Consider the following 57,671-nt stretch of genomic DNA (forward strand, 5'->3'; position numbering starts at 1 on the left):
TCCCGAACTCGGAAGTGAAACGCCCCTGCGCCAATGGTACTTCGTCTTAAGACGCGGGAGAGTAGGGCGCCGCCGGGCATGAATAATACACACCGACAAATCTCTACAAAATAAAACAGAACAAACACTATTTACCGCGGGGTGGAGCAGCCCGGTAGCTCGTCAGGCTCATAACCTGAAGGTCGTAGGTTCAAATCCTACCCCCGCAACCAAAGATACAAACCCGTTATCATTTCGATGACGGGTTTTTTGTTGTCTAAATTTTGAAACACGACAACTCCGGTTACCGCACCCTAGCCTTCATCTTTAAATGACTTGTCGCCGTAGATGAAGCGGGGGCCGCGGCCGTAGCTGGAGGCGGCGTCTCCGGCGTTGTAGAGCTCGCATTTGTCCAGAGATAGGCAGCCGCATCCCATACAGCCTTCCAACTGCGATCTCAAACGCTCCATGCGGGCGATACGCTCATTCAGATGAACTTTGAACTGCTGGCTCAAGCGTTGCCACTCAGCTTTGTTCGGAGCACGGCCCGGGGGAAGTGTCCCGAGTTGATCTGAAATCTCTTTGATGGTGAAGCCAAACTCCTGCGCGACTAACGCAAATGATAAGCGGCGGATGTCTGCACGCATAAAACGGCGCTGACCACCAGAATTTTGGCTGGCAGTGACGGCTTTGCGCTCCTATGTGCGTTCGTTTGCGTTATTAGCGTTGGGACTGCGTTGCTATGTCTATACAGCTCGCGAAAATAGCTCTGGCAATGCGTCAACGATAGAACGTGTTCTGTAGGATAACTCCAACAAGCATCGGCGCTGCAGTCAAACAAGGAAAGAGGATACAAATAATCTATCCCCCTACCTCAGATAATGCCGTCGATACCCGTCTCAATACACGCCGGGGACAAGTGATTTGGGTGGAGTTAGCTTCCTGAAGTTACTCAGTAACCAAATCTTGTGATGAGCTCAGCAACATCTGCTCCGCATCTTCTTTCAAAAATGCATCGGGGCGGTTGCAGGTTGTAGCCAACTCTACAAACCGTCGTTCGCGGCCAGAGGCTAGAATTGAGAGCATGATGTCGGCAACATGGAGTGCCAGCGCTTGATTGCAGCGATGTGCGCGATCTTCAAGAATTCCCATCGCCATATCGGAGAGGCCAGCAGCTCGGTAATTTGCCATTGCGCCCATGCTATCGTGTTGCTGATTGGGCTCTCCAAGTAGATGCTGCCAGGTTGGGAGGTCTACCGATGTACCATTTTCATCTGTAACGCGGACCTCACCACCAAAGAAGTTTGGGTCAGGCCCATACAGCGTGCCAGTTTGGCCATATAGCTCCATGTGGTTATGACTATGATCCTTTACATCCCAGCTCGCGCCAAATGTAATTACAGCACCGCTATGGAACTCGAGCAGGGCATGAACAGTGGTCTCAGTTTCAACGGAAATTGTCTGTCCGTAACGCTGTTCGGAAGTGATTGTTCGCTTGGGAGAAGGAATAGACGTTAAAGCTGAAACGGCTTTTACAGGCCCAAGCAACTGTACAAGGTTCGTGAGGTAATACGGACCCAGATCAAGAATTGGCCCGCCACCATCTTTGAAGAAGAACGCAGGATTTGGGTGCCAATGCTCCATACCACGGCTCATCACATGACACGTCCCGCTTCCAACTTTGCCAATCGCTCCATTATCGATCAGGCTACGGCATTGCTGATGAGATCCGCCAAGGAATGTATCTGGCGCGGAGCCAATACGAAGTCCTTTTTGCTCAGCTAACTCAAGCAGGGCCTGTCCTTCCTTCAAAGAAAGAACAAACGGCTTTTCTGAATAAACGTGTTTGCCAGCTTCGAGTATCCGGCGGCTGATTTCGAAGTGGGCTGCTGGAATTGTAAGATTGACGATTATATCGATGTCGTTGGCAGCCAATAGCTCCTCAACTGTATAGGTCTGAACTCCGAATTCCGCCGCTCTGGCATGTGCAGCATCCATGTTGATGTCTGCCACTGCCTTTAGGTCCAACCCACGAAACAGCGGGCCAAGTGTAAGGTAGGTTTCCGATATATTGCCGCACCCAATAATGCCAATACCAAGCTTTTCTAACATCAAACACCTTCCAGCATTTTGAGTGAGTTCAAAGAGCGTTGCGCAAAGCGGGCAAAGTCACTCGGGTTGTCGTGTTCCATGACATAAACACAAGCACGGCTTTTCTCTTGTAATACTGAGAGGATTTGGCCCCACTGTACAGTGCCGAAACCAACGTCTGCCCAGCCATCTTCATCGGCACATTCGCCAGTGGCAGCAATGTCTTTGACATGAACAGCTGTAATGCGGCTGCCATAGCGCTCAATCCATGAAATCGGATCGTGACCACCTCGGATGATCCACGCAATGTCGGCTTCCCAATCGATCTCTGGCGCTTCAGTGAGGATGATTTCCATAGGTGTACGCCCGTTGTACTCACATTGGAATTCAAAATCATGATTGTGCCACCCAAAGCTCAGGCCTGCAGCCTGTACTTTTGTGCCGACCTGCGCGAGGTGGTGAGCAAATGAGATCCAGTCAGCTTCAGTTTGAGGGCGCTCTGATGGGGCGAGGAAAGGCGCGAAAATGCGCGTTATTCCAAGATATTTTGCCAGTTCAATATAGCGTGCTGTATCTGCTTCTAGTTCATCGATTCCAAAATGGCCGGAGGGCATGGAAAGGCCGTTGGCATCCAGCATCTGTCGCAAAGCATTGGGATCTTCATAGACCCCGCCAAAGCCTTCTACTTGGGTGTAGCCCATCTTGGCCAGACCGCTCAAAACCTCAGTCAATGGCTGAGCATTGCGTGCACTATAAAGCTGAAGGGAAAAATCCATTGTGATCAATTTCCTGCGTTTAGAGACGTAATTCAGATGTCTTGTCAAACAAAGAGGCTTTAACCGGGTCAAAGCCGATAGGCAGGCGGTCACCCACATTGACAGTGGCTTGTCCGTCCATACGGAAATGGAAGGGTTGATTGTCCAGCGAGGTCCACACCAGCGTATCTGATCCCATTGGCTCCACAACTTCGACTGATATGTCGGAGTTAAATGGTTGCTCCTGAGCTGCATTCCCCACGTGAACATGCTCTGGACGGATGCCAAGATAAATTGGTCTGTTGTCTTCTGCTCTGGTTTTGAAGTTGTAGCGGCCTAGCGCAATATCCAGGTTATTTGATGTGAAACTGGGCTGTTCATCAATGCCATATGCCCCATCAAGGAAGTTCATGGCCGGGGAGCCGATAAAGCTCGCCACATACTTGTTTACCGGTTGATTGTAGATGGTAAACGGGTCTGCGAGCTGTTGAATGACACCGTCGCGCATAATCGCAATGCGGTCTGCTAGTGTCATCGCTTCCACCTGATCATGCGTTACATAAATCATGGTGTTGCGTAGTTTCTGATGCAAGCGCTTAAGCTCCACACGCAACTCCGCACGCAGCTTCGCGTCCAGATTGGAAAGAGGCTCGTCAAACAAAAAGACATCCACATCACGAACAAGAGCGCGCCCAATGGCAACACGTTGGCGTTGACCGCCGGAAAGTTGCCCAGGCTTGCGGTTCAGCAAGGGCTCGATCTGGAGCATTTGGGCTGCGCGGTTTACCCGGTGCTCGATATCCTCACGAGGCACCTTGGCATTCTTCAAGCCAAACGTCAGGTTCCCGCGCACCGTCATTTGCGGGTAGAGCGCATAGGATTGAAACACCATGCCGATGCCTCTGTCTTTCGGCTCAGCCCATGTAACGTTTGTGCCGTTTATGATGATTTGGCCTTCGGAGAGATCCAGCAATCCTGCAATGCAATTCAGCAGGGTAGATTTCCCACATCCTGATGCACCCAGCAGAACAAGGAACTCTCCTTCAGCGACATCCAAGTTGAGTTGATCGAGAACGGTAGCTTCACCAAATTTTAGCGACAGATCGCGAATGCTGATTGAGTTCACTGTATTATCCTTTCACAGCACCGGCGGCGACCCCGCGCACAAAAAAGCGCCCAGAGAAGAAATAAACAGCCAATGGCACTGCGCCTGTCAGCAGGGTTGCAGCCATGTTGACGTTGTACTCCTTCACACCTTGTGTGGTGTTGACGATGTTGTTGAGCTGAACAGTCATGGGGAAGTTTTTAACACCGGCGAAAATGACACCAAACAGGAAATCATTCCAAATTCCAGTGACTTGCAAAATCACGGCAACGACGAATATCGGCGCAGACATTGGTACCAGTACCTTTAGGAAAATACCCCAAAACCCGGCACCATCCACACGTGCAGCTTTGAACAACTCCTCAGGCAAAGCAGCGAAATAGTTGCGGAACAAGAGTGTCAAAATCGGCATTCCAAAGATGGTGTGAATGAAGATCACCCCTTGAAGAGACCCGAATATGCCCAGCTCACGGGTAACAATCACAAGCGGATACAGCATCACCTGGTAAGGAATGAAACTGCCGAAGATGAGAATGGTGAAGAACACCTCAGAGCCCTTAAACTTCCAATTGGAAAGGGCATAGCCATTCACAGAGGCAATCGTGATGGACATAACAACACTTGGAATAGTGATCTTCACGGAATTCCAAAACCCAACCTTCAGCCCTTCGCAATAAAGGCCCGTGCAGGCGGTATCCCAGGCTTTTGCCCAGGGAGCAAAAGTGATTTCTACTGGTGGAGCAAAGATGTTGCCAAGGCGGATCTCTGGGAGCCCCTTTAGGCTGGTCATCATCATCACATAAAGTGGCAGCAAGTAGTAAACAGCAGCCACCAACAGAACGGAGTAGAGCATTATCCGTGTGGGGTTGAAGCGGCGAAGTGGTTTCGCACCGGATGGCTCGATTGCAAAGCTCTTGCTAGGCTTTGTCTGAGTAATTTCATAGGGTTCAACAGTCATATCAGCCCCTCTACCTCTGCGCTTTCTTCTTGCCGTATTCGAGATAAACCCACGGAATCAAGATGATGAGGACGGTTGTGAGCATGACCGTAGAGGCGGCGAGTGCCTGCCCAACATTGGCTCTGGCGAACATGAAGTCATAAACGTACTTGGCGGGGACTTCTGATGCGATGCCAGGACCACCCTGTGTCATCGCCACGACGAGATCGTAAAGCTTAACGATGCCGGCTGCGACAATCACAAGAGTGGTGACCATGACGCCGCGCATCATGGGAACAATCACAAAGAGATACGTCTTCCAAACCGGTATTCCATCAACTCTTGCTGCGTTCCAGATCTCCCGGTCAACGCCGCGAATACCGGCCAGCATTAACACCATGACAAAGCCGGTTCCTTGCCAGATACCCGCAATGAGCAAGGCGTAAAGCACTGTGCCCCGGTTGGCGATCAGATCAAAAGTGAAGTTTTCAAACCCCCATGATCGTACAGTTTCCTGGATGCCCAGACTTGGGTTCAAAATCCATTGCCAGACAATGCCGGTTACGATGAACGAGAGCGCAAATGGGTAAAGGTAAATGGTTCGAAACGTATCTTCAAAGCGGATCTTCTGATCAATGAGGGCTGCGAGTATGAACCCGATCACAAACGAGATCAGGAGTGAGAGAACCCCGTAAATCACGATGTTTTCCATCGAGATTAGCCAACGAGATGTGCGAAACAATCTCTCGTATTGTGCAAAGCCAACAAACTCATTGAGTGGCAGTGCCCGGGACTTAGAAAAAGAATAGATAACTGTCCAGATAGAGCAGCCAAGAAAGACCAGCAGCGTCGTGGCGATCATTGGCAATGCCGCAATCTTGGCATTAAGGTTTCGAAACAAGGGGTTTGGCCGCTTGGCGATGGACATTAACACATCTCCGATGCAAGCCAGACGGGCCAATCATGAAGATCGACCCTCCGACTGTTTTTAAAGGAGAGGCGCCATTAATCGGCGTACTCGATGATTTCGACATAACGAGATTGCGCTTCATCGACGCTCATTTCTGGTGAGCTGAAAAACTCCACCCACAAATCTTCAATCTGTCCTTGAGTGTCAGATGAGAAGGCTTGCTCAGATCCGGGTAGAATGTTTTCCGGGTTTGCCAAAATAGCGATACCCTTCTTCATGCAAGCATTTGCATCATCAAGATTGATGTCCCCACGGATGGGAAGAGACCCTTTTCGCAGGTTGAAGCCCACTTGCACTTGTTTTGAAACCAGCAAAGATGCCATTTCCAACTGAGCTGCAACGATCTCAGGCTTGTCGCCGTTCGGTTTAGGGAAGAAGAATGAGTCCCCACCGGTGTCAAGAACAGGGTTTGCGCCCAGACCCGGCAAACAATCATACTCATTGCCAGCAGTTTGTCCGGCTAACGAGAACTCTCCCTGAGCCCAGTCACCCATAATTTGAGCGCCGGCTTTACCAGTGATGACCATGTTTGTTGCATCGTTCCATGCTCGCCCGACATAACCGCTGTCGACCAATCCACGTGCAGCAGCAACAGCTTCAAACACTTTTCGCATTGCAGGGCCTCCAGCTGCCTCAACGCTCTTTTCCTCTTTAATCTGGCGGTAGAGGTCAACACCACCCAGCGCAACCTGAAAGACATTTGCCATACCGCTGAGCTGCCAGGCTTCACCACCAACTGCCAGAGGTGTAACCCCAGCTTCTTTCAGTTTGGAAGCAGAGCCAATAAACTCTTCCCAATTGGCAGGAACTGTCAGGCCATTGCTTTCGTATACGCCGCGGTTCAACCACATCCACTGGAATGAGTGAATGTTGACGGGAACGCAGTATACGCGGCCTTCATATGTGCAGCTCTCAAGCAGCTTTGCAGGGCGAATGAAGTCTGCCCAACCTTCTTTTTCGGCAATCTCAGTAAGATCGGTCATCAGACCTGCTTTGATCAGGTCTTCGGCATCACGCCCCGTGTTGAGCTGGGTTGCTCCCATTGGGTCACCGCCAGAGATGCGGCTGATGATGATTGGCCGTGCGTTGCTGCCCCCTGCGATCGCGCTGTCCACCCAATTGTGCCCGGCACCGTTGACTGCATCAGCAAACACTTTCACAGCAGCAGCTTCCCCACCGGATGTCCACCAATGCGTCACTTCCAGATCAGCAGCATAAACAGAAGAAACGCCTGCCAGCAATGTTGCTGCAGTTAAAAAAACTTTGATCTTGAGCATTGAATTACCCTCCCAATAATTCGAATGATGATCAGGCCTCCCAACCCGACCAATACGTCAATCACAGTAGCTTTATGATAGTTTTATTTTGACTGCAATCGATTACATATATATCGTAGTCAGTGAAAATGCGCTGAGTCAACAGTAATTATTGGACAGTAACTGTCCATAAATAGTATCGGTCAACGTATGACTTCAAAAGTTGTTACAGTACAGGATGTTGCCATTGTCGCAGGTGTTTCTACAGCTACGGTAAGCAGAGCTCTTAGCAAGCCTGAGAAGGTGAATAAAGCAACTCGAGAAAAGGTGATGGCTGCTGTTCGTGTCACCGGTTATCGCATCAATCAAACTGCTCGAAATTTGAGGAAAAAGGAGGCAGGAGCGGTCGTTGCGCTTGTGCCTAATCTCGGAAATCCGTTCTTTTCTTCAATACTTTCCGGCATTGAAAGTGTGCTCGCCAAAGAGGGTTTAAGCCTGCTGGTCGTGGACATACTTCAAACCAGTTTTAAGCGTGAACAGGCCTATGACTACCTCTCGATGAATCAGGCAGATGGTTTGCTGGTGCTAGATGGCACATTGGATCTCACGAACCTAAATGACGGTTCCGTATCTTCAGAATTACCACCCGTCGTGTACTGCTGTGAGTGGGGCACAGACACACGTTTCGGATCGGTGCGGGTTGATAACCACCAAGGCTCTCAGTTGGCAGTGAGCCACTTACACACGCTTGGTCACAAAGCTATCGGCTTGGTGAGAGGCCCAGCTGAAAACAGGCTTACAGCCGCTCGTCAGGAAGGGTTTGAGGCAGCTATTTTAAAACATTCTCTGCCACTCCGCGCAGAGTGGTTGATTGAAGGCGGTTTCTCGCTGGAAGCAGGCGTACAGGCAGCACACCAATGGTGCGCACTGGAAGAGCGCCCGACTGCCATGTTCTGCATGAGTGACGAGATTGCCTTTGGGTTCATTTCGGAGCTTGACCGACTTGGATTCTCTGTCCCCAAAGATGTCTCCGTCGTCGGCTTTGATGACATCGCAATTGCCGAACGTTTTATCCCCTCACTGACAACGATCCACCAGCCCAGATTTCGCATTGGGCAGGAAGCAGCAGGTAAGCTGCTACGCCGCATTGCCGGAGAAGTCGAAAACCGTGCGGAGAGCGAAGCAACTGCACACCGAACGGTTCTGCCAGTGGAGTTGATTGAAAGGCAAAGTACAGCGCCTGTTAGCGAAAAACAGCGTGCCTTGTAACAGCCAAACGCCACAAGACACTCATATTTAATCCAAACAAGCTATTGGAATATTGGGAGATTATGTGATGAAAACGCTCAAAGGTCCCGCGCTTTTTCTAGCGCAGTTTGTCGGAGATGTAGCCCCGTTCAACACGCTCGGATCAATAGCCAAATGGGCCGCAGATCTGGGCTACAAAGGTCTGCAGATTCCCAGTTGGGATGAGCGTTTGATCGATCTGGAAAAAGCAGCCACAAGCAAAACCTACTGCGATGAGTTGAAGGGTATGCTGGCGGATCATGGCGTCGTAATCACCGAACTTTCTACCCATCTGCAAGGCCAGTTGGTTGCCGTTCACCCCGCCTATGATGCGATGTTTGATGGGTTTGCTCCGCCTCAGGTGCATGGCAACCCCAATGCACGGCAACAATGGGCGGTCTCACAGTTGCTCCTGGCGGCCAAAGCCTCACAAAATCTGGGCCTTACCTCCCATGCCACGTTCTCGGGAGCGTTAGCATGGCCATATGTCTATCCGTGGCCTCAGCGCCCAGCCGGTCTCATTGAAATCGCATTCGAAGAACTTGGTAAGCGCTGGATGCCGATCCTCAATGCCTTTGATCAGGCAAATGTTGATGTGTGCTACGAGATCCATCCGGGAGAAGATTTGCACGATGGTGTCACCTTTGAGATGTTTCTGGCCGAAGTGAAAGGCCACTCCCGCGCGAATATTTTGTATGATCCAAGCCACTTTGTGCTGCAGCAACTGGATTATCTCGGCTTCATTGATGTGTACGCTGACCGTATAAAAATGTTCCACGTTAAGGATGCCGAGTTTAATGCATCGCCCAGGCAAGGCGTTTACTCCGGCTATCAGAGCTGGGAGAACCGCGCAGGTCGTTTCCGCTCTTTGGGAGATGGTCAGGTGGACTTCAAATCAATCTTCTCCAAACTTTCTGCTCTCAATTTTGATGGGTGGGCCGTGCTGGAATGGGAATGTGCCCTCAAACACCCGGAGGACGGGGCAAGAGAAGGGGCGCAATTCATTAAGGACCACATTATCCGCGTCACCGAGCGCGCCTTTGATGACTTTGCTGATGCAGGAACGGATGAGGCAGCCAACCGTCGCATTCTTGGTATTTCAGAGCTAAAAAGCGTCCAATAAGCTGAAAACCAAATAGGTTGCCGGGATACGCAAAATCAGGGTGCATGCCCGGAAGGGCACATTGCGTGGGTGAGGGGCTTAACTCGTTTAAAGTTCAGGTGCGATTATATGAACTTCGGAGCCATTGGGAGTTGAAGGTTCCGTCAAGGATATGTTGTTTGCACGACTGATGTGAAAAAAGGCAGCCGAGATATCCTGAGTGATCTCGTCATGGAGTACAAATGAAATTCTGCCCGCGTTGAGCAATGCTTTGTTTTCCTGATTAAGGTCATGTGCAATGTAGCTGTCCGGATACATTTTGTACTGCTCAAGCATTTGAATTATTGCCCTGTTTCCTCCGCCCATGGAGTACACAGCACATATGTGCTGCTCTTTCTCAAGAATAGAGGCCAGGTCTTTTTCAATTTTATGATCAACTCCAGAACCTCCTGTGGTTTCAACAAATTTCAGGTCAGGACGATTATGTGTGAGCCATGATCGAAAACTGATCGCGCGTGTTTCTTCACCTTTAAAATGCTCGTGGCTGCGGCTCATCAATATGGTTCCGTCAGTCGAATGCAGTGTCTTAGAGATCAGATAGGTAGCTAAGAAAGTCATGCTGGATTTTAATGTGGCATAGCAAACTAGGTAACGTATCTGCAAAGCTATTCTAATTTTGGGTTCGTTTTCGAGAAGTTGAACAAGTTGAGACGTAAATGCTCCAAGCAGATTTGGGTACCTTTGAGCAGGAGTGCATCAAGTGCGAGTTGCTGACTAACTCCGGTGGTATGAGCTGGCTTGATGCAAGACGTGTCATCTACGAGATATTTTGTGCTTTAAAGGTGAGGTGATCATGGCACAATTAAACCTTCCTAGCATGATGATCTATAACTGTTTCCGCTGCCAATCAAAAATTGGTATCTGGTTTAAATCGTATAACCTTCAGCAACAGAGACGACAACTCGTTACTCCCCCTCACTTCTTCCCCCACGCCAACAGTGGTCCGAAGGTCGCCACGTAGACCGCGAATGCCAGGATCCATGCCAGAGCTGACATATCGTAGAGCCTTGCCGCGAGATCTGGGAAGAGGCCTGCGGAGAAGCGGAGGAGGACTGATGTGGCCATTGCGCAGTAAAGGAAGGTGGCACCGCGGCTTGCTTTGAGCTCCTGACCAGTATGGCCGAGGGTTGCGCGGGTCATGACGGCTAAAGTCATCATACCCAGAACGCCAGCCATAAGCAGGTGTTGGGCTCCGGTGATGTCCAGCAGGTCTGGCAGGAGGATGGCAAAGCCAAGTGCAAGCAGACCCAGCGGCATAAACAGATAGCTTGCATGCAGCACCAGAACCAGAGGTTCCTTGAAAGTATACTGCCCTTTCCAGCGAACCAGACGTGCAAAGTGCAGCGCTCCGGCAATCAGAAGTACCACACCTGCCAGCCAATGATCTTGCAGCGCAGTCCAGACAAGCAGTGCGATCAGGAGGGCAAGCAGTGAGATCTTGTCGAACACCTGCATTGGGCTCGCTGGCAAGTTCTTGCTGCCTTGCTTCACCAGCCAGTTACGGGTGAAGGAGGGAATAATCCGCCCGCCGATCAGGCCAACCATCAGAACCATGGTGGAGATACCCAGACGCATACCATAGCCCTGCGCTGCGTACCCATCGCTCCAGGCTTCCCAATGGAACAACAGGTTGGATGCAATGAGCACGCCCAGCAAACCCAGCACGATCAGATTACGCCAGTTTTTGCCTGCCATAATTTCACGCAGGCACGCAATGGCCAGCACCAATGGCATTGCAACATCAAGCGCGGCAACGATGCCTGCTGGAAGGTAAGCGCCGAACAGGATCGCGGCACGGCCAATCACCCAAAGACTGAACAGGACAATGAGTGGCCTGCCCACAATAGGCATACGCCCGGTCCAGTTGGGAATCGCGGTCAGCAAAAACCCTGCAACAACGGCGCTCAGATAGCCGAAAAGGAACTCATGGGCGTGCCATGAGACCGGATCAAACGCAGTCGGCAGCTCGATGTGCCCGGAAACGAGTGGTATCCAGAGCAGCATAAGCACGATTGCCCAGACTGCGCTGGCGAGGAAGAACGGCCTGAACCCATAACTGAATAGTACAGGGCCTTGCCAGGATCTGACTTGTTCCATAGTGGTCGACATGAGGCGCTCTTTTGGCTTTATTGATGCGCGCGTGCACATTCAGTGATCGATGCGTTAGAGCGCGTTCCGTTTGATTGCATTCAATCAAACAACAAGAATTCGCTCCACCAAAGATGCTAGAGCGCGATGCATAAATGAAAATGAACGCAACGTGCTCTAGCTTTTACAGTCAGCTTCATCAATCTAACTCACCATGTCCTTGACTATTATTAAGTGCACTCTGCATTTAAAGAATGTTCCCGAAAAGCGGTTTCGGTTTTCGGGTGAGAATATGCCTGGTCTAGAGCGTGTTCCCGAAAAGTGGTTCCGGTTTTTGGATAAGAATACGCGTAAAATTAAAGAGTTAGAGCTTGGTGCGTGAATGCATATGAACGAAACATGCTCTAATGAGAGGAGAGTGTCTCGATACGTCAGCTCGTCCAGGATATCTCTTAGCTGGCTTAGGACAATACAAGCACTGAACCACCACATGGCCTCCCATGCAGTGTTGAACCAGAATTCCCGGAAGCCGGGATGAGCAAGGCGGCAGGCAATACCTGCGCTACTTGTTAGTAATGAGTCTTCAGCATTGGCTACACGCCTTGCCCGGGCTTTCTTGTAATGAACTACGTCGCCTCTTTTGCCTATAAGGCACGATAGTCAGTTTCCTGAAAAGAAGGTGGCTTATCCAGACACGTTTCCATGCCCAAACAGTTCCTCCGTCTTTGACAAACACATCTGCAAAAGCAGGTCTTTCTGCCGGTGCATTTGCACCTGTCACCGCGTGATACCCTATAGTCCTGGGCCCTTCCCCTCAAACCATGCGGTCACGTTTGAAGTTCGGTTCACCGGACCACTGAAAGGTGCGTTACGTCTTCCAATAGCCCCGCCCAACCTACGACAAACTGACGGTCGCTCCGCCAGCAGCCCGTTACGTAGGCATAGGTTCACAGTATGGGAGGAAAACACGAGGGGGATAAGTTTACCCTTAAAACCAGTCTAGTTTTCAGGTGTTCCAACACCTGCAATCCTGTTGCCTATGTTGTACTTGCCGCGAGGCTTTCTCATGGGCAGGCGCCGCACTTCTTCCAGCGTTTGCGCATCATAAACAATGACAGCCCCATCCTCTTCCCAGACAGAAACCAGGGCGTATTTGCCATCATCTGTGAACTCCACATGGGCCGCACGGGAGCCTTTTTGAGGGCGCAGGGTCTTTACAATCTCAAGGCTCTGCTTGTCTATCACCTGGATCGCGTCTTTGTCTGGACCAAAGAAAACATCTACCCAGACATAGGGTGAGTTCTCGTGCGTCCGGGTGAAGAAGCCGGAGCCGAGCATCTCAATCTGTTTGATGGTCTCCCATGACTTCATGTCTACAATGGAAACCAGCGGTTCTCTCAGATGCGGGGTGGCCATGACGGTCCGCTCACCCATCTTCCAGGTAGAACCTGAGCCCAGGTGTGGCAGACCTTCCAAGTCCAGATCAGCAATCTTGTGCCCGATGACCAAATCAACCACCTGTCCACCAATGCCACTGGGGGAAGCACCCATCACGTATTCATCGCTTGGGTCGAGATAGAAATCTTCAACCAAACTTTTGACAGTGATCTTGCGCAAAGGGAACGGGTCTTTGTTAGGCGCAGGCCCCTCAACACGCCAGTCATGGGCAAATCCGTAATGCGGTGGATTAGGGCCATAAAACACTTCCCAAATGGAAGGCGCATCCTTCAGCGCCAACACAAAGCTCTTGCGTTTGGCGGCGAGGTAAACAGCGGAGACACGGCTTGGTGTGCCGTCCTTGCCTTGAACATACTCTAGTTTCTGCGGGCTCAAATCATCAGCGGAGAGAATGACAAAGGTGTTGGGCAGATAGTTCGCTACGGCAATCCACTTGCCATCGTGGCTCAAAGCAATATTACGGCTGTTCAGCCCGGCACGAATACGGCTCACCTCCTGTAACCCGTAAAGGTCATACTTCAGGATCCAGCCATCGCGGGACATGATGTAGACGTAGCGCCCATCAGGGGAGAACTTGGGCTGCCCGCGCGTCCCAAACGGAATCTTGAAACGCGTCAGAACCTCGAAGCTGTCGCCATCCACCACGCTGACAGAATGGTCCAGCGTCTCCACGACCAATGTCAGGTTCATCGGATCGGCAGACCAGACAGGCTTCACAGTCGCTTTGTAATCATCGTTGGCAATCAGGCTCGCGGAAATCTGCTCCATCATCCATGTCGGTGCAGGCTTCAATGGCGTCTTGAGAGAAGCGCTGAGTGCGTCAATCTCCTGGTCACTCAGCACATCCTGAAAGGACGGCATCTCAGTTGCGTTTCGCCCGCGTTTGATTGTGTCTTGCAACGCCGTGCCGCGCATACCTCCCAAAGTTTCAGGAAGCAGAGCCGGACCGATCAGGCCCAAACGGTTCTCACCGTGGCACTCTACACAATGCTTTTGGTAAAGGGCGGCAGGGTCGGCAAGGCAAGCAGATGCTGAAAGAACAGCCGAACCAAGAGCAACAAGGAGCCTGATCATTGAATAAACTCGAATTAGGGGAAAGTACCTCTGAAGCGCAGTCGCAGTGCAGGTTCAAAGCCACGCAAAACAAAGGCAAAACAGTTCATGTGTTTCACCTTAAATGCGAACTGCTTTAAGGTGTGACGGTCACCATACCGATCATCTTCTGCGTTTCCCAATGCGGACCACACAGATATTGCTGCGATCCCGCGCTCAGGAAGGTGAACTCGAAGACCTCTTCAGGAAACAAGCGATCGGATTCTTTCTCACCCGCCTCATTCAAATGAACGGTGTGGCTTGTCCGCTTGTCAACATTCACCCAGCGTACGGTGGTGCCAACAGGGACAGAAAGCTTTTCTGGGCAGAACCGATACTTGTACATCTTCACGATCGTAACGCCATCTGCCTCAGCTGCCGGATGTCCAAACATATCGACATAACGAGCTTCTGCTTTTGCGCAAAGTGCAGCAGCTTTGTCATCCGCCGCAACGGCAGGTGTCACCATCAAAAGACCCAGAAGAAGTGCGGAACAGTGAAGAAATCTTGAGTACATGAAGCGCCCCCTTGCAAATGCATATCCAAAAATCACGTACTATTATTGATAAGGATACGCTCGGAAAAACTTAGAGCAAGTTCTGCATATCTCTGAAAAGTGGAAACCGGTTTTCGGATAAAGATACGCAAAAGCAAAAGAATAAAGGAGGATCCAGCCTCCAGAAAAAAAGGTGGCCAATTGCTCGGCCACCCTTTGTGTTTTCTTAGCGTCCTACCACATTGATTTGGGCAGTTTCGTCATCCAGTGCCAGACTGGTGTTCAACGTCACGTGGTGGAAACGTGCAGCTGAGAAGTCATCATGGATAGCAAAGCCAACTGTGTAGGTCTTGCCAGCTTCAAGCGGCACATCACCTGGCTTGTCGCTTGCCAGCGGACGGGAGAACACCACAGTCCACATACCAGCAGAAAGCTTGGCAGAAGCAGTGATATCACCGTCGTTTTGGACGCGACGCTCAAGCAGGTAGCCATTGGTTGCGGAACCGTCAGCATAGACGCGCATCAGATCCATGAAGGTACCATCAGCCAGCAGCTGGTCGATCTCTTCAGCTGATTTCAGCTTGTTCCAACCACCCTGTGCTTTACCGCGGCGACCTTTGATCTCGACCTTTGTCCGGGTCTCACTCAGGTACTTCTGGATGGACTTCTTGGCTTGCAGCATCTCAGCAACATCACCGGAAGCAGCGATTGCTTCTGGACCCGGATCAAACGGCATGTAGGTGTTGTCTGCATGGCATGTTGCCCAGCAACCAACCTGTTCACCCATCTTGATACCGGTGCCGGTGATCATCATGGCAACCTTGATCTGGTTTTCAGGATCCATCTTGCCACCGTCAACAAATGGTGCAGGTGCATGAGGAGTATCTGGCCATTGCAGGCGGAAGTAGACATTCTCATCATCATGAGCAGCCTGCATCGTTGCGTTGATCACACCACGCTTCCCAGGAATTGGGGTCGGCTCGGTGTTGTCAGTGCCTTTGACGATCTTGTTGCCAATGTTGTTCAGCTCTTTCGCATGACAGGTTGTGCACTGGTCGCCACCCTTTGTCAGCGGACGAGCACCACCGTGCTGCTTGCCGTTCTGCACAAACTCGAAGGAAGCCTGACCAGGGTAGAACAGTGTCATGTCTACGCTGTCCACACCGCTCCAGTCGATGTTGGCACCAACAGTGTCGCCTGCATCAGCAGCAGGTGCTTCACCGGCAGCTTTTGCACGTTCTTCAGCAACGGCTGCGTCAACAGCAGCTGCAATCTGAGCCTGTGTAGCTTCCTGCTGTGCTTTCTTCGCAGTGCTTGCAGCCTCAGCTTCAGCAGCTTCTTTGGCTTCAATGCGAGCAAGGCTCTCCAGATACTCTTTCGGAATCTCGCGAACGTAATTCTGGTCAGGAGCTTCAATCATCTCCAGATATTCATCAGATGCGCGGTCACGAACGTTCTTATGCGCAATACCTTTATGGCAATCGATACAGGTCTGCCCTGTTTTCATTGCATTCAGGTGCTGCTGACGTGCGCGTGGCTTCTGGAACTCCGGCATCATGGATTCAAAATCATGACAGTTACGGCATTCACGAGAGTCAGAAGATTTCATCCGCGCCCATTCGTTTTTGGCGAGGTGCAGACGTTTCTTGTCAAATTTCTCTGGTGTGTTGATCGTGCCGACCAGCTTGCCCCAAACTTCTTTGGATGCCTTGATCTTACGGATGATCTTATGTGTCCAGTCTTTAGGAACGTGGCAGTCTGAGCAAACTGCACCAACGCCTGACCGGTTTACGTCGTGGATTGTACCCTGATATTCCTGATAGACAAAGTCATTCATCTCGTGGCACGAGACGCAGAATTCTTTTGTGTTTGTGGCTTCCATGACGGTGTTGAAACCGCCCCAGAAGATAATGCCGACGACAAAAGCCCCCAAGAGGCCAGCAACCGGCATTCCCCATAGGAAATACCGGCGCCAGATCGGCTTTTTCTTTTCCGTACCGTTGGACTGGGTCATTTCCAGGCTCCGTTTTGGATTTTCTGTCGACCCATCCTAGTCGGGTCGTGTGCGGTCGGCTTTCAAGATACGGGGAGCAAATCCGTCATCTCCGACTGGTGTCCAGCCGTTGCAGTCTCGATACCGCTGATAAAAAAGAAGGGCGGGCGTGGTGCCCGCCCCTCAAAAGGATCGTTAGATCACATTAGGTAACGTGGTTCGAACGGATATGAACGTTGAACTTGCCGGTTGGAGCGTAAAGGCCCTTAATCCGGGTTTTCTCTTCAAGGGTTTCCGCATCGTAAACAACGATTTCACCGTTTGGAGCAAGAGAGTCGCCCATGTTCCAGTTGGATACCCAAACTTCAGAACCATCTGCGTTGAACTCGAAGTGAACAGCGGCATTGCCCTCTGTTTCGGTGATGGTGATTGTTTTCACAATCTCACCGGTTTCTTTCGAGATCACCTGAACAGCCTGCTGAATTTCAGGATCTGGGTGTTTGGTCTGGTCAGCCCATACGTACTTGGATTTTGGATGTGTACGGATGAACAGGCCTGGGCCGTCAGTTTCAACTTCGTAACACTTCTTCCAAGCTTCATCAGGACGTCCTGCTGGGTCGTTCGCCCAAACAGAAACAGTACCAACGCCGAGGTGGGTTGTACCTGCAACCGGACCACACTTAGGATCGTTCCAGTTAGCACCTGGACCTGGGTGTGGAAGAGCAGCAACGTCGATCATGGCTTCGAGCTTGCGCTCTTTGGTGTCGACAACAACCATTTTGTTCGATGCGTTAGCAGCGATCTGGAAGTAACGGCCTGTTGGATCGAAGAAGCCGTCATGCAGGAACTTAGCGGAGTCGATTTTGTCGATACGAAGGTTGTCGATATCGGAGTAATCAACCTGCCACATCTGGCCAAGTTCTTTAACAGCAACCAGCCATGTAGGCTCATTTGGAGTTGTGTAGATAGCAGCAACGCGGCTTTCTTCTACATAATCTCCGTCCACGTTCACGCCACGGGTTGAAACAACCTTAAGCGGTTCCATGGTCACTGCGTCAGAAATCACGAAGTGTGGAGGCCAGTAAGCACCACCAATGATGTATTTGCCATCGCCGGATACGGCAACGTCACGTGCATCATAAGCAACGGTAACTTCAGAAACGAGCATCTTGTCTGGTGTCTGCCAGAGGTCGATTTTCGTCATCTTGCCGTCACGGCCCATGGTGTACCAGAAACGACCTGGATTCTCAGGCTCTGCCAGTTTGTGGTGCTCGGATGCTTTGATCACGTGCACTGCATAACCGGTAGGAATATGAACCAGAACTTCTTTGGTGTCGCCGTCGATGACTGCAACTTTACCTGCATCACGCTCGATAACAACGAAGAAGTTTTCCCAGTTGCGGCCATGCATAGGCTTGGTTGGGTAATCTTTTTCTTCGACGTAAACCTTGCGGGTTTCCTTCATCTGAGCAAGTGACATCTCAGGTGGCTTTGGCGGATCCAACATAATGTAGGTCGCCATGTCCTTGATTTCTTGCTCGCTCAGGATTTCCGAGAAGTTGTTCATGCCGCCTTCTGTGCCCCAGGCGATGATCTTCTCAAGGCGTTCCTGACCTAGCTGAAGGGTACCACCTTCAGTGACGGTGCCGTCTTTGCCTTTTTTCTTCCAATGCGGCTCAAGGTTTTTACCTGTCGCGCCCTTGCGCAAAACGCCGTGACAGCCTGCGCACTGCTCAAAATAAAGCTGCTTAGAACGTTCAAAGGCTTCTTCGCTCAGTGTTGGACCTTCAGCAAATGCAGGTGCAGCTGCACTACCTAGCAACATCGCGAAGCCGGCCGCTAAAGCGTACCCTGACCCACGTCTCTTATTTTGTAACATTCTCAATCTCCAATGCTGGTGAGACCAGGTCACAGTGAATTGAACGGCCGCAGTCCTCCTTGACTAATGTTAAGCAAGAAAACTTAGAACCCCGCCCTGAAACATCACGCCCTAAAAAACCGCCGAAAACTCCCCATTTAGCCAAACTTGCGACAGAACGTCTCAACCGGGCTTTTCATTCAGTGGACAATAACCATGCGATGAAGAGGCGTTGAGACAGCCTTGAGCTGGAAATCGGCATTAAAACAGATAACATATTGAAGTAATTGACTTTAATTTTATGAGCGGCTGTCGTGTGTGGCAGTCAAGGAGAATGACGAACGATCGTTCAGCTGATTCTTGCTTTTGAGACTCCAGTTTTGCGTACTTCCAAAAACAGCCCCACAGACTCGCACATAGTTTTCAACTTCGGTTAAATTAAACGTTTATATTTTGCAGTGCACTCTGATATATCTCTGGTGTGGGTGATTCTTTGAGCGTCACTTTTTGAGAGATAGTCGTTGTATTGAGGCGTTTTGAATGTTGGAGTTGGGGACCTGTTATTATCCTGAGCAATGGCCAGAAGCTATTTGGGCTGATGATGCGTATCAGATGGTTGAGCTTGGGTTGAAATGGGTACGTATTGCTGAGTTTTCGTGGGCTTTGGTTGAACCGGAGGAGGGGAAGTTCGATTGGGCTTGGTTGGACAGAGCTGTCAACGTGCTCGGTCAAGCAGGGCTGTATGTTGTTATGTGTACACCAACTGCAGCGCCTCCCAAATGGCTCATCGATAAGCATCCAGAAATTCTTCCCGTCGATGAAAACGGAGTAACACGAAAATTTGGAGCGAGGCGCCACTACTGCTTTTCAAGCCCAATTTATCTTGAGTATGCGACAAAAATTGCGGAAGCATTTGCTCAAAGATATGGTCAGAATCCGTATGTCAAAGCTTGGCAGATTGACAACGAGTACGGGGATCACGACACAATTCATAGTTATTCGCCAGCAGCGAAGCGGGCCTTTGGCGAGTGGTTGGAGCGCCGTTATAGCTCAATCGAACAGCTAAACGAGGCATGGGGAACATGCTTCTGGGGTATGAAATACTCCGCATTCTCTCAGATTGAGCTGCCGAACAATCTGGTGGAGGAGCCAAGCCCAACTCATTTGTTGGATTACTATCGCTTTTCCTCTGATCAGGTCGTTAAGTTCAATCGGGCTCAAGTAGATACCCTTCGGAAATTTGTTGGAAGCTCGCCAATCACGCATAACTTTATGGGCCACAATGCGGACTATGATCATTATGCCGTTGGTGCGGATATCGACTTTGCCTCTTGGGACAGCTACCCCATGGGTGCACTTGTCTACTCGCCGAAGGAAGATGCTGAGAAAGCAAAGCTTCTGCGGGTTGGTTTGCCAGATCAACCTGCGTTTAATCATGATCTGTATCGCCATGTTGGCAAAGGTAAAGCCTGGGTGATGGAGCAGCAACCCGGACCTGTGAACTGGGCGAAGCATAACCAATCTCCTCAGGATGGCATGATCCGCCTTTGGACGTGGCTGGCTTATGCGCACGGCATTGATGTTGTCTGTTACTTCCGTTGGCGCCAATCAAAATTCGCGCAAGAGCAGTTTCATACAGGTCTTCTCTTGCCGAACAATGAGCCCGATCAGGCTTTTAGTGAAGTGGCTCAAGTGGCGAACGAGTGCAAACTGCTGCCCGAAGCCGGTGAAAAGCAAAAAGCACAGGTTGCGCTTGTCCTTGATTATCCATCTCGATGGGCAGCTCGTACCTTGCCTCAGGGAGTTGACTACTCCAGCGCGAAAGTTGCGATGGATTGGTACGCAACACTCTCCAGGATGGGTGCGGATGTCGATATCATTGGCCCGCACTCCGATCTCAGTGATTACAAGCTGATCATCCTCCCGGATATGATCATAGATAATCCGAAATTTACTTCGCGATTAAATGAGGCAACCGCCAAGGTCTTTCTGGGGCCGCGCTCTGGCAGTAAAACTGAACACATGCATGTTTCGGAGCCTTTGCCACCAGGCAGCCTCAAAGAGCTCATCCACCTTGATGTTGTGCGGGTGGAGTCTTTGCCTCGTTACAATCAAGATCAGTTTGTTTTCGAGGGGGAGCATGGAAATGTCACCAACTGGCGGGAGAGCATTAAGGCCTCTGAGGAGGTCTTAGGGCACTTCAAGTCAGATTATCGCGATGGGCATCCGGCATTGGTTGGTAATCAGAAATGCATCTATGCAGCGGCACACGTTGACGATGCTTTGCAGGAAAAAATAGCAACTTATCTTGTGAAATGGGCGGACGTTGAGTTGTATGCAGGCCTACAGGAAGGCCTCCGTATTACGTGTCGCGGACAACTTAAGTTTGCGTTCAATTTCACCAATGAAACCAAGTATCTGAATCTGCCGGAAGCGGCGGTGATCTATGTAGGGGCAGAGCACATATCGGCCTTTGGAGTTGTAATCTGGTCAGACAGTCCGATTGAGTGAGTAAGGTGATCAAAACATAAGTAGCTTTACATATAAAATTAAACGTTTATATTTTGAGCGGCCTTGCTCAGCTTCGGGGGGAGATCCATGGCAGGCGTAGATATCAAGCAGCTTTACAAAAGCTTCGGCAAGACAGAAGTGCTCACCGGGATCGATCTGAGTATCCGGGATGGAGAGTTCGTCAGCTTCCTTGGTCCGTCTGGATGCGGAAAGACGACGCTCCTGCGTTCCATTGCAGGGCTTGAAGAGGTGTCTGGTGGCTCTGTCAGGTTGGGAGAGCGTAACATAACGCAGTTGCCGCCCGCTAAACGCGATATTGCGATGGTGTTTCAGAACTACGCGCTCTATCCGCACATGAACGTCTACAAGAACCTGTCTTTCGGTCTTTCCTTAAATGGTGTCCCTAAAGTGGAGATTGAAGAACGAGTACAGACTGCCGCACGAATTCTGCAAATTTCCGATCTTTTGAAACGCCGCCCAAGACAGCTTTCAGGTGGTCAGCGTCAGCGAGTGGCTATTGGGCGTGCCATTGTCCGTGATCCTAAATTATTCCTCTTGGATGAGCCTCTGTCTAATTTGGATGCAGGTCTTAGAGTGAGCATGCGGGTGGAACTGGCCAGTCTTCACCGCCGGTTGGGTGTGACTATGATTTACGTCACGCATGATCAGGTAGAAGCAATGACGCTTTCTAGTCGTGTCGTTGTTCTGAACAAAGGAGTGGTGGCACAGTTCGGTACACCGCTTGAGTTGTTTTATGCTCCGCAAAACCTGTTTGTTGCCGGTTTCATCGGTTCACCCAAGATGAACATGATGAAAGTAAACGCCAATGCTATCAATGAGATGAATGTCGCACTCACATCAGAAAGCATTTCTGGCTCTATTTCGTTTCAGTTAAGTGCTCCCGTGCAACAAGTCCCCGACCAGCCTCACACTTTTGGTATTCGCCCAGAAAATGTGGGGCTGGTTGAGGAAGCCGAGTCTCATATGAGCGGCAACGTGGAACTGGTCGAGCGATTGGGGACAGAAAGCCAGGTTCATGTTCGTTTGAACTCTGGTCAGGGGCTCACGGCCGTCACCAGAGGAACGCATCCGGTCAATATGGGCGACAGGGTCCATCTCAATTTTCCAGCAGAGCACTGCCATCTTTTTAGTCCTGAGGGGGAGGCCTATCCACGCAAGTTGGATGGGGAAACGCGTTCATTGATTGAACGTCAGGAGACTGCAGCACTTTGCATTGCATAGAAGGAGGAGAGGAATGAAAAAGCGTCTGAAACAATTAGCGATGGTGACAGCAGTTACCTCAATGGCTTTGGGAGGAGCCAGTGCTGCATTTGCAGAAGAGGTGCTCCGCTTTGCAACATGGAACAGCAGCGAGAACCTCGCTATTCTACAGGAAATCTCAAAGCGTTTTGAAGCTGCAAATCCCGGCGTAAAAGTGCAGGTAGAATCCTACGGTGATGGCTATGACAAGAAGCTCATTGCAGCATTCGGGGCCGGAAACCCACCTGATGTCATGTACATGTGGAACTACCCTAAATACTACAAGTCTCTGATGCCTCTTGACGAGTTGATGGCGCGTGATGCTGAGAGCATGGATCTTGAGGATATTCCTGCGGGCCTAATCAATACCACGCGGATAGAAGGCAAGGCCTACGGCATTCCTGCGGGCTTCACCACTCATGTCGTCTTCTACAACAAAGATATGTTTGAAGCTGCTGGTGTTGCCGAGCCAAAAACAGGATGGACTTGGTCAGATCTGCGTGAAAAAGCCGCGCAATTCCGCGACAAGGGCAGTAAGACCTATGGTTTTGCTGTGGAAGCCAAGCCAGATCCATATGACTATGAGCAGTTCTTCTGGTCCAACGGTACGCGCTTTATTGCGGAAGATGGTAGTTCAGTTGATGGATACATGAACAGTCCGGAAGCTGTCGAAGTGCTGACCATGTTTGCTGAAATGGCGAAAAACGAAGAGGCAACGGTTCTCGGCATTGGTGATAGCACCTCTGGCTCTGCACTCTTTAAAGGTAGCAAACTGGCCATGTTCCAGAGTGCTATGTGGTCCAAGGGGGGCATTGACAAAGCAGGCATAAACTATGGCGTTGCCATGTTACCTGCGTTTGGTGACAAGCCTGTTCATTCATCAATCGGCGCCTCTGCTATGTCCGTCGCGAAGGCGACGAAAAATCCTGAGCTGGCTTGGGAATTTGTTAAATTCTACGCCTCCCCAGAGGCCGTCAAGTTGCGTGAAAACGACTTACCAATCCGCACAAGTGTCGCTGAAGAGATGAACCTTACAGCTGACCCGATCTACAAGCCATTTTTTGAAATGCTGGCCCTTTCTGATCGGGAATCCAACGCGTTTCTCAAGCACAAAAACTGGAGCAAGATCCAGACTAATCTTGAACGTGCGATTGAGGCAACCATGATCGAAAAAGGTAACGCTAAGAAACACTTGGACAGTGCTGTCGCGCGCTCTAAGCGTCACCTGAAATAAGAATTATTGGGGGAGGGAGAGATGTCTACATTGGTCGTGCAGGATGAAGTATCCGAGGAGCGGCATCGCTTCATCGAAAAGCTAACACCATATCTATTCATCTCTCCCTGGATCTTGGGCTTCCTGTTTTTCACATTGGGGCCGCTCATCTTCTCGTTCATCATGAGCTTTTATGACTGGCCTGTGGTGGGAGAGCGTACATTTGTTGGGCTGCAGAATTACGAGGTGATGCTGACAGAAGATCCGCTGTTCTGGGACAGTCTCTGGATTACCGTCAAGTTCGGTCTGTTCTTCGTGCCATTTAATGTGATCCTTGGATTATTGCTGGCTGTACTGCTCAATCAGAAAGTCTTTGGCACAGGCGTCTTTAGAACGATCTTTTATCTGCCCTCGGTAATCTCCGGCGTTGCACTGGTAACCATCTGGGCGTGGATCTACAGCCACGAATACGGCATCCTGAACTTTCTGCTTAGATTGGCAGGTATCGAAGGGCCGAATTGGTTGGGGGATCCAAACTGGTCGCTGCTGGCTATCGTGATTGCATCTCTTTGGGGCCTGGGCGGCACCATGCTCATATTGCTGACTGGCCTGCAATCCATCCCAAAAGAACTTTACGAGGCGGCCAAAATGTCTGGCGTGCCAGCGTGGGCACGACTTATTTATATCACCATCCCAATGCTCTCACCCATGCTGCTCTTCACTGTGATCACGTCGATCATCTCAGCCTTTCAGCAACTCACAATCGCGCTGTTACTGACCGGTGGTGGACCACTGGAGAGCACCTATTTCTTCGCCATGTACATTTACGACAATGCCTTCAAATATTTCGAGATGGGTTTTGCTGCTGCGAACTCATGGGTCATGTTCCTGATCATTCTCGTCCTGTCCATGTTGGTCCTGAAATCATCTTCCGCATGGGTTTACTACGAAGGGGAGATGAAGAACTCGGAGGCAGCTGATGACTAGAGCTCTCACATATGGTGCGCTGCTGTTTCTATCAGCAATGTTCATCATACCGTTCTATTGGACATTCATCACGGCAGTGAAAAGCATTGGTGAACTCTACCAGTTTCCGCCGGTCTTCTGGCCCGATGAGGTTATGTGGGATAATTTCGTCACCGCTTGGTTCAAGCAACCATTCGATGTCTATCTCAAGAATTCTGTGATTGTGGTGATCCTTTCCACCATCGGGCAATTGTTTTCCTGCTCTCTGGTAGCCTTCGGTTTTGCCCGCTTCAAGTTCAGAGGCCGTGACGCTATTTTCGTCCTGTTGCTCTCCACCATGATGATCCCGTGGGATGTGAAAATGATCCCGCTCTACATGGAGTTCAACATGCTCGGCTGGATCAACACGCTCAAACCACTGATCGTTCCGGCCTACTTCGCAGATGCGTTCTTCGTGTTCCTGCTGCGACAGTACATCATGACTGTACCCATTGAGATTGACGAAGCTGCGCGCATAGATGGTGCTAACTCCTGGCAAATCTATTGGCGCATTCATCTGCCGTTGATGATGCCTGCACTCGTGCTGGTTGGCACGTTCCACTTCATGAACGCGTGGAACGACTATCTCGGTCCGCTGATCTATCTGAACGACCAATCCAAATATACACTCACGCTGGGCCTTTCCATGTTCAAAGGTCTGCATGAAACGGACATCACGTCCATCGCGGCCATTACTGTGGTTCTTTGCATCCCGCCGCTGATCCTGTTCTTTTTTGCGCAGCGCTACATCATGGACGGCTCAATCGGCTCCTCGGTGAAAGGATAAGGCATGACGCTATTTGACTTCGACCAGGTGCCATTCTCCCGCCACCAGCGTTTTACAACGCTCTCCATGATGCGCGGCCGGGATGATGAACAGCACTGCTATCTACGCTATATTGCTGGTGGAGATGAACGACCAAGCCTGGGCCGCTTGTGCAAGCTGGAGTTTCTGAGCAAGGATGGCACAGTACTCACCCCTCAGTTCACGCTGTCTCCACATCGTCTGGATGTTGATCTGTTCTCAAATGAGAGAAAGCAGGGATATGTCAGCTTCTGCATTGGTGAGGGAGAACTGCTACATATCAAAGGGCAGGGCGTCTTACTGAAGTTCGCCTTGGAAGGCTCCCGTTATGATTACGCTTTCCAACACCCCAACGGAGACCAATGCATCGTTGCAGCAGGTGAAAACCTGCGGTTGACACCGTTCACAACAGCTGGTGATGCTGTTGTTGAAGGCAACTGGCGCCGCGATCATGCAGACAACGTTTCCCTGAACTTCTCTGGAGAGCAGTTTGAAGGTGGTATAATCCTTCACCGCCGCCTCTGTCCTGAAGTCGAGAAACAGTCCTTCGAAGAAGCTCAGGCAACATCTCGGCAAGCCTTTTTCAACTGGCATGGCAAGCAAGACCAAAGTGAAGCGGAGCAACTCGCCACCTACCTCCTTTGGGCAAACACTGTTCCTGCAGAAGGAGCGCTAACGCATCCGTCTACCTACATGTCCAAGAACCACATGATTAATATCTGGAGCTGGGACAACGCCTTTTCTGCAATCGGGCTTGCTGGTATCGATCCTGATCTGGCATTTAGTCAGTTCGCTGCAATTTTTGACTGGCAGGATGACAGCGGACTACTGCCAGATTTTGTGCACGATGCTGGCGCTTCCTTTGCATTCACAAAACCACCCGTCCACGGTTGGGCACTCCTGCACATCTTTGAAGCCTATCGTGATTGCTTTAACTCAGAGCAGCTCGTGTATCTCAGAGACAAGATGGAACGCCAGCTCAGCTATTGGCTCACGCATACACGCGCAAGTGAACAGGAGCTTCCCAGCTACTTTCACGGCAACGACAGTGGCTGGGACAACACCAGTTTCTTCGATCACGGCGGTCCGGTCGTTGGACCAGACCTGCCAACATTCCTATGCCTGACAGCCACCTGCATTGCGCGGCTCTACCGCACATCAGAAGACCCGAATACCGCGAGTAAGTATGATCATGTCAGTAAGCAACTGAAAGACCTGATGATAAACCAGCTATGGAACGGCAAGACCTTCGACTTCCGCAAACCTGCTCAGCCAGACTTGGTCTTGCCAGACACTAGCCTGGCGCAGTTTATGCCTCTTCTGCTTGGCAGTGATCTGCCAAGAGAGATTGCAGGCAAACTCATAGAAAGGTTCAATACTCAGGGCTTTCTCACTGAATGGGGACCTGCTACAGAAACCCCGCAAAGCACGTATTATGAGGCCGATGGGTATTGGCGTGGTCCAATATGGGCTCCAACGACTCTACTGATCTTTGACGGTTTGTGCCGGCAAGGCGAAATCCGGCTGGCTCACGAGCTGGCAAAGCGGTTCATGAAAACCTGCGAGGCCTCAGGAATGGCGGAAAACTTTGATGCCTTGACTGGAACCGGTCTTCGCGACAAAGCCTTCGCTTGGACATCTGCCGTTTATCTTCGTTTTCAGAATGTGCTTTCCAAAGCGCAACTGACCCCAGCTTGAGTACCCCATGGCGCAAAGACCGACGATCAAAACAATTGCTAAGGAAACCGGGCTTTCAACGGCAACAGTATCGAAAGCACTAAATGCCTCACCGCAGGTGCGCCCACGCACACGTGACAAAGTACTGCAAGCGGCTAAAGAGCTGGGATACGAACTTAACATCAGTGGAGTTCAACTCCGGACTGGCAAGACCTATCAGATAGCCATGATCACAGTCATTGCATCACCTGATGATGACGAATGGGCAGGTGTTGGTTACACGCAGCTGATCAGCGGAATATCCCGTGCAATTGAGCATACGCCTTACAGAGTTGTGCAGCATCAGGTTGCCAGTTTTGATGATAGCTTTGAGGTTATAAAACGCATCGTTCAAAACAAAAAAGCCGATGGAATCATCATCTCCGGAACGAGAGCAAATGATCCGCGCATCAGCTTCATGCAGGAGCAGGACTTTCCGTTTGTTACCTACGGAACCAGTGATGCCAGCGCACCCCATGCGTTTGTTGATACCGATAACCGCCGTATTGTGACGATCTGTGTTGAGCGTTTGCTCTCCAAAGGTCATCGCCGCATCGCGATGATCAATGCCAGAGAAGAGTTGAACTATACTCAAAACCGTATTGAGGCTTACAAAGCCGCACTGTCAAAGGCGGGCCAGACATTCGACCCTTCACTGCTTGCTTACGGGCGCCTGACACCGGCCTTCGGGCGAGAACAGCTTTTTGAAATGTCCATGTTTGATGAGCCGCCGACTGCCTACATCTGTGCCAATGAAGCAACCGCAATGGGGGTTCTGTCAGGCTTTCAGGTGCGTGGTATGGAGCATGGCCGGGATGCTGTCGTTATTGCGACAGATGACCTGAACGTGTCGCAGTATTTCTCACCGCCAATTACAACATGTTATCTCCCGATATCAAAGCCGAGCGAAACGCTGGGCAAGTTCATGCTGAACTTAATTGGCGGTGAGGATCCTATCAATCTCCAAAAATTGTTCGTACCAGACCTCATCGAACGCGGCGCAGATACCTGCAACTTGGAGAGACAGTAAGGGCTTTTCAGCCGCTCCCATCTGCAATCAGAGCAACATCCCTATACCCTTGCTTTGCAAGCGCCTCTGCACCGCGCCATGCGCGCAGGCCTGTGCGGCAGCAAAGGGTGATGCGGTGTGCAGGGTTAAAGTTGTGCTGGTCGAGTTCATCGGGGGCAAGACGCAGTGCGGTATTGCAGACAGGCTGGGGGGCTTCCAATGCATCTCGAAGCTCAATCACTACGTCGTCCTGCCTCAGTTCACTAACTGAGATAAAGGGTGCATGCCAGTCCGGTTCTTTGGCGTTGAGAAACGAAAAGCCACCGAACTCAAATCTCATTAAATCCAATGTAGTGAGACGACCCAATGGGCTGGGCGAAAAGCCTAACAGTACCGCTAAAGTCATTTGTGCCTGCATGGCTCCGATGCTCCCGACCGAAGGGCCGAGGACACCCGCACTGGCGCAATTGGCAGAGTTGGTTGGTGGGGAGGGGAAGACAGCTCGCAGTGATGGCGCACCACCACAAAAACCTCCCAGATAACCGGAGGTTCCAAGTGCAGAGGCTGAGATAAGCGGTTTGCTTTGTTGGTAGCACTCATCTGAGAGCGTGTAAGAGGCTGCAAACGTATCTGCAGCATCCACGATGATATCTGCCTGGGCAATCAGTCTGCCCGCATTTGCAGGATCCAGAGCAATGTTGAGCGCGCGTAGCTCCACCTCTGGGTTGTAGCCATGTAACCGAGCTGCTGCGGCATAGGCCTTGCTCTCCCCCACATTTGCCGGTGAATACAAAGGCTGTCGATGCAGATTACTCTCTTCAATCATATCGGGATCAACAATCGTGATAATGCCCACACCGGCACCGGTAAGATATTGCAGGACAGGGCAGCCTAAACCGCCAGCACCAACAACGAGGACATGAGCAGATCGCAACCGCTGTTGTCCTGCTGTCCCAACTTCAGACAAGAGCATCTGGCGGTCATAACGCGTCATTGCTTGCAAGCCTCCACCCATTCCTGTGTTCGGGTAATTGGATCGTGTGCCTGTAAAATGTCAGTCACCACCGCTGCGCTATCAGCACCAGCTTCAAACACACCGGCAAGTCGCTCCGGTGTTAATCCACCTATGGCAACAAGAGGTGTCTTGCCAACCATCTGTTTCCAGCGGCTGACACGCTCCAAACCTTGTGGAGCCCACTTCATTTTCTTCAGCTTGGTTGGATAGACCGGGCCCAGAGCGACATACTCGGGCTTGAAGGAGAGGGCGCGATCCAACTCGGCCTCATCATGGGTGGAAAGACCAAAGCGAACACCAGCCTTCTGGAGTGCAGCAAAGTCAGCACTGTCCATGTCTTCCTGCCCAAGATGAACGAAATCACAGCCAAGTTCTAATGCCAGCTCCCAATAGTCATTGATGATCAGTTGAACACCATGTTGACGGCAATAGTCACGAGCCTGTGCAATTTGCAGACGAACAACCTGTTCAGGTTGGTCTTTGATCCGTAGTTGAACAAGCTTCACGCCGTGAGGGACAAGCTGTTCAATCCAGTCCGCGTCTCCGGCAATCAGATAAAACCGTTCCATCAGAGCAACTCCGCCATGCCAAGGATTGGGGTAGAGGGAACCGCCATGTCGCGTGGGTCCATAGGGTCTGCGATGTTTCCATTCCGCCCTGCTTCAATTGCCTGTGCCATGGCCTGCGCCATCAAAACCGGGTCACCCGCTTTGGCAACTGCGGTGTTGAGTAGAACAGCATCCATGCCAAGCTCCATTGCACGCATGGCGTCAGAGGGACGCCCAATACCAGCATCCACGATCAAGGGTACATCCGGAAAATGCGCCCGCATGGCCCGCAAGGCCTCAGGATTTCGCAGGCCCTGACCAGACCCGATGGGAGCCCCCCACGGCATCAGCAGTTTGCATCCGGCTTCCAACAACTTTTCGCCAACCACAAGATCATCAGTTGTGTATGGAAACACCTTGAAACCATCTGCACAGAGAATCCTCGCAGCTTCGACCAACCCAAAGATATCGGGCTGTAAGGTGTCTGAGTTGCCGATAACCTCTAGCTTGATCCAGTCGGTTCCAAACAACTCGCGAGCCATCTGTGCAGTAACAACGGCTTCTTGCACGCTATGGCACCCAGCGGTGTTGGGCAGAATTCTGCAGCCACTATCTTTCAATAGCCCCCAGAAACCAGCTCCAGAACCGTCAGCGGTTTCGCGCCGCAAAGAGACCGTGATGATCTCTGTTCTGCTGGTCTCAATTGCTTTTTGCAGTACCGCAGGAGAGGGATATTGCGCTGTTCCTAGCAACAGCCGGGAACTAATGTCTGTACCATAAAGCTGCATGTTACCCTCCCTGCATAGGCGCAAGAACTTCCAGTCGATCGCCTTCTGAAAGGGATGTCACAGAGTAGTCCTCACGAGGAACAAAACGGCCGTTCAAAGCCGTCGCAACAGCGGGGCTGGTGAACTCCAGCTCCGTAAGAGCATCCTCCAACGTTTCGTTGGTGACCTCGCGTGGTTCCGCATTCACGATGATCTTCATACGCAAGCCTCCTTCAAAAGATGTTGTGCTGCTTGCTGTGCCAGTGCTGGTGCAAGCAGAAAACCGTGGCGGTAAAGCCCGTTGAGGTGAAGAGACCCGTCATGCTCGATCAGTCGAGGCAAGTTGTCTGGAAACGCTGGACGCAATCCCGCTCCAATTTCAACCACACTGGCCTCGGCAAAGGCAGGGTGAATGGCAAAGGCTGTGCTCAGCATTTCTGTAAGGGAGCGAAGAGTAGGAGGACGTTCAGAATTACTCTCCACCATGGTCCCGCCAATCATGAATAAACCATCAGCCCGCGGGACCAGATAAAGCGGCATACGTGGGTGTAAGAGCCGGATGACACGGGAAAGCTGAACCTCAGGACAATGCAAAATCGCCATCTCACCGCGCACAGCCCGCAAGTCAGGAAGGCTGGATGCGGTTGCTGTGCAATTGAGATTGACCCGCTCAGGTGCAGTCCTTCCATATTGGATCTCTACCCCAAGCTCCTGAACAGCCCCTGTCAGGTCAGCCAGTGCCTGCCGTGGGTCCAGATGAGCTTCCTCTTTGAAAAACAGCCCACGCTCAAAGCGTCCAGCCAATGCTGGCTCCAGCTCTGAGATCGCTTGACCGTTCACCTCGGTAAAGTGTGAGGTCCGCCGTGCAAAACGGGTCAGCTCGGCCTGATCGCGCGGCGGAGTAACCACCAGCGTTCCGTGCCGGGTCACAAGCGTTACCTGAGACCACCAATCAGCGGCTTGCACCCCAAGTGTAACAACGTCTTCTTCTGCGCTTTCACGCTCGCAAAACGGAGCAAGCATGCCGCCGGCAAACCGTGCGACACTGCTTTCGCCCGGTTTAGCGGATTTTTCAAAGATAGTGACGGATGCACCGCGCTTTGCTAGCTCATAGGCGGAAGCCAGCCCCGCAAGGCCGGCTCCTGCAATCGTAATCACTGCTCTGTCCCTTCAAGTGGCAGGTACAACTTGCCGCCTTCGCGGAACTTGGCTGCCATAGCCTCCATACCTTCCTTCTGGGCCTCCGCGCGGATATCGTGCGAGATCCGCATGGAACAGAACTTAGGTCCGCACATAGAGCAGAAATGAGCCACTTTATGCGCGTCTTTCGGCAGAGTTTCATCGTGGAACTCTCGCGCAGTATCGGGATCGAGAGAGAGGTTGAATTGATCCTCCCAGCGGAATTCAAAGCGAGCACGAGATAAGGCATCATCCCGCCGCTGGGCACCCGGCAATCCTTTCGCAAGATCAGCGGCGTGAGCTGCAATCTTATAGGTAATCACACCGGTTTTCACATCATCCCGGTCCGGCAACCCTAAATGCTCTTTCGGTGTCACATAGCAAAGCATGGCGCAGCCAAACCACCCGATCATCGCAGCACCGATGCCGGAGGTGATGTGATCATATCCGGGCGCGATATCCGTGGTGAGAGGGCCAAGCGTGTAAAACGGTGCTTCATGGCAGCATTCCAGCTGCTTATCCATGTTCTCTTTGATCTTGTGCATGGCCACATGACCCGGGCCTTCAATCATCACCTGACAATCCTTGGCCCATGCAATCTTGGTCAGCTCCCCAAGCGTCTCCAACTCGGCAAACTGGGCTTCATCATTTGCATCTGCAATGGAACCCGGACGCAATCCATCACCAAGAGAAAACGCCACATCGTACTGGCGGCAAATATCGCAGATCTCGTCAAAGTGCTCATAGAGGAAGCTGTCTTTGTGATGATGCAGACACCACTTCGCCATGATGGAACCGCCACGGGAGACAATCCCCGTCACGCGATTAACGGTCATCGGCACCATGTGAAGGCGCACGCCAGCATGGATGGTGAAGTAATCAACCCCTTGCTCTGCCTGCTCAATCAACGTGTCGCGGAAGATTTCCCAAGTCAGATCTTCCGCAACTCCATTCACCTTCTCAAGTGCCTGATAAAGCGGGACGGTCCCAATCGGTACAGGACTGTTGCGGATGATCCATTCACGGGTGTTGTGAATGTTACGACCGGTAGACAGATCCATCACCGTGTCAGCACCCCAGCGGATCGACCACACCATCTTGTCGACTTCCTCTTCCATGGAGGAGGTAACAGCAGATGTACCCATATTGGCGTTGATCTTGACCAGAAAGTTCCGCCCGATGATCATCGGCTCACTCTCAGGGTGGTTGATGTTCGACGGAATGATCGCGCGGCCAGCTGCCACTTCATCACGTACAAACTCTGGTGTTACATAATCTGGAATGCTCGCACCCCAGTCATTGCCACACCGCTCTTCTGCAACCGCTTCCCGCAACTGGTTTTCGCGGATGGCGATAAACTCCATCTCCGGTGTGATAATGCCAGCGCGGGCATAAGCCAGCTGGGTGACGGCTTTACCGTCCTTTCCGCGCAAGGGGCGAGGCTTCACCGGAAACTCAGGAACAAGCCGGTCGCCTTTCACAAAACCATTGTCTTCAGGTTTAATCTCGCGGCCATCATACTCCTCAGTGTCACCGCGCACCTCAATCCACTTGCGCCGTAGAGCAGGCAAACCTTCAGAAATATTCGTTGTTGCCGTTGGGTCTGTGTATGGGCCGGAACTATCATAGACTGGCAGCGGTGGTTCACCTGCTGTCGGGTGAACGCTGATTTCGCGCATGGGCACAAGCACGTCTTCGTGCAAGCTGCCACGAACATAGATTTTGCGCGCTGCTGGCAAAGCGCCTGTGGTGATGGATGGGTTCGGCGTCGTCATAATGGTGCTCCTCAAGTTCATAACTCGAAAAAGACACCAGATGAGTTTTGGCTGGGAAACGGCAGAAAGAACTTCTGCTGCTAAGATCGCGGTTGTTACACTGGCCCTTCAAACAGGCCCCGCGACCCGTGCTTCCTACGCCAGTATCAACTGGGTCAGGTTCTAAGGGTCGCGTCGCCGAGCTTGCGCTCTGTCAGCCTCTCAGTCTCCTTGGTGAGACTCCCCTGCAGACATGATTTTGCTAGAACGATTATGAACTAGTGTCAAGGCAGGTTCGGTTCAGGCGAGGTTCAGAAATCTTTTGTAAGTTGGATTTTATGAGAGGGGAGTCGCTGACACTTATTGGATTTTGCGGTTTGCGTTCCTATCTCTCATCTAAGAATTTCACATCTGGATATCGCGAAAAATAATATCAACGAATGCTTGAAAACTATTCTCTCCCATCCGTTTTAGCTGGCCCGATCTTGCGTCGACTGGAAACCTCACGTTTAACATTCTGGCTCGCAGTGCGCGCTCCGGCAGATGTGAAACTGGATTTGCTCCCACAAGGCCGTGAGCCGCAAACCTACGAGCTGACGAAAGCGCAAACTGAGGTAAACCTGATCTCAGCAGGGGTACATCTCCATTACCTCCTGATCGATCTACCTCTCCAAAGCCCTCTACCGCATGACACTTGGATCAGTTACCGCCTTGCTCTGCGTATGGAGGATGATGAGGAGGCTGGGTGGCAGGATCATTCCGTATGGGCTCCTGATCTCTGCTATGAAAATCAGGAACTCCCAGGCTTTCTGCTAAGCTCAAAAGTTTCCTCACTCCTGCACGGGTCTTGCCGCAAACCACATCACGAATCCGGCGATGGTCTGGTCGCAGCTGATCTGTTTCTGGCAAAGCACATCAGAGCTGAGAAGGGCACCAAAGTTGATAAGGAAAAATGGCCAGCTGCCCTCGTGATGAGTGGCGATCAGATTTACTCAGATGATGTTGCTGGCCCCATGCTGCGAGCTATCCATGTGCTTATCGAAAAACTCGGTATCACTGAGGAACAGCTGGCGGGCTTGGAAAGCAAAGTGCCTGATAAGGCATCAGATTTCTACCAGCACGGCGACACCTACTACCGCCGCGAAAAATTTCTCCCAAGTCTGGAGAAAAACCGAAAGCTCTGGCTTGTCTTGTTCGGTGGCGTAGAAAAACCGATCTTCACTGCTGATCACGCCCATAACCATCTGATCACACTTGCTGAATTCTTGGCAATGTACCTCCTCGTCTGGTCTCCGGCGCTATGGGGACTGGTTGAGACAGATGCCCCCGAAGGACTGACACCAGAAGAAGCAGAGCTCTATGAGAGCGAACAGAAAATCCTGAAGGAGTTTGTTGTTGGCCTCAGTCAGGTGCGCCGCCTGTTTGCCCATCTTCCGGTCGCGATGATCTTTGATGACCATGATGTCACTGATGATTGGAACCTCAACCGTGACTGGGAAGAGACCGCCTACGGCCATCCGTTCTCCCGACGGATCATTGGCAATGCCTTGTGTGCCTATATGCTCAATCAGGGGTGGGGCAACCGACCTGAAGCGTTCTCAGGTAGAACACTTGAAGCGATGACGCGAGCTGTCACGGTGCCCGGCACAAACAGCTACGATGAGTTTCTGGAGCATCTCTTCGCCTTTGAAAACTGGGACTATCACTGGGAACTAGACCCACCACTGCTGGTGTTGGATACGCGCACACGCCGATGGAGATCAGAGCGGGCAGGGTATCTACCCTCGGGTCTTCTGGACTGGGAAGCGGTCACAGATTTACAACGATCTCTGCGCGGAAAAGACGCCGTGCTACTCGTCTCCGCAGCTCCGATCTTCGGCGTAAAGCTGATCGAAACGTTGCAGAAGCTGCTCACGTTCATGGGCAAGCCGCTCATGGTGGATGCGGAATACTGGATGGCACATCCGGGAACGGCAGATGGCATTTTGAACGTGTTCCGCCACCGCAAAACGCCAGATCGTTTTACGATCCTTTCTGGTGATGTGCACTATTCCTTTGTTTACGATGTCGAGTTACGCGGACATTCTCGTGGGCCTGACATCTGGCAAATCTGCAGCAGTGGCATCAAAAACGAGTTCCCGGCCAAACTGCTTGATAAACTCGACCATCTGAACCGCTGGCTCTATGCGCCTCGCTCTCCCTTGAACTGGCTCACCAGACGACGTGGCATGAAGGTTATTCCGCGCAAACCTGTGGGCACGCATCATGGCCGACGCTTGCTGAATGCAAGTGGCATTGGATTAGTTGAGTTTGATGAACACGGCGGCCCAGATCAAATCAGCCAGTTGCTGCCTGATGGACGTCAGGTCGTCTTTGTACGCCGCGAAGAAGAAGCACGCTGGGATTGACCAAGAAAAAACTAGGTCCAAAACAATACCTGTGGCCTGCAATTGTCACAGGTAACTGTTAGAAATCTATTGGGATTACGCAAGTTGCGGGTCTTTTCTAATATATCATTGCCATATCGTGAGTTGTTGGTATGCTATTGGTATCAGGGAGAGTCTCGTGTCCAGCATATCCAAAAAAGTGGGGTTTCCAGAACATTCCAATCCGCAGGAGTGGCGTGAAACCGAGCAAAGATCTTCACGTTATGCAGGCTTGGAAACATGGGGGACTGACGAAGTCCTCAAAGCCTTGCTGGGTGGTCAAATGCAAGCCCTCAACGCTGTTTGGTCTGCGTTGGGAGAGCTGGAAGCCGCAGTGGATGCTGCTGCCCAAAGACTGCAGGGAACCGAAGGTCGACTTGTCTACGTCGGCGCAGGGACCTCAGGCAGACTGGGCGTTCTGGATGGCATTGAACTCATCCCTACATTTGGCTGGCCAGAGCATCGCCTGATCTATGGTCTGGCAGGCGGTGAAGCTGGATTGTTACGCCCGCAGGAAGGCGCTGAGGACAGCGAAGAAGCAGGCCGTGCTTTCATTTTGGAGAATAATGTCAGCGCTTCTGATGTCGTTTTAGGTGTTGCAGCAAGCGGCACCACACCTTTTACCCGCTCTGCCATTCAAACCGCCAGAGGCGCGGGGGCTTTGACCATATCACTGGCAAACAATCCGCAAAGCCCGTTACTGGCCGATGCTGAGCATGAAATCCTGTTAAGGACGGGCCCTGAAGTTTTGGCAGGATCAACCAGATTATCCGCAGGTACCAGCCAAAAGGCGGCGCTCAACCTATTCTCTACAGCGCTTATGGTTCGGTTGAAAAAGGTATATCGCGGCTACATGGTGGATATGCAGCTGACCAACATCAAGCTTGATCAACGCGCCAAAGACATGGTGGTCTCACTCACCGTTTGCTCTCAGGAAAAAGCCGCTGCGGCCCTGCATGAAAGCGGAAGCCAGATTAAACTGGCTGTCTTGCTGGTGCTGGGAGCAACAAAACAACAGGCCACCAATGTATTGAATGAAACTCAGGGAGATTTGGGAGAATCTCTTCGGGTGCTTGGGTTACATCAACCTGATTGATTTATGCGCGCATTGCGACCCGTTTAGATCGTAATGCGCCAACAGGAATATTCGCCCGCTGGGGGGCAGGCGAGTTGCGATATCGACGGTTTTTCAAGGCGGTATTCGATTATTTGTTATGGGAGGAAATAATGAAACACTATTTGTCATCAGGCATTGCTGCATCTTTGCTTTTGGGCTCCGCATCCTTTGCTTTTGCTGCTTCAGAACTGACAATTGAGAGCTGGCGTAACGACGACTTGAGCATCTGGCAGGAAACCATCCTGCCTGCGTTTATGAAGGCACATCCAGAGGTCAAAATCAGATTCTCGCCAACAGCTCCAACGCAATACAACGCTGCACTGAATGCAAAACTGGAAGGTGGAACCGCTGGTGATCTGATCACATGCCGTCCGTTTGATGGGGCGTTGGATCTTTACAGCAAAGGTTACCTGAAGAACCTGCAGGGCATGGCAACCCTCGACAACTTCCCGGATTCAGCAAAAGGGGCGTGGAGCACAGATGATGGCAGCGCAACCTTCTGCGTGCCAATGGCCGCTGTGATCCACGGCTTCATCTACAACAAGGATGCTTTTGCTGAAGTCGGTGTTGAACCACCGAAAACTCAGGCAGAGTTCATTGCTGTTCTCGACAAGATCAAGGAAGACGGCAATTATATCCCAATGGCAATGGGTACGTTGGATCAGTGGGAATCCGCTGCAATGGGCTATCAGAACATTGGGCCAATGTACTGGAAAGGTGAGGAAGGTCGTAAGGCAGTCGTTGCTGGCACCGGCAAGTTGACGGATGATGGCTGGGTAAAGCCGTTTGAAGTACTGGCAAGCTGGGGGCCGTACCTTGGGGATGGCTATGAAGCTCAATCCTATCCGGATAGCCAGACACTGTTCACACTGGGCCGCGCTGCAATCTATCCATCAGGCTCTTGGGAAATTGCAGGCTTCAACCGCGATTCAGACTTCAAGCTTGGCGCCTTCCGTCCACCTCTGCCAGCAGAGGGTGACAGCTGCTACATCTCAGACCACACTGACATCGGCATTGGCCTGAATGCAGCCTCGCCAAATTCTGAAGCTGCCATGAAGTTCCTTGAGTGGATGGGCACCAAAGAGTTCGCAGAACTCTATTCCAACGCTGTGCCGGGCTTCTTCTCCTTGTCCAAGCATGAGATCTCGCTCACTGATCCACTGGCGGACGAGTTCATCTCCTGGCGTAAAGACTGTCAGTCCACCAACCGCTCTGCGGCACAGATCGTTTCTCGCGGTACTCCAAACCTCTGGAACGAAATGTGGGTCGTGTCTGCAAACGTCATCAATGGCAAGCAGACACCTGCGGACGCAGCGAACCAGCTTCAGAAGGGCCTGAGTGCCTGGTACGAACCTCAGATGGATTAAGCCATCTCTCTGACTGAATACAAAACAGCAGATGTGCGGACTGACCGCGCATCTGCATTGCAATGAGAGATGATGGAATTGGAACAGGACCTTATGGTCAGTGAGCGGAAGAAGAAGCCGTTCCGCTGGCATGTACTTGTCTTTTTGGCACCGGCAGTCATCGTTTACACGATGATTATGATCCTGCCGCTGGCAGAAACCCTGCGCTTTTCGTTCTTCCAAAGAGATACGACAACGCAAGTGATCTCGTTTGTCGGCTTGGAAAACTACATCAAGCTGTTCTTCGATCCGTACTGGGTCAAGCCGTTCCTCAATTCGCTTTGGAACAACTGCTATTTCTTCCTGATCCATATGTTGGTGCAAAATCCGATCGGTGTCTTGATTGCGGCTTTGCTCTCCATGGTGCATCTGCCGGGCAAGAAGTTTTATCGCACAGCCATCTTCATGCCGACCCTTCTGTCCTTCGTTGTCGTCGGGTTCGTCTGGAAGCTCATGCTCTCCCCGCTATGGGGTGTTTCCAAAGGTCTGATGAAGTCTGTCGGGGTTGGCAGTTGGTATCTACCGTTCCTGGGTAAAGAGGAGACAGCGCTGACTACACTTTCTCTCATCTCTGTCTGGCAGTTCATCGGCATTCCAATGATGCTGATTTATGCTGCGCTTCTTTCTATTCCCGACGAGGTGATTGAAGCCGCAGAATGTGATGGCGTGACCGGTATCTCCCAGTTCTTCAAGATCAAGCTGGTCCTGATCCTGCCAACCATCGGCATCATCTCTATCCTAACCTTCGTGGGCAACTTCAACGCGTTTGACTTGATCTACACCACGCAGGGGCCGCTTGCGGGGCCAAATTTCTCGACAGACCTGCTGGGCACGATCTTGTATCGAACGTTTTACGGGCAACAGTTGCAACCCGGTGACCCCAACATGGGTGCCGCCATTGCGACGGTGATGTTCTTCATCATCCTGATGGGTGTTGCTGTCTATCTCTTCTTTATTCAGCGCAAGCTGACCCGCTACGAGATGTGAGGCGCAAATGGCTATTTCTCGTGCAAGACGAAACCGAATGGCAGAACTGGGAGCGCATGTAATCCTGCTCACGTTTGCAGTGATCGCGCTTTTCCCTGTTCTTCTCATTCTCATCAATTCGCTCAAAACCAAAAAAGCAATCTTCCGCAAGCCCTTGGAACTCCCAACCTCCGAAACATTGGATCTGGTTGGGTATTCAACAGTGCTGCAGCAAGGCAACTTCCCGCTATATTTCTGGAACTCGCTGTTCGTGACCGGCGCAAGCTTGTGTCTCATTCTCCTGTTTGGGGCAATGGCAGCCTTTGCACTCAGTGAATACAAGTTCCGCGGTAATCGCCTCATGGGTCTTTATATGGCGCTGGGCATTATGATCCCGATCCGTCTGGGAACTGTCGGAATTCTCCGCCTAATGGTCGCAACAGATCTCGTGAACACGCATTGGGCACTCATACTGGTCTACACAGCGCAAGGCCTGCCACTGGCGATTTTCATTCTCTCCGAGTTCATGTCGACAGTGTCATCAGACCTCAAATCTGCTGGCCGGATTGATGGCCTTTCAGAATACTCCATCTTCTTACGCCTCGTGTTGCCTCTCATCAGACCCGCAATGGCAACAGTGGCTGTCTTCTCTATGATCCCGATTTGGAATGATCTCTGGTTCCCCCTCGTTCTGGCCCCTGCAGAGCATACCAAAACACTCACACTGGGCGCTCAGGTGTTTGTTGGGCAATATTCCAACAACTGGAATGCAATTCTCGCGGCGATGGCGCTGGCAGTCATTCCGGTCCTCATTCTCTACACGCTCTTCTCACGTCAACTCATTCGGGGCCTAACATCTGGAGCAGTCAAATGAGTGAGAGACCTATTCGCGTTCTTGTGGCCGGCCTCGGAAATATGGGAAAGTCACATGCTCTGGCGTATGAGGCCAATCCGGAATTTGAGATTGTAGGACTGGTCAATCGATCACCAGTAGAACTGCCCGAAGAGTTGAGGCACTACGTAATCCAATCTGATTTCGCGCAGGCTCTGGTTGAAACCAAACCCGCTCTTGTGTCCATCTGCACCTATTCAGACAGTCATGCCGAATACGCAGTCATGGCGATGGAAGCAGGGGCAGATGTGTTTGTAGAAAAGCCACTGGCAACCACTCTGGAAGATGCTCAAAGTGTCGTGGAAACTGCTCGCAAGCTGGGACGTAAACTGGTGGTTGGTTATATCCTGCGCCATCACCCATCTTGGACAACCCTTATAAAGCAGTCGCGCAAACTGGGCGGGCCTTACGTCTTCCGCATGAACCTCAATCAGCAATCCAGCGGCGCAACATGGCAAACCCACAAACAGCTGATGCAAACAACATCGCCCATCGTGGACTGCGGAGTGCACTACATCGATGTCATGTGTCAGATCACCGATGCAAAGCCCGTTGAAGTGCGTGGCATGGGCGTGCGTTTGAGTGATGAACTTCCCGAGGACATGTACAATTACGGCCATCTGCAAGTCCTGTTCGAGGACGGCTCCGTCGGTTGGTACGAGGCTGGGTGGGGCCCGATGATGTCGGAAACTGCGTTCTTCGTAAAAGATGTCGTCTCGAAAAATGGCAGCGTCTCGATTGTCATGGAAGGCGAGGCCCGTTCGGACGATATCGACATGCACACCAAAACCTCCACCATCCGGGTTCATTACGGAGAAACGGATGCGAACGGCGAGTTTGCACGCAAAGACGATGTACTCAGCATGGATGGTGAACCGGGGCATCAGGCGCTGTGTGATCGCGAGCAAGCCTTTGTGCTCACAGCTATCCGTGAAGGGCTGAATTTAGAAGATCACATGAATGCAGCGGTAAATTCTCTGGCTGTCGTATTGGCGGCAGATCAGGCTGTGCGCACGGGCACAGCTCAGAAACTGGACTTGTAATATGGCTAACTTGAAAATCTCATCCCTCTACAAGTCTTTCGGTGTTGAGAATGTGCTGGATGGTATCAACCTTGATATCCAATCCGGTGAGTTCCTCGTCTTGCTCGGGCCATCCGGCTGCGGAAAATCCACACTCCTGCGCATCATGGCAGGGCTGGAAGACGAAAGCGCGGGCGATATCGCCATTGAAGGCAAGTCCATCGCACACCTACCGCCATCGAAGCGTGAGATCGCCATGGTCTTTCAGACCTACGCGCTCTACCCGCATTTAAGTGTGCGGGGAAACATGGAGCTGGTCCTCAAGCAGGCAGGGTACTCAAAGGCAGAAATCAAGGATCGCGTTGCTGAAAGTGCACGTGCGCTGGAGCTGGACGCCTTGATGGACCGAAAGCCCTCTCAGCTCTCAGGTGGACAGCGCCAACGTGTTGCAATTGGCCGTGCGATTGTGAGAGATCCCAAGATTTTCCTGTTTGATGAACCTCTCTCAAATCTGGATGCAGCATTGCGGGGGCAAGTGCGGTTGGAAATCGCGCGCCTTCATCAACGCCTGTCAGCAACCATGGTGTATGTGACCCACGATCAGGTCGAGGCTATGACACTGGCAGATCGTATCGTGGTTCTGAATGACGGCGAGGTCCAGCAGGTCGGCACACCGCGAGATCTTTATGAGCGCCCAGCAAACCTGTTCGTGGCCAGTTTCATCGGCTCGCCCAATATGAATTTTTTGCAGCTGGAAAAACTGAGTGAAAACAGTGCGCAGCTTAAGGATGGGACGCTACTCCCTATCTCCAACAATGCCTCGGTCATCCCGACAAATGTCACACTCGGTATCCGTCCGTCTCACGGCATTTTGCACGATGAAGCAGGGGAGAGCTATCTGAAGGCAGAAGTCTTACTGGAAGAGTATCTGGGGGACACCACTTACGTGCATGTTGAGTTGGAAACTGGAGAACAAATGGTTGTTCGCGAAGACCCGGAGATAACGCGCCGAGCTGGTGACCAGGTCTACGTGGAGCTGGCATTGTCGGGCGTACATCTCTTCAATGCTGATACGGGCAAGCGGATGGACGTCAGCATCTCTGAACAGGAAACTGCTTAGGGTATAAACTGAGGGAACATGCAAATTTCCCTCAGTTCTCATCAATCTGCGGTTTGTAGTCAAACTCGATGAACTGCAGAAACTTGCGCAAGATATCGGTTTCATAGTTCTTTCTGTAAATTGCACAAAGGTCTGCCGGAATGTCTTCCTTCAAGCGAATGAAACGCACATTCTTGGATTTCTGACTACGAAAACAGTCGCTAACCAAAGCAATCGCCTGACCGGAAGCAACCAGCGCTAACAAGGTACTTGGCTCCTGAACCTCAAAAGCGGCTTTGGGGTAGAAGCCCTGATCCTTACATCTTGCAATCAAAAATGGCGTTGAGTTGGACATGCTCCGGTCCAAAACAGCCATTTCCTCATCTTTTAGCTCTTCCAGTCCCACCACCCTGCGATCCTTGAGAGGGTGCGTGCTAGGCACTGCCAGTGTAAGGTTTTCTCTCACCAATACTTTTGAGTTTAAGGCTGGCTCATTGAGTGTATCGCCATAGCGGCAGATACCCAGATCAATGATGCCGCCATCCAGCGCTTCCTTCTGTTGATTGGGCGCCAACTCGGTAAAATTCAGAGAACAATCCGGATGCTTGCTCTTGAAATCCGAGAGCAGGTTCGCAAATCCATCCAGAAAGGCGCTGCTCACCATCCCGATGCTGAGGGTCGAGTTTTCCGCACGTCCCTGCCGCTGGGTGTTGGTGATGGCGTAATCCAACGTATTGAAAATCTGCTCGCACTCACGTTTCAGCACGCGCCCCGCAGCAGTCAGAGAAACATTTCGTGAGTCACGCTGAAAGAGAGAAAGACCGAGGGCAACCTCCAACTCTTTGATTTGTATGGACATAGGTGACTTAGAAATATGCAGCTCTTCCGCCGCACGCCCAAAGTGTCCACTTACTGACACTTGATGGAAGTAACGCAGCATTCGCAAAGTAATGCGGCCTGATGTGATTAGATCGTGCATGAACTTGTTTTGTTATTCTTATTTTGTTCTAGGTTGTAGCTCTTAAAGTTCTACTATTTTTATTCTATATGTTCTGTAAGAACTATAATCTACGAAATAATCCGTATATGGCGTGGTTTTCTACGTAATATTTTCTAGTTTGTTTCGAACTTCGAAACGATTGATATATTTAAAAAACTTAATAATTGTCTCTCAGGCAACTAGGTTGCCCTCACCAAAGGGAATTAAATAAAAGGTGAGGCAAACTATGCAATCGGGTCAGTTCACATTCGCACCTACGCAAGGTGAGTGTACTGCGCCTGTCGTATGCCGCACTTTCACAGAGACTGATGGCTCGTATGCACGAACTCCCACCGTGTGTATATCCTTAGCACTGACAATTCCTGATGAAGCACTAGAAGGTTCTACAATCGCAGGTGTTTTGCATTGTTTTTCAATGACAAAGCATTTGTTGGATGCGGGTGGCCATCTCAACTGTCCACGTGAAGGTGGGTACGGTTAGTCGCCTTCCGGCGCTTCAAATTTCTCCCCAACCATAATCAACAACTTACCTCAGAGCCTCTGGGAGGAGCTCCTAATGTTCGCAACAGGTTTTCTTGGCATCGCTACACTGATTGTTATTGCTGTATTGGTTTCAACCAATCGCAAGGCGATCAATCTCCGCACCGTAGGTGGTGCGCTGGCTCTACAGATTGGTATCGGCGCTTTCGTGCTCTACGTTCCAGCTGGCCGTGCTATTCTTCATGCAATGTCAAAGGGCATTTCCGGTGTGATCGACAGTGGTCGTTCCGGCGTTAACTTCCTTTTCGGCAACCTCACCAATGGTTCACTTTCTGAAACCGTTGGCTTCGTGTTTGCCTTCAACGTGCTTTGCCTCGTTATTTTCTTCTCCGCTCTGATTGCAGTTCTGTACCACCTCGGTGTTATGCAGGTCGTCATTCGTGTCATCGGCGGTGGCATGGCAAGACTGCTCGGTACGTCTCAGGCAGAATCCATGTCTGCGGTTTCCAACGTTTTTGTTGGTCAGACAGAAGCTCCACTGGTTGTGAAGCCTTACATGCCTAAGATGTCTGATAGTGAGTTCTTCGCTATCATGTGCGGTGGTATGGCGTCTGTTGCTGGTACCGTTCTCGGCGGCTACGCGCTGATGGGTGTTAAGATCGAATTCCTGCTCGCAGCATCCTTCATGGCTGCACCAGGCGGTTTGCTCTTCGCAAAACTCATCATGCCTGAAACCAAAGAAGCGGATTACACTGTCGATATAAGCGCTGACTTTGGTGACGAGAAGCCAGAAAACGTATTGGCTGCTGCTGGTCAGGGTGCAATGAATGGTCTTCAGCTTGCTGGCGCGATCGGTGCAAACCTTGTTGCAATGATCGGTCTCATCACTCTGGTGAATTTGATCCTCGGCGGCGTTGGTGATCTGGCTGGCTTCAGCCTGTCTCTGGAAATGATCCTCGGCTGGATCTTCGCTCCAATCGCTTACCTGCTGGGTGTTCCAATGGCTGACATCGGTGTCGCAGGTTCTTTGATCGGTAAAAAACTGGTCGTCAACGAATTCGTGGCATATCTCGATCTGAAGAACTACCTCGTAGATGCCACTGCAATCGACATGGGCCTGCCTGTCATTCAGGAAAAGACCAAGGCAATCGTTTCCTTCGCTCTCTGCGGCTTCGCGAACATCTCTTCCATGGGTATTCTTATCGGTGGTCTGGGTGTTCTGGCTCCAAACCGCATGAACTTCATCGCGAAGTATGGTCCTCGCACTCTGTTGGCAGCAACCTGCTCCAACCTTATGAGCGCAGCGATCGCGGGTATCTTTATCTCCTTGGCAATGTAAGAGAGTTTTCTTCCTTAATCTCTGAATTGCCTGCGACGGGGGGAGCATTGCTCCCCCCGTTTCTATTTGCTCTAGAAAAACAGGCCGCGCTACGTTGGGGGTGAACGCACACCTGCATCACAGGAATGAAGCGTTAGCTGCTAACGCCTTCTTCAATAACGTCTCGTGAGCCTTGCGGAGGCATTTCCGGGAAAGCTGGAAGCTTCGGATTAATCTCATCCCAGGACGGCGCTCTGCTGGAATACACGTTTACTTGAGGTTCGATGACCTCCGGCTGATCAACAGCAGATGCGCGCACAAAGATCAGATCTGTCATGGATGAGTTGAGTGAGTAAACAGCACTTCCGCAGGTTGGGCAAAAGCCCCGTGTGACCACGTTTCCACTGTCAGCTGGTTTGTCGAAGAATGTGAGCTCCCCAGTCACTTCCACCGCTTCTTTGAGCAGGGCTGCATGAGTACAGTGCCCTGTTCCTGATGACTTGCGACAATCATCACAGTGGCAATGTGCGGTCATCTGCGGCTTCATTGTTGATTTCAGCTGTACATTCCCGCAAAGGCAGGACCCTGTAAAAGCGCTTTCCATGATACTATCCTTAGTCAGTGTTGAGAGATGACTTAGTGACTTGCGAATTGCAAGTCACTATTCACAATAGGAGAGATTGGCGGTATGTCAACCGAAAACCGTTCCGGCTGCCCGATCGCGAATACGCTGGATATAGTGGGAGACCGTTGGAGCCTCCTGATCCTGCGGGACATGTTCAATGGAAAGAAGATCTTTTCAGAGTTTCTGAGCTCACCGGAGAAGATAACCACGAGCGTTCTGACAGTGCGCCTCAACCAGTTGGAAGCGGCTGGATTGGTGAAAAAGGAGCTCTACCAACCAAACCCAAAACGCTACCAATATCTCTTATCTGAGACGGGTAGGGACATTCTACCTGTACTTCAGGAAATGTGCCGATGGGCCAACAAGCATATGCCGGAAACCTGGATCCCGCCGGAGAGCTTCATGGAAATGAACCCATGAAAAAAGGCTGGACGCGATATCCAGCCTTTCCCAACTTCCAATGATGTCCTGCGGTCAGAATAAAACTGACGGCAGCCATGTCGCAATCTGAGGGAAGAACCAGACCAGCCCCATCCCGACTATCTGCAGCAGGATGTAAGGCAACACCCCTTTGTAGATCATGCCTGTTGTGATCTCAGGAGGTGCTGCCCCGCGCAGGTAAAACAGAGAGAATCCGAACGGCGGTGTCAGGAAGCTGGTTTGCAGGTTGATGGCTATCATTACGGAGAGCCAGATTGGATCAAAGCCCATCATCAGCAGGGTAGGGCCAACGATCGGAAGCAAGATCACCGAGATCTCAACGAAGTCCATGAAAAAGCCCAGTGCGAAGATCAAGGCCATTACAAACAGTAAGGCCCCCATTTCACCGCCTGGCATCGCAGAAATCAGCTCTTCAATACGTGTATCACCACCAAGGCCGCGGAAGATCAGCGAGAACACACTCGCACCAATAATAGTCGCAAAGATCATGGCCGAGATTGAGAGCGTATTGGTCATCACTGGCGCTAACAGCTGAGATCGCCACATGCGCATCACGCTTTGCAGCAGACCACTGATGCCGATGATCAATAGCACAATCGCAACAAACGCCAAGCCCCAGTCCGCAGCTGTCAGCTCGCTCTTTTGCAAGCGAATAGTCGTAAAGCCTGCAAGAGTAATCACTGCCAGCAATGCGATGACGCTTGCTCCGAGCAGGAGGTTGGATTTGCCGTTGCTCAGCCGGAAACCAGCAAGCAGCAAAGCGCCTACAGCACCAACCGCGGCAGCTTCTGTTGGTGTCGCGACACCGCCCAAAATTGAGCCCAGAACAGCAATAATCAGAGCCACAGGCGGAATGAGTACAGACGCAATACGGCGCACTGAAGTTGTGCCCAGCACTTGCTTGTCCATAGCAGGCGCACAGCTAGGCTGAAGATAAGCGCGGACAAGCAAATAGATGATGTAGACACCCACCAACATCAATCCGGGGACCAGCGCTGCAGCAAACGTCTGCCCCACGCTGATTGTCTCAACGGTGAACTTGCCCTCAGCAAACTGAGCCTGCTGATAGGCGTTGGACATCACCTCAGAAAGAATGATCAGAAGCGTTGAAGGAGGGATAATCTGCCCCAAAGTGCCAGCTGTACAAACCGTACCAGCAGCTAGTTTCGGATCGTAGCCATTACGCAGCATAGTTGGCAAAGCAATCAACGCCATCGTCACCACAGTTGCACCCACAATACCAGTGGAAGCTGCGAGCAACCCACCAACGAGCACAACAGAAATACCCAGACCGCCACGAAGAGAACCGAACAACTTGCCCATTTCTTCCAGCAGATCCTCTGCAATGCGGCTGCGTTCAAGCACAAGCCCCATGAAGACAAAGAGCGGGATCGCAATCAGCACATTGTTTGTCATCGTGCCGAAAATGCGCTGCGAAAGCGCACCCAACAGGCCGGTATCAAACGTGCCAGCCAGCGCTCCAAGAATTGCAAAGAGAACGGCCACACCAGCAATTGTGAAAGCAACGGGGTAACCCAGCAAAATCGCAAAGCACAAACCGGCGAACATAAAGATATCGAGAAACTCTATCACAGCTTTGGCTCCTCAACATCAACACCACACAAGAAGAGGCCGTCGCGCAAAATGCCGGAAATACCCTGAATGATCAGAAGGCCGCAAAATGCTGGAATAAGGCTCTTAAGCAAAAAGCTCGCAGGTATACCGCCAACAGAGATCGGCCCCTCTAGGATCTTCCAACTGTTGGAAACGAACGGCCAACTGATCCAGAGCAGCAGCCCGACAGTTGGTAACAGAAAGAGCAAGGCGCCAACCAGATTGATGATGGCTTTGGCCTTGGGTGAGGCCTGCCCATAAAAGATGTCAACGCGCACATGCTTGTCAGCCAGAAGCGTATAGCCCGCGCCAAGCATGAAAACGGCGGCATGCATGTAGAGCATGCCTTCGCCGAGAAAGATGTAGCTGATACCAAACAGATAGCGTAGCAAAACAATCGCAAACTGCAAAAGCAACATAAACAACGCAAACCAACGAATGGTATGGCCAACCATGCGGTTGATAGCGTCGAGTTTCAAGACAACAGAGGTCATCGGTGGAATCCGATCAGGCCAGAGTTTTTTCTTGGCTTTCTAGAGCGCACCTTCGAATAATAGCTATTGGCTTTCGGAGAAAGGAACGCACGAAGCTGAGGAAAGCAGGAGAGCAGCCGGGGTGATGTACCCCGACTGAATATCGAGCTGAAAATTCTGACAAACTGGCAGTTTGCCAGAACACTGCAACTTAACCGTAGTTGATGTCCAGAAGGCGCATATTCATCTGGCCATTATCTGCCAGAGGTTTGTATTCCTTCATGGATTCACGATAAGTGAGGAAGCTCTCTGTGATGCGTTTCACCAGCTCGTCATCATTCTGGCGCAGTTCGCCAATCACTTCACCAGCAGCGTTGCCCATTGCCAGTATAACGTCTTCTGGCATGTTGCGAACCATGACACCTTTTTCCGCAACCAGCATCTTCAATGCCTTAGCATGGTTGGTGGTGTATTCAGTCCAAACATCGTTGTAGAGCGAGGAACACGCAAACGCGACAACCTGCTTCAGGTCATCTGGGAGAGCATTGTAAGCCTCAGAGTTCACAGCACATTCTTCAGCTGAAGATGGCTCACCCACACCCGGGAAGTAATAGTTCTTGGCAACCTGATAGAAGCCCAGAGCAGAGTCCGTCCAGGGGCCGATAAACTCACCGGCATCCAGCGTTCCCGTCTGAAGCGCCTGGAACATGTCGCGGCCACCCATTGCCTGAACAGCCATGCCCATCTTGGTGCACATCTCAGAAGCAAGACCAGTGGTACGGAAGCGTAGACCTTTCAGGTCCTCAGCCGAGTTGATTTCGGTGCGGAACCAACCAGCTGCTTGTGGGCCTGAGTTGCCACACAGGAACGGCTTCAGGTTAAAGCGGGCATACATCTCATCATAGAGAGCCTGACCACCGCCATGTGCCATCCAGCCGTACTGCTCATCTGCGGTCAAACCGAATGGCTGAGAACCAAACAGCAGGAAGCCTTTGGACTTGGAGCCCCAGTATGCAGGGACAGAGTGGTAAAGTTCAGCAGTTCCCTCCGATACTGCATCAAACACACCACGGCCCGGAACCAGCTCACCAGCTGCATAGAGTTTCACCTCAATGCGGCCACCAGAAAGCATGGTAATACGGTCTGCAAGCATCTGCGCTGCAACGCCAGGACCCGGAAGGTTCTTTGGCCACGAGGTAACCATCTTCCATTTGATCTTGTCGGAAGCAACAGCCGGAGCTGCCAAAGCAGAAGCAGCGGCGACGCCAGTTGCGGCAACACCTGCACCCTTAAGAAAATCACGTCTTTTCATAATTTTTCCCCTCAAAAATTAGAATAACAAGGGGCCGCGAACTGCGGTCCCTCATCGTTTTTTGTTTAAAGTCTGGAGTGCCAGAATACGCGGCTAGACCAGTTTGCCCGGAAATGGAGGAACTGACTCAATCAGGAAAGGTTTGTGCTCCCGAGTCAGTTACTTACCTAGAGATGGTAAGTTCAAACCATTCTCCTTGGCGCAATCAATTGCCAATTGGTAGCCTGCGTCCGCATGGCGCATGACACCTGTCGCGGGGTCATTCCACAGCACACGGCCAACACGCTCATCAGCTTCTTTCGTCCCATCACAACAAATCACCATGCCGGAATGCTGGGAAAAGCCCATGCCAACACCACCGCCATGGTGCAGAGACACCCATGTTGCGCCAGAAGCAGTGTTCAACAGCGCATTAAGCAGCGGCCAGTCAGAAACAGCATCAGAGCCATCCATCATGGATTCCGTTTCACGATTTGGCGACGCAACAGAGCCGGAATCCAGATGATCGCGGCCAATCACAACCGGTGCCTTTAGCTCACCGTTGCGGACCATTTCGTTGAATGCAAGACCGAGACGATGACGCTGACCCAGACCAACCCAGCAGATACGTGCTGGCAGCCCTTGGAAGGAAATACGCTCCCGCGCCATGTCCAGCCAGTTATGAAGGTGCGGATCATCAGGAATGAGTTCCTTCACCTTCTGGTCTGTCTTGTAGATGTCCTCGGGATCACCAGAAAGCGCTGCCCAACGGAACGGGCCAACACCTTTACAGAACAACGGACGAATGTAGGCAGGGACAAAGCCCGGGAAGTCGAAGGCGTTCTCTAAGCCTTCTTCAAATGCCATCTGACGGATGTTGTTGCCGTAATCAACTGTTGGAACACCGCGTTCATGGAAGTCCAGCATCGCTTTCACATGCACTTTCATGGAGGCACGTGCGGCCTTCTCAACGGCCTTAGGATCGCTCTCGCGCTTTTCCTTCCACTGCGCCATGGTCCAGCCCTGCGGAAGATAGCCATTGATCGGATCATGAGCAGAAGTTTGGTCAGTCACAATGTCTGGACGAACGCCCCGCTCAACCAGCTCTGCGAAGATGTCAGCTGCATTACCGAGCAGGCCAACGGATTTAGCCTCACCAGCTGCAGTCCAGCGCTCAATCATCTCCAGCGCTTCATCAAGCGTCTTGGCTTTCTCATCGACGTATTTGGTGCGCAGACGGAAATCTATGCTGTCTTCGTTACACTCAACGGCCAGACAAGACGCACCAGCCATGACTGCTGCAAGCGGCTGAGCACCACCCATACCGCCAAGACCACCAGTCAGGATCCACTTGCCTTTCAGATCTCCACCATAGTGCTGACGACCTGCCTCAACAAAGGTCTCGTATGTACCCTGAACAATGCCCTGGGAGCCAATGTAAATCCACGAACCAGCAGTCATCTGGCCGTACATTGCCAGACCTTTCTTATCCAGCTCGTTAAAGTGATCCCAGTTTGCCCAATGCGGTACAAGGTTGGAGTTAGCGATCAAAACACGTGGTGCATTCTCATGCGTGCGGAACACACCAACCGGCTTGCCGGACTGAACCAGCAAGGTTTCATCAGCTTCCAGTTTTTTGAGGCTATCGACAATGGTGTCGAAGTCTTTCCATGTGCGCGCAGCACGGCCAATGCCACCATACACCACCAGTTCATGCGGGTTTTCAGCCACATCAGGGTGCAGGTTGTTCATTAGCATGCGCAACGGTGCTTCCGTCAGCCAGCTCTTGGCATTCAACTCTGGCCCGGTTGGTGGAAAGATATCGCGCGTATTCTTGCGAGGGTCTTGAGTGAGCGTATCGGTCATTGTCGGCTCCGTTAGCGACTTGTACTGGCGTTTGAAAATGCCCCTGCAAGGGCCTGCGCTTCTAACTGAGTAAGAATGGATTTGAGAGTGGCGCGCGTCTTGTCCGCGCGCTCTGGAGCGTAAGCCCACGGGCTCTGCTCAAACATGTAGGCCCGCTGGGCTGTCTCCATCTGAATGGCATGCATGCCAGTCTCGGGCTTGCCATAATGGCGTGTAGTCCAGCCGCCTTTAAAGCGGGCATTGACCACCGTTTCCACGCTGTCATCCTGCCGGCAAGCATCAATGGTGATCTGCTCAATCATCGGAGCACAGGTCTGCCCGACATTACTGCCAATGTTGAAGACTGGTAGTTCACCTTCAAACAGAAACGGGATGTTGGAGCGGATGGAATGGCAGTCGTAAAGAACAGCAACACCAAACCTCTGCCGCACACGGTCCAGCTCTTCTGCAATCGCCTCATGATACAGTGCGTGGAACTTAGCGCGGCGCTCTTCAACTTCATCCTCAGATGGCTCTTGCCCGTCACGGTAAATCGGGCGTCCGTCAAAGTCAGTCAGCGGGCAAAGAGTGGTCGTGTTCTGCCCCGGATAAAGCGAGACACCTGCAGGGTCGCGATTGGCATCAATCACATAGCGATGCACCGGTGTTTGGATTACACTCATGTTTTCCAGTAGGCCATCATAAAGACGATTGATGTGCCAGTCCGTATCGGCCAGTGCTTGTCCCACTGTGTTGAATCTGTCCCAGATGTTTAAAGGCACATCAGTGCCCCCATGCGGCTGAGCCAGCACAATCGGGCTGTCGCCTCGTTTGATCAGGGGGGAGAAGGAATAAGTCAATCAGGCCTCCTCTAACTTGAAAAACTGAGCTTTGCTGGCAGCATCAAAAATTCGACCAGAAGCAACAAGTTCAGCCGCTTTTTCCAAATCCGGCGCCATGTAGCGATCATCTTCCAGTTCTTCCACCTCAGTCCGTACGGCTGCGATAACTTCCTGCAAGATTGGGCTGGTTTTGAGCGGAACGCGGAATTCAATGCCCTGAGCGGCCATCAGCAGTTCAATGCCGATGATCTGGGAAAGGTTCGCATTCATATCAATCAAACGCCGCGCCGCATGGGTTGCCATGGAAACATGGTCTTCCTGATTGGCACTGGTCGGCGTTGAATCTACGGAGCAAGGTGCCGCACGCTGTTTGTTCTCGCTGTAAAGGGCAGCAGAGGTCACGTCCGCGATCATAAAGCCGGAGTTGAGGCCCGGATTTGGTGTCAGGAACGGCGGCAGACCATAGTTCAGCGCTGGATCAACCAGCGTAGCAATCCGGCGCTGCGAGATTGCGCCGATCTCGGAAATGGCGAGAGCGGTCTGGTCAGCAGCAAACGCAACCGGTTCAGCATGGAAATTGCCGCCGGAAACAATGGAGCCGTCTTTGAAAACAAGCGGGTTATCAGTCACTGCATTGGCTTCAATCTCAAGCGTATAAGCAACCTGAGCAAGAAGCCCCAGTACAGCGCCCATCACCTGAGGTTGACAGCGCAGGCAGTACGGATCTTGCACGCGCTCATCATCCTCGCGGTGGCTTTCTCTGATCGCTGAGCCAGACATCAGCTCGCGAATGGTCGCGGCGGCAGAAATCTGGCCTTTATGACCGCGCAGCTCTTGGATCTCTGGGCGGAACGGGGCGCCAGAGCCCATCAACGCATCAACGGACATAGCACCGGTAATCAACGCAGTCTTCGCAAGACGATGTGCTTGGAACAGACCCGCAAGAGCAAGCGCAGTTGAAACCTGCGTGCCATTGATCAGCGCAAGACCTTCCTTCGCTGCTAGCTGAATAGTCGGAATACCAGCCAACTGCATTGCTTCTTTGCCAGAAACACGCACACCGCCAAAGAAGGCCTCTCCTTCACCGAGCATCACAGCTGCAACGTGAGAAAGCGGAGCCAGGTCGCCGGAAGCGCCGACGCTTCCCTGACCCGGAACCACTGGCACAACATTGTGCGCCAGCATCTGCTCAAGACACTCAATCAACTCCCACCGCACACCGGATGCGCCGCGACCCAGCGAGGCGAGTTTTAGCACAATCACCAAACGCACAATGTTTTGCGGCAGCACATCACCAACGCCGCAGCAATGCGAAAGAATGAGGTTTCTCTGTAGGGTAGCAGTATCATCGCTAGGGATTTTGACAGAAGCAAGCTTCCCAAATCCCGTATTCACCCCATACACCGGTGTATCGCCCTGTGCCGCTGCATGCACAACAGCAGCAGCCCGTTCAACGCCCTCTTTGCAAGAGCGGTCCAGTTCAACATTGGCCTCGGTGCGATAGATCTTCTGAAGCTGAGAAAGTGCAATTTCTCCCGGTTTTAAAACCAGCTTAGGTTTGGAAGAGACGGTGGGGGAACTAGTCATAAATGCCTCAGTGCTTAATTTGCTTGTGTTTTTGTGATGTCTTTGCCGAGGAAATACAGGCGGTCCAGTGGGTTGAACCCGATCCGGTAGGCCAGTTCGGCTGGCTCCTTAACATCCCAGATCGCAATGTTTGCCTGCTTGCCTGCTTCCAAAGTCCCGCAAGTCTCCGCTTGCCCCAGTGCTTGGGCTGCATTGCGAGTAATCCCAGCCAGCGCTTCCTGCGGTGTCATGCGGAACAAAGTGCACGCCATGTTCATACACAGCAGAAGCGAGGTGAGGGGAGAGGATCCCGGATTGGCATCTGTCGCCAGAGCAATCGGAACACCGGCATCGCGCAATTCCTGAAGAGGAGGATGCTGAGTTTCACGCAGGAAGTAGAATGCGCCCGGCAGCAGAACGGCAACAGTTCCAGCTTCCTTCATGCTCGCAATACCGGCGGCATCCAGATACTCCAGATGATCAGCGGAAAGCGCTTTATGGCTGGCTGCCATAGCCGTGCCACCAAGATTGGAAAGCTGCTCAGAATGAATTTTAACTGGCAGGCCAAGCTCCTGTGCCCGGTCAAATACGAGGCTGACCTGCTCAGGTGAAAACGCAATCCCTTCGCAGAAAGCATCAACCGCATCAGCAAGGTTCTCGGCCTGAACAGCAGGGAGCACTTCATCGCAAACAAAGCTGATATAAGCATCACTGCGTCCTTCATACTCAGGCGGCAACGCATGTGCGCCGAGGAAGGTGGTCAGGACCTTGACTGGCCGAAGTTCACCAATCTTGCGGGCAACTCGCAGCATTTTCAGCTCGGTATTCAGATCCAGCCCATAACCAGACTTAATCTCCAGAAGTGTCACACCCTCCGCCAGCAACGCATCAACGCGTGGCAATGCATCGGCTAACAGGTCTTCTTCGCTGGCAGCGCGCGTTGCAGCAACAGTGGAACGAATACCACCGCCGGCGCGGGCGATCTCTTCATAGGTCGCACCATTCAACCGCATCTCAAACTCACGAGCGCGGGAACCGCCATAGACAATATGCGTGTGGCAATCAACGAGAGACGGTGTTGCGAGGCATCCGCCAAGGTCGGTTTGCGAAGCCTCTTTCCAGTCCTCTGGCAAATCCTGCTCAGGGCCAATCCAACAGATTGTGTCGTCTTCAATGGCAATCGCTGCGCTATGGATCAGGCCATAACCATCCGACTGCTCAGAAAGAGTTGCAGCTGTCAGGTTGGTGAGTACGGTTCTCCCGCTTGTCATGGACCCTCCCGAGATTCCACGTGAATTCACTTCAGTAAAAATCTACATGGAAATCGCTTAATGTCTATACATAAAAAATGTGCAATGTGCGTAATTCTTGAGCCAATGCATCTGAGGAGGCTGAATAAATAGCTAAATTCAGCCATTATTATCATTATATGGTGATATCTTAGAAGAATGATGTGGTTGTGTGAGTTGCATTTATGTATATGCTTATTAATGTAAAAATGATCTGAGCTGATCATCGTTTCACATCAAACCTATTGAGTGAGCAATGAAAACCATCTTTGCAGGGCAGGCTTTACTTCCCACTGGTCTAACTGAAAATGTGCGCTTGCGCTTGGACGACAATGGCACAATCAAAGCCGTTGAGACTGGGGTAAGACCTGAAGGCGAAGAGGTTTCCGGCAAAAGCAGAATGATCTGTCCTGCTCCTGCCAACTTGCATTCACATGCCTTCCAACGCGCAATGGCTGGCATGACAGAAGTGCGCCAAAAGGGAAAAGACAGTTTCTGGACCTGGCGTGAGCTCATGTATCGCTTTTTGGGGCAATTGCGCCCTGAACAAGCTGAGGCAATCGCAGCGCTGGTCTATATGGAGATGTTAGAGGCTGGCTATGCCAGTGTGGGTGAGTTCCACTATCTCCATCATCAACCAGATGGAACACCCTACGACATCCTTGCAGAAATGAGCGATCGCATCTTTGCTGCTGCCAGCCAGACAGGCATCGGCCTCACGCATCTGCCGGTGCTCTATTCCTACGGTGGTGCAGGCGAGCAGCCACTCAGTGGCGGTCAGCTGCGGTTCGGCAATGATCTGGATCGTCATCTGCAGCTCATTGAGCAGGCGTCGAAAACGTTGACTGCCAGTTTACCCGCTGACTGTCAGGTCGGCATCGCACCACATTCACTACGGGCAACCAATCCATCTCAGTTGCGTGAGATTGCTTCCACGTTTGCAGGCAAGCCTGTTCACATCCACATCTCAGAGCAGATGAAGGAAGTGGAAGCCGTTCAGGATTGGCTGGGCGCACGGCCAATCGAATGGTTATTGAGCAATGTTGATGTGCAAGACAACTGGTGCTTTGTGCATGCAACCCACATGACCGCAGAGGAAACGGTGGCCATGGCGAAGGCTGGTGCAGTCGCAGGTCTCTGCCCGATTACGGAGGCGAATCTCGGCGACGGCATCTTTAACGGCCCAACATTCATCGAAGCTGGTGGTGTCTATGGTGTCGGCTCGGACAGTAACCTGCGTATCTCGCTCTCTGAAGAACTGCGCATTCTTGAATACAGCCAACGCCTGCGTGATCAGTCTCGCAATGTCATGTTGTGTGGAGAAGGCTCTGTCGGCACCGCCATGTATCAGGCTTCTGCCAAAGGCGGTGCACAAGCGCTTGGTCGGCGCACTGGTGAGCTGAAGGAAGGTCATCTGGCTGATGTAGTTGCAATCGACACCACTCGCGTTGAGTTTGCAGGCCTGAGACCAGACCAATATCTCGACTATTGGATTTTTGCAGGCGATGACCGTGTCGTGACTGATGTCTGGTCGGCCGGGCGCCACATGGTGAAAGACGGACAGCACATCCACCGTGCAGCTATCACGGCTAAATACAGAGAACAGCTTGCAGTTTTGCTGGAAGCAGCCTAACAACGCCGCAATCAATTCCATATGAAAACGACGGGACAAGCGCTTGCGATCCTATAAGGAAATTAGAGGTATTTTGCAGGAACGGATCACCAGCCAGCAATGGCAGCCAGGTGATTTGTTACCAAGCGAGCAAGCGCTTTCTGAGGAGTTTGGGTGTACCCGATCAACCGTCAACCGCGCGATGCGAGAGCTTGCGGATGCTGGACTGGTCGAACGCCGCCGTAAAGCTGGCACCCGTGTCGTTCAACCGAAATCCCATCCTGCAACTATTTCCATTCCAGTGATCCGACAAGAAATCGAAAACAAGGATCAGTCTTACAAGTACCTGCTACTTGAGCGCCTGGAAGCCTTGCCGCCGGAAGATGTTCGTGCCCAGCTTGGATTGGAGCAAAACGAGAAAGCTCTTTTTCTGAAAAGCTTGCATTATGGTGACGGCATTCCGCAGCAGCTTGACGTGCGCTGGATCAACATTTCTGCATTACCTGAAGCCTCGCAGGAGAGTTTCGCGGATATCGGGCCAAATGAATGGCTGCTACAACGCGTCCCACACCCAAACATTGAGCACGTCTTCCGCGCCGACAAAGCTACAGCTGAGGAGCAACGGCTCCTGCAGCTGCAAGAGTGTGAGCCTGTTTTCACGATTGAGCGTCGCACATGGATTTCAGGGCAGGGCATAACTTACGTGCGTCTTGTGCACCCAGGCAGCCGTTACCGTATGGCAACACGCAGTTCAGCAACCCCCACCTTCAACTAGCGATATCTAGCCAGTATTTTGCTTTTCCTTTTGCTCCAGTTGGGCGAAGTGATCTTCCAACCGGATTTTGCCATAGCACTTCCCAATCATATCCATCCGCATGGCACTCAGGAAAAACTGGATCGGTCCATAAGTTTTTACAGATGTGAATGTCTCCAGCATCCGCTGTAGTGCGATGCTGATCCAATTGGGGAGATGCGTGATCCTGGCTTTCTTGCTCAAGCTCTTAAAGGCGATTTCAGCCAACTCGTTGTGGGTATACT

48 protein-coding genes, 1 tRNA gene, 1 rRNA gene, 2 pseudogenes and 1 riboswitch (1 of these 53 running past the window's edge) are annotated in these 57,671 nt (G+C 51.6%); of the genes and pseudogenes, 22 read left to right on the forward strand and 30 right to left on the reverse strand.

Going from position 1 to position 57,671, the window contains the following annotated elements:
- A 5S ribosomal RNA gene (gene rrf / locus PsAD5_RS28780) occupies positions 1–78 on the forward strand; the annotation flags it as partial.
- Between the two features lie 57 nt (positions 79–135).
- Positions 136–212 (forward strand) — tRNA-Met (locus PsAD5_RS02105).
- Positions 213–293: 81 nt separating this feature from the next.
- Here the strand turns inward: PsAD5_RS02105 and soxR are convergent.
- The 7 genes and pseudogenes from soxR to PsAD5_RS02140 form a co-directional block, all read right to left on the reverse strand.
- Positions 294–653, reverse strand: a pseudogene (gene soxR, locus PsAD5_RS02110) (redox-sensitive transcriptional activator SoxR); the annotation flags it as partial.
- A 274-nt stretch (positions 654–927) separates the two neighbouring features.
- The gene (locus PsAD5_RS02115) at positions 928–2,091 is read right to left on the reverse strand and encodes a Gfo/Idh/MocA family protein (RefSeq protein ID WP_063290909.1); all 1,164 of its coding nucleotides are present in this window, start codon (positions 2,089–2,091) and stop codon (positions 928–930) included.
- Positions 2,091–2,846, reverse strand: coding sequence for a sugar phosphate isomerase/epimerase family protein (locus tag PsAD5_RS02120; RefSeq protein WP_063290910.1), 756 nt, complete (start codon positions 2,844–2,846; stop codon positions 2,091–2,093). The genes PsAD5_RS02115 and PsAD5_RS02120 overlap by 1 nt, the downstream gene beginning before the upstream one ends.
- Positions 2,847–2,865: 19 nt before the next feature.
- Positions 2,866–3,951 carry an ABC transporter ATP-binding protein gene (locus tag PsAD5_RS02125; protein WP_063290911.1) on the reverse strand — a complete coding sequence of 362 codons (1,086 nt, stop codon included), beginning with the start codon at positions 3,949–3,951 and terminating at the stop codon, positions 2,866–2,868.
- 4 nt (positions 3,952–3,955) lie between these two features.
- The gene (locus tag PsAD5_RS02130) at positions 3,956–4,888 is read right to left on the reverse strand and encodes a carbohydrate ABC transporter permease (RefSeq protein ID WP_063290912.1); all 933 of its coding nucleotides are present in this window, start codon (positions 4,886–4,888) and stop codon (positions 3,956–3,958) included.
- A 10-nt stretch (positions 4,889–4,898) separates the two neighbouring features.
- On the reverse strand, positions 4,899–5,795 hold the full coding sequence (locus PsAD5_RS02135) for a carbohydrate ABC transporter permease (protein ID WP_063290913.1): 897 nt from the start codon (positions 5,793–5,795) through the stop codon (positions 4,899–4,901).
- Positions 5,796–5,872: 77 nt separating this feature from the next.
- Entirely contained in the window at positions 5,873–7,114 is a 1,242-nt protein-coding gene (locus PsAD5_RS02140) for an ABC transporter substrate-binding protein (RefSeq protein ID WP_063290914.1), read from the reverse strand.
- Between the two features lie 189 nt (positions 7,115–7,303).
- On the opposite strand from PsAD5_RS02140, the gene PsAD5_RS02145 reads away from it, so the two are divergent.
- Together PsAD5_RS02145 and PsAD5_RS02150 are read left to right on the forward strand one after the other, a co-directional pair.
- Positions 7,304–8,362 (forward strand): LacI family DNA-binding transcriptional regulator, encoded by a 1,059-nt coding sequence (locus PsAD5_RS02145; RefSeq protein WP_063290915.1) that lies wholly within the window; start codon positions 7,304–7,306, stop codon positions 8,360–8,362.
- 67 nt (positions 8,363–8,429) lie between these two features.
- Complete coding sequence (locus PsAD5_RS02150; RefSeq protein WP_063290916.1) at positions 8,430–9,503, forward strand: sugar phosphate isomerase/epimerase family protein; 1,074 nt, start codon at positions 8,430–8,432, stop codon at positions 9,501–9,503.
- 87 nt (positions 9,504–9,590) lie between these two features.
- Here the strand turns inward: PsAD5_RS02150 and PsAD5_RS02155 are convergent, their stop codons facing one another.
- The 7 genes and pseudogenes from PsAD5_RS02155 to PsAD5_RS02180 all read right to left on the reverse strand — a co-directional run bounded on the left by PsAD5_RS02155 (position 9,591) and on the right by PsAD5_RS02180 (position 18,548).
- A complete protein-coding gene (locus PsAD5_RS02155; RefSeq protein WP_063290917.1) occupies positions 9,591–10,037 on the reverse strand; it encodes a hypothetical protein in 447 nt (148 codons plus the stop codon).
- Positions 10,038–10,457: 420 nt separating this feature from the next.
- Positions 10,458–11,651 carry an NnrS family protein gene (locus tag PsAD5_RS02160; RefSeq protein WP_063291027.1) on the reverse strand — a complete coding sequence of 398 codons (1,194 nt, stop codon included), beginning with the start codon at positions 11,649–11,651 and terminating at the stop codon, positions 10,458–10,460.
- Positions 11,652–12,629: 978 nt separating this feature from the next.
- A complete protein-coding gene (locus tag PsAD5_RS02165) occupies positions 12,630–14,162 on the reverse strand; it encodes a nitrite reductase (protein WP_063290918.1) in 1,533 nt (510 codons plus the stop codon).
- 115 nt (positions 14,163–14,277) lie between these two features.
- On the reverse strand, positions 14,278–14,697 hold the full coding sequence (locus PsAD5_RS02170; RefSeq protein ID WP_063289351.1) for a cupredoxin domain-containing protein: 420 nt from the start codon (positions 14,695–14,697) through the stop codon (positions 14,278–14,280).
- 205 nt (positions 14,698–14,902) lie between these two features.
- Positions 14,903–16,096 (reverse strand): ethylbenzene dehydrogenase-related protein, encoded by a 1,194-nt coding sequence (locus PsAD5_RS28420; RefSeq protein ID WP_275078109.1) that lies wholly within the window; start codon positions 16,094–16,096, stop codon positions 14,903–14,905.
- Between the two features lie 36 nt (positions 16,097–16,132).
- Positions 16,133–16,609, reverse strand: a pseudogene (locus tag PsAD5_RS28425) (NapC/NirT family cytochrome c); the annotation flags it as partial.
- A 265-nt stretch (positions 16,610–16,874) separates the two neighbouring features.
- A complete protein-coding gene (locus PsAD5_RS02180; protein WP_208986434.1) occupies positions 16,875–18,548 on the reverse strand; it encodes a cytochrome D1 domain-containing protein in 1,674 nt (557 codons plus the stop codon).
- A gap of 519 nt (positions 18,549–19,067) precedes the next feature.
- On the opposite strand from PsAD5_RS02180, the gene PsAD5_RS02185 reads away from it, so the two are divergent.
- The 7 genes from PsAD5_RS02185 to PsAD5_RS02215 all read left to right on the forward strand — a co-directional run bounded on the left by PsAD5_RS02185 (position 19,068) and on the right by PsAD5_RS02215 (position 28,067).
- Positions 19,068–21,038 (forward strand): beta-galactosidase, encoded by a 1,971-nt coding sequence (locus tag PsAD5_RS02185; RefSeq protein ID WP_084404639.1) that lies wholly within the window; start codon positions 19,068–19,070, stop codon positions 21,036–21,038.
- Positions 21,039–21,125: 87 nt separating this feature from the next.
- Positions 21,126–22,280 carry an ABC transporter ATP-binding protein gene (locus PsAD5_RS02190; RefSeq protein ID WP_063290921.1) on the forward strand — a complete coding sequence of 385 codons (1,155 nt, stop codon included), beginning with the start codon at positions 21,126–21,128 and terminating at the stop codon, positions 22,278–22,280.
- Positions 22,281–22,293: 13 nt separating this feature from the next.
- Positions 22,294–23,532, forward strand: coding sequence for an ABC transporter substrate-binding protein (locus PsAD5_RS02195; protein ID WP_063290922.1), 1,239 nt, complete (start codon positions 22,294–22,296; stop codon positions 23,530–23,532).
- Positions 23,533–23,553: 21 nt separating this feature from the next.
- The gene (locus PsAD5_RS02200) at positions 23,554–24,498 is read left to right on the forward strand and encodes a carbohydrate ABC transporter permease (RefSeq protein ID WP_063290923.1); all 945 of its coding nucleotides are present in this window, start codon (positions 23,554–23,556) and stop codon (positions 24,496–24,498) included.
- Entirely contained in the window at positions 24,491–25,303 is an 813-nt protein-coding gene (locus PsAD5_RS02205; protein WP_063290924.1) for a carbohydrate ABC transporter permease, read from the forward strand. The genes PsAD5_RS02200 and PsAD5_RS02205 overlap by 8 nt, the downstream gene beginning before the upstream one ends.
- A gap of 3 nt (positions 25,304–25,306) precedes the next feature.
- Positions 25,307–27,019, forward strand: a complete 1,713-nt coding sequence (locus PsAD5_RS02210) for an amylo-alpha-1,6-glucosidase (protein ID WP_063290925.1) — start codon at positions 25,307–25,309, stop codon at positions 27,017–27,019.
- 7 nt (positions 27,020–27,026) lie between these two features.
- A complete protein-coding gene (locus PsAD5_RS02215) occupies positions 27,027–28,067 on the forward strand; it encodes a LacI family transcriptional regulator (RefSeq protein WP_063290926.1) in 1,041 nt (346 codons plus the stop codon).
- 7 nt (positions 28,068–28,074) lie between these two features.
- On the opposite strand, the gene PsAD5_RS02220 is transcribed toward PsAD5_RS02215, so the two are convergent.
- Genes PsAD5_RS02220 through thiC form a run of 6 tightly spaced genes read right to left on the reverse strand, consistent with a single transcriptional unit; the run spans position 28,075 to position 33,330 of the window.
- Positions 28,075–29,040: a HesA/MoeB/ThiF family protein gene (locus PsAD5_RS02220; protein WP_063290927.1), complete on the reverse strand. Its 966-nt coding sequence runs from the start codon at positions 29,038–29,040 to the stop codon at positions 28,075–28,077.
- Complete coding sequence (locus PsAD5_RS02225; protein ID WP_063290928.1) at positions 29,037–29,630, reverse strand: thiamine phosphate synthase; 594 nt, start codon at positions 29,628–29,630, stop codon at positions 29,037–29,039. The genes PsAD5_RS02220 and PsAD5_RS02225 overlap by 4 nt, the downstream gene beginning before the upstream one ends.
- Positions 29,630–30,397 (reverse strand): thiazole synthase, encoded by a 768-nt coding sequence (locus PsAD5_RS02230; RefSeq protein ID WP_063290929.1) that lies wholly within the window; start codon positions 30,395–30,397, stop codon positions 29,630–29,632. The genes PsAD5_RS02225 and PsAD5_RS02230 overlap by 1 nt, the downstream gene beginning before the upstream one ends.
- A 1-nt stretch (position 30,398) precedes the next feature.
- On the reverse strand, positions 30,399–30,596 hold the full coding sequence (gene thiS, locus PsAD5_RS02235; protein WP_063290930.1) for a sulfur carrier protein ThiS: 198 nt from the start codon (positions 30,594–30,596) through the stop codon (positions 30,399–30,401).
- Complete coding sequence (locus PsAD5_RS02240) at positions 30,593–31,534, reverse strand: FAD-dependent oxidoreductase (protein WP_063290931.1); 942 nt, start codon at positions 31,532–31,534, stop codon at positions 30,593–30,595. Before PsAD5_RS02240 ends, thiS begins: the two co-directional genes overlap by 4 nt.
- Positions 31,531–33,330, reverse strand: a complete 1,800-nt coding sequence (thiC, locus tag PsAD5_RS02245; RefSeq protein ID WP_063290932.1) for a phosphomethylpyrimidine synthase ThiC — start codon at positions 33,328–33,330, stop codon at positions 31,531–31,533. Before thiC ends, PsAD5_RS02240 begins: the two co-directional genes overlap by 4 nt.
- Positions 33,331–33,445: 115 nt before the next feature.
- Positions 33,446–33,566: riboswitch (TPP riboswitch) on the reverse strand.
- A 183-nt stretch (positions 33,567–33,749) separates the two neighbouring features.
- On the opposite strand from thiC, the gene PsAD5_RS02250 reads away from it, so the two are divergent.
- The 7 genes from PsAD5_RS02250 (at position 33,750) to PsAD5_RS02280 (ending at position 42,258) form a co-directional block, all read left to right on the forward strand.
- Entirely contained in the window at positions 33,750–35,717 is a 1,968-nt protein-coding gene (locus tag PsAD5_RS02250) for a hypothetical protein (RefSeq protein WP_063290933.1), read from the forward strand.
- Positions 35,718–35,883: 166 nt separating this feature from the next.
- Entirely contained in the window at positions 35,884–36,831 is a 948-nt protein-coding gene (locus tag PsAD5_RS02255) for an N-acetylmuramic acid 6-phosphate etherase (RefSeq protein WP_063286835.1), read from the forward strand.
- Positions 36,832–36,962: 131 nt separating this feature from the next.
- Positions 36,963–38,219 (forward strand): ABC transporter substrate-binding protein, encoded by a 1,257-nt coding sequence (locus PsAD5_RS02260; protein ID WP_063290934.1) that lies wholly within the window; start codon positions 36,963–36,965, stop codon positions 38,217–38,219.
- A gap of 72 nt (positions 38,220–38,291) precedes the next feature.
- A complete protein-coding gene (locus PsAD5_RS02265; RefSeq protein WP_244272055.1) occupies positions 38,292–39,245 on the forward strand; it encodes a carbohydrate ABC transporter permease in 954 nt (317 codons plus the stop codon).
- Between the two features lie 7 nt (positions 39,246–39,252).
- Positions 39,253–40,098 (forward strand): carbohydrate ABC transporter permease, encoded by an 846-nt coding sequence (locus PsAD5_RS02270; RefSeq protein ID WP_161831357.1) that lies wholly within the window; start codon positions 39,253–39,255, stop codon positions 40,096–40,098.
- The gene (locus PsAD5_RS02275; protein WP_063290935.1) at positions 40,095–41,159 is read left to right on the forward strand and encodes a Gfo/Idh/MocA family protein; all 1,065 of its coding nucleotides are present in this window, start codon (positions 40,095–40,097) and stop codon (positions 41,157–41,159) included. Before PsAD5_RS02270 ends, PsAD5_RS02275 begins: the two co-directional genes overlap by 4 nt.
- A 1-nt stretch (position 41,160) precedes the next feature.
- Entirely contained in the window at positions 41,161–42,258 is a 1,098-nt protein-coding gene (locus PsAD5_RS02280; protein ID WP_063290936.1) for an ABC transporter ATP-binding protein, read from the forward strand.
- A gap of 31 nt (positions 42,259–42,289) precedes the next feature.
- Here PsAD5_RS02280 and PsAD5_RS02285 read toward each other — a convergent pair whose 3' ends face one another.
- Positions 42,290–43,216, reverse strand: coding sequence for a LysR substrate-binding domain-containing protein (locus tag PsAD5_RS02285; RefSeq protein ID WP_063290937.1), 927 nt, complete (start codon positions 43,214–43,216; stop codon positions 42,290–42,292).
- A 577-nt stretch (positions 43,217–43,793) separates the two neighbouring features.
- Here PsAD5_RS02285 and PsAD5_RS02290 point away from each other — a divergent pair.
- Positions 43,794–45,056, forward strand: coding sequence for a NupC/NupG family nucleoside CNT transporter (locus PsAD5_RS02290; protein WP_063290938.1), 1,263 nt, complete (start codon positions 43,794–43,796; stop codon positions 45,054–45,056).
- Positions 45,057–45,189: 133 nt separating this feature from the next.
- Here PsAD5_RS02290 and PsAD5_RS02295 read toward each other — a convergent pair whose 3' ends face one another.
- On the reverse strand, positions 45,190–45,639 hold the full coding sequence (locus PsAD5_RS02295; protein WP_063290939.1) for a GFA family protein: 450 nt from the start codon (positions 45,637–45,639) through the stop codon (positions 45,190–45,192).
- Positions 45,640–45,723: 84 nt separating this feature from the next.
- On the opposite strand from PsAD5_RS02295, the gene PsAD5_RS02300 reads away from it, so the two are divergent.
- Positions 45,724–46,080 carry a winged helix-turn-helix transcriptional regulator gene (locus PsAD5_RS02300; protein WP_057464141.1) on the forward strand — a complete coding sequence of 119 codons (357 nt, stop codon included), beginning with the start codon at positions 45,724–45,726 and terminating at the stop codon, positions 46,078–46,080.
- Between the two features lie 54 nt (positions 46,081–46,134).
- On the opposite strand, the gene PsAD5_RS02305 is transcribed toward PsAD5_RS02300, so the two are convergent.
- The 7 genes from PsAD5_RS02305 to hutI form a co-directional block, all read right to left on the reverse strand.
- A complete protein-coding gene (locus PsAD5_RS02305) occupies positions 46,135–47,694 on the reverse strand; it encodes a TRAP transporter large permease (RefSeq protein ID WP_084405893.1) in 1,560 nt (519 codons plus the stop codon).
- On the reverse strand, positions 47,691–48,209 hold the full coding sequence (locus tag PsAD5_RS02310; protein WP_063290940.1) for a TRAP transporter small permease subunit: 519 nt from the start codon (positions 48,207–48,209) through the stop codon (positions 47,691–47,693). Before PsAD5_RS02310 ends, PsAD5_RS02305 begins: the two co-directional genes overlap by 4 nt.
- A gap of 190 nt (positions 48,210–48,399) precedes the next feature.
- On the reverse strand, positions 48,400–49,500 hold the full coding sequence (locus tag PsAD5_RS02315) for a TRAP transporter substrate-binding protein (protein WP_057464101.1): 1,101 nt from the start codon (positions 49,498–49,500) through the stop codon (positions 48,400–48,402).
- Between the two features lie 159 nt (positions 49,501–49,659).
- The gene (gene hutU, locus PsAD5_RS02320; RefSeq protein WP_063290941.1) at positions 49,660–51,345 is read right to left on the reverse strand and encodes a urocanate hydratase; all 1,686 of its coding nucleotides are present in this window, start codon (positions 51,343–51,345) and stop codon (positions 49,660–49,662) included.
- A gap of 11 nt (positions 51,346–51,356) precedes the next feature.
- Positions 51,357–52,184, reverse strand: coding sequence for an N-formylglutamate deformylase (gene hutG, locus PsAD5_RS02325; protein ID WP_084405894.1), 828 nt, complete (start codon positions 52,182–52,184; stop codon positions 51,357–51,359).
- Positions 52,185–53,753: a histidine ammonia-lyase gene (hutH, locus tag PsAD5_RS02330; protein WP_063290942.1), complete on the reverse strand. Its 1,569-nt coding sequence runs from the start codon at positions 53,751–53,753 to the stop codon at positions 52,185–52,187. It lies immediately after the preceding gene.
- Positions 53,754–53,767: 14 nt separating this feature from the next.
- The gene (hutI, locus tag PsAD5_RS02335) at positions 53,768–55,003 is read right to left on the reverse strand and encodes an imidazolonepropionase (RefSeq protein ID WP_063290943.1); all 1,236 of its coding nucleotides are present in this window, start codon (positions 55,001–55,003) and stop codon (positions 53,768–53,770) included.
- A 274-nt stretch (positions 55,004–55,277) separates the two neighbouring features.
- Here hutI and PsAD5_RS02340 point away from each other — a divergent pair, with 274 nt between their 5' ends.
- Together PsAD5_RS02340 and PsAD5_RS02345 are read left to right on the forward strand one after the other, a co-directional pair.
- Positions 55,278–56,654, forward strand: coding sequence for a formimidoylglutamate deiminase (locus PsAD5_RS02340; protein ID WP_063290944.1), 1,377 nt, complete (start codon positions 55,278–55,280; stop codon positions 56,652–56,654).
- A 43-nt stretch (positions 56,655–56,697) separates the two neighbouring features.
- Positions 56,698–57,408: a UTRA domain-containing protein gene (locus PsAD5_RS02345; protein WP_063290945.1), complete on the forward strand. Its 711-nt coding sequence runs from the start codon at positions 56,698–56,700 to the stop codon at positions 57,406–57,408.
- A gap of 6 nt (positions 57,409–57,414) precedes the next feature.
- Here the strand turns inward: PsAD5_RS02345 and PsAD5_RS02350 are convergent, their stop codons facing one another.
- A protein-coding gene (locus tag PsAD5_RS02350) for an SDR family oxidoreductase (RefSeq protein ID WP_063290946.1) crosses the window boundary here: on the reverse strand, positions 57,415–57,671 show its end. It continues 613 nt past the right edge of the window; the window shows 257 of its 870 coding nt (coding positions 614–870); its start codon lies beyond the right edge, outside the window — the gene reads right to left on this strand; it ends in the stop codon at positions 57,415–57,417.

The sequence above is a fragment of the Pseudovibrio sp. Ad5 genome, assembly GCF_001623095.1.
Taxonomy (GTDB): domain Bacteria; phylum Pseudomonadota; class Alphaproteobacteria; order Rhizobiales; family Stappiaceae; genus Pseudovibrio.

Excerpts from the sequence above, each read along its gene's own strand:
- PsAD5_RS02115 (WP_063290909.1), bottom strand. The coding sequence starts at position 2,091 with ATGTTAGAAAAGCTTGGTATTGGCATTATTGGGTGCGGCAATATATCG.
- PsAD5_RS02120 (WP_063290910.1), bottom strand. The coding sequence starts at position 2,846 with ATGGATTTTTCCCTTCAGCTTTATAGTGCACGCAATGCTCAGCCATTG.
- PsAD5_RS02130 (WP_063290912.1), bottom strand. The coding sequence starts at position 4,888 with ATGACTGTTGAACCCTATGAAATTACTCAGACAAAGCCTAGCAAGAGC.
- PsAD5_RS02135 (WP_063290913.1), bottom strand. The coding sequence starts at position 5,795 with ATGTCCATCGCCAAGCGGCCAAACCCCTTGTTTCGAAACCTTAATGCC.
- PsAD5_RS02140 (WP_063290914.1), bottom strand. The coding sequence starts at position 7,114 with ATGCTCAAGATCAAAGTTTTTTTAACTGCAGCAACATTGCTGGCAGGC.
- PsAD5_RS02145 (WP_063290915.1), top strand. The coding sequence starts at position 7,304 with ATGACTTCAAAAGTTGTTACAGTACAGGATGTTGCCATTGTCGCAGGT.
- PsAD5_RS02150 (WP_063290916.1), top strand. The coding sequence starts at position 8,430 with ATGAAAACGCTCAAAGGTCCCGCGCTTTTTCTAGCGCAGTTTGTCGGA.
- PsAD5_RS02155 (WP_063290917.1), bottom strand. The coding sequence starts at position 10,037 with ATGAGCCGCAGCCACGAGCATTTTAAAGGTGAAGAAACACGCGCGATC.
- PsAD5_RS02160 (WP_063291027.1), bottom strand. The coding sequence starts at position 11,651 with ATGTCGACCACTATGGAACAAGTCAGATCCTGGCAAGGCCCTGTACTA.
- PsAD5_RS02165 (WP_063290918.1), bottom strand. The coding sequence starts at position 14,162 with ATGATCAGGCTCCTTGTTGCTCTTGGTTCGGCTGTTCTTTCAGCATCT.
- PsAD5_RS02170 (WP_063289351.1), bottom strand. The coding sequence starts at position 14,697 with ATGTACTCAAGATTTCTTCACTGTTCCGCACTTCTTCTGGGTCTTTTG.
- PsAD5_RS28420 (WP_275078109.1), bottom strand. The coding sequence starts at position 16,096 with ATGATTGAAGCTCCTGACCAGAATTACGTTCGCGAGATTCCGAAAGAG.
- PsAD5_RS02180 (WP_208986434.1), bottom strand. The coding sequence starts at position 18,548 with ATGTTACAAAATAAGAGACGTGGGTCAGGGTACGCTTTAGCGGCCGGC.
- PsAD5_RS02185 (WP_084404639.1), top strand. The coding sequence starts at position 19,068 with ATGTTGGAGTTGGGGACCTGTTATTATCCTGAGCAATGGCCAGAAGCT.
- PsAD5_RS02190 (WP_063290921.1), top strand. The coding sequence starts at position 21,126 with ATGGCAGGCGTAGATATCAAGCAGCTTTACAAAAGCTTCGGCAAGACA.
- PsAD5_RS02195 (WP_063290922.1), top strand. The coding sequence starts at position 22,294 with ATGAAAAAGCGTCTGAAACAATTAGCGATGGTGACAGCAGTTACCTCA.
- PsAD5_RS02200 (WP_063290923.1), top strand. The coding sequence starts at position 23,554 with ATGTCTACATTGGTCGTGCAGGATGAAGTATCCGAGGAGCGGCATCGC.
- PsAD5_RS02205 (WP_063290924.1), top strand. The coding sequence starts at position 24,491 with ATGACTAGAGCTCTCACATATGGTGCGCTGCTGTTTCTATCAGCAATG.
- PsAD5_RS02210 (WP_063290925.1), top strand. The coding sequence starts at position 25,307 with ATGACGCTATTTGACTTCGACCAGGTGCCATTCTCCCGCCACCAGCGT.
- PsAD5_RS02215 (WP_063290926.1), top strand. The coding sequence starts at position 27,027 with ATGGCGCAAAGACCGACGATCAAAACAATTGCTAAGGAAACCGGGCTT.
- PsAD5_RS02220 (WP_063290927.1), bottom strand. The coding sequence starts at position 29,040 with ATGACGCGTTATGACCGCCAGATGCTCTTGTCTGAAGTTGGGACAGCA.
- PsAD5_RS02225 (WP_063290928.1), bottom strand. The coding sequence starts at position 29,630 with ATGGAACGGTTTTATCTGATTGCCGGAGACGCGGACTGGATTGAACAG.
- PsAD5_RS02230 (WP_063290929.1), bottom strand. The coding sequence starts at position 30,397 with ATGCAGCTTTATGGTACAGACATTAGTTCCCGGCTGTTGCTAGGAACA.
- thiS (WP_063290930.1), bottom strand. The coding sequence starts at position 30,596 with ATGAAGATCATCGTGAATGCGGAACCACGCGAGGTCACCAACGAAACG.
- thiC (WP_063290932.1), bottom strand. The coding sequence starts at position 33,330 with ATGACGACGCCGAACCCATCCATCACCACAGGCGCTTTGCCAGCAGCG.
- PsAD5_RS02250 (WP_063290933.1), top strand. The coding sequence starts at position 33,750 with ATGCTTGAAAACTATTCTCTCCCATCCGTTTTAGCTGGCCCGATCTTG.
- PsAD5_RS02260 (WP_063290934.1), top strand. The coding sequence starts at position 36,963 with ATGAAACACTATTTGTCATCAGGCATTGCTGCATCTTTGCTTTTGGGC.
- PsAD5_RS02265 (WP_244272055.1), top strand. The coding sequence starts at position 38,292 with ATGGAATTGGAACAGGACCTTATGGTCAGTGAGCGGAAGAAGAAGCCG.
- PsAD5_RS02270 (WP_161831357.1), top strand. The coding sequence starts at position 39,253 with ATGGCTATTTCTCGTGCAAGACGAAACCGAATGGCAGAACTGGGAGCG.
- PsAD5_RS02275 (WP_063290935.1), top strand. The coding sequence starts at position 40,095 with ATGAGTGAGAGACCTATTCGCGTTCTTGTGGCCGGCCTCGGAAATATG.
- PsAD5_RS02280 (WP_063290936.1), top strand. The coding sequence starts at position 41,161 with ATGGCTAACTTGAAAATCTCATCCCTCTACAAGTCTTTCGGTGTTGAG.
- PsAD5_RS02285 (WP_063290937.1), bottom strand. The coding sequence starts at position 43,216 with ATGCACGATCTAATCACATCAGGCCGCATTACTTTGCGAATGCTGCGT.
- PsAD5_RS02290 (WP_063290938.1), top strand. The coding sequence starts at position 43,794 with ATGTTCGCAACAGGTTTTCTTGGCATCGCTACACTGATTGTTATTGCT.
- PsAD5_RS02295 (WP_063290939.1), bottom strand. The coding sequence starts at position 45,639 with ATGGAAAGCGCTTTTACAGGGTCCTGCCTTTGCGGGAATGTACAGCTG.
- PsAD5_RS02300 (WP_057464141.1), top strand. The coding sequence starts at position 45,724 with ATGTCAACCGAAAACCGTTCCGGCTGCCCGATCGCGAATACGCTGGAT.
- PsAD5_RS02310 (WP_063290940.1), bottom strand. The coding sequence starts at position 48,209 with ATGACCTCTGTTGTCTTGAAACTCGACGCTATCAACCGCATGGTTGGC.
- PsAD5_RS02315 (WP_057464101.1), bottom strand. The coding sequence starts at position 49,500 with ATGAAAAGACGTGATTTTCTTAAGGGTGCAGGTGTTGCCGCAACTGGC.
- hutU (WP_063290941.1), bottom strand. The coding sequence starts at position 51,345 with ATGACCGATACGCTCACTCAAGACCCTCGCAAGAATACGCGCGATATC.
- hutH (WP_063290942.1), bottom strand. The coding sequence starts at position 53,753 with ATGACTAGTTCCCCCACCGTCTCTTCCAAACCTAAGCTGGTTTTAAAA.
- hutI (WP_063290943.1), bottom strand. The coding sequence starts at position 55,003 with ATGACAAGCGGGAGAACCGTACTCACCAACCTGACAGCTGCAACTCTT.
- PsAD5_RS02340 (WP_063290944.1), top strand. The coding sequence starts at position 55,278 with ATGAAAACCATCTTTGCAGGGCAGGCTTTACTTCCCACTGGTCTAACT.